The 51,863-nt window shown below is 62.4% G+C and carries 39 protein-coding genes and 2 tRNA genes (1 of these 41 only partly in view); 28 read left to right on the top strand and 13 right to left on the bottom strand.

Translation table 11 applies throughout. The features are described 5' to 3' along the window. Window positions 1-351: 351 nt before the first annotated feature. Complete coding sequence (locus B5G03_RS12520) at window positions 352-1,209, top strand: metallophosphoesterase (protein ID WP_087182029.1); 858 nt, start codon at window positions 352-354, stop codon at window positions 1,207-1,209. Window positions 1,210-1,281: 72 nt separating this feature from the next. On the opposite strand, the gene B5G03_RS12515 is transcribed toward B5G03_RS12520, so the two are convergent. Continuing rightward, entirely contained in the window at window positions 1,282-2,133 is an 852-nt protein-coding gene (locus B5G03_RS12515) for a DegV family protein (RefSeq protein ID WP_087182028.1), read from the bottom strand. 112 nt (window positions 2,134-2,245) lie between these two features. Continuing rightward, window positions 2,246-4,063 carry a 1,4-alpha-glucan branching protein GlgB gene (gene glgB / locus B5G03_RS12510; protein WP_087182027.1) on the bottom strand — a complete coding sequence of 606 codons (1,818 nt, stop codon included), beginning with the start codon at window positions 4,061-4,063 and terminating at the stop codon, window positions 2,246-2,248. Between the two features lie 304 nt (window positions 4,064-4,367). On the opposite strand from glgB, the gene B5G03_RS12505 reads away from it, so the two are divergent. The 12 genes from B5G03_RS12505 to glmM all read left to right on the top strand — a co-directional run bounded on the left by B5G03_RS12505 (window position 4,368) and on the right by glmM (window position 23,341). Further along, entirely contained in the window at window positions 4,368-6,383 is a 2,016-nt protein-coding gene (locus B5G03_RS12505) for a glycoside hydrolase family 25 protein (protein ID WP_087182026.1), read from the top strand. A gap of 107 nt (window positions 6,384-6,490) precedes the next feature. Further along, on the top strand, window positions 6,491-8,224 hold the full coding sequence (locus tag B5G03_RS12500) for an ABC transporter ATP-binding protein (protein WP_087182025.1): 1,734 nt from the start codon (window positions 6,491-6,493) through the stop codon (window positions 8,222-8,224). Further along, window positions 8,221-10,032: an ABC transporter ATP-binding protein gene (locus tag B5G03_RS12495; RefSeq protein WP_087182024.1), complete on the top strand. Its 1,812-nt coding sequence runs from the start codon at window positions 8,221-8,223 to the stop codon at window positions 10,030-10,032. The genes B5G03_RS12500 and B5G03_RS12495 overlap by 4 nt, the downstream gene beginning before the upstream one ends. Window positions 10,033-10,231: 199 nt before the next feature. Further along, a complete protein-coding gene (locus B5G03_RS12490; RefSeq protein ID WP_087182023.1) occupies window positions 10,232-11,596 on the top strand; it encodes a sodium-dependent transporter in 1,365 nt (454 codons plus the stop codon). Between the two features lie 174 nt (window positions 11,597-11,770). Beyond that, window positions 11,771-14,389, top strand: a complete 2,619-nt coding sequence (locus B5G03_RS12485) for a cation-translocating P-type ATPase (RefSeq protein ID WP_087182022.1) — start codon at window positions 11,771-11,773, stop codon at window positions 14,387-14,389. 573 nt (window positions 14,390-14,962) lie between these two features. Further along, complete coding sequence (locus B5G03_RS12480; protein ID WP_087182021.1) at window positions 14,963-16,618, top strand: 2-isopropylmalate synthase; 1,656 nt, start codon at window positions 14,963-14,965, stop codon at window positions 16,616-16,618. 16 nt (window positions 16,619-16,634) lie between these two features. Next, window positions 16,635-17,900, top strand: a complete 1,266-nt coding sequence (gene leuC / locus B5G03_RS12475; protein ID WP_087182020.1) for a 3-isopropylmalate dehydratase large subunit — start codon at window positions 16,635-16,637, stop codon at window positions 17,898-17,900. 18 nt (window positions 17,901-17,918) lie between these two features. Beyond that, on the top strand, window positions 17,919-18,401 hold the full coding sequence (gene leuD, locus B5G03_RS12470) for a 3-isopropylmalate dehydratase small subunit (protein WP_087182019.1): 483 nt from the start codon (window positions 17,919-17,921) through the stop codon (window positions 18,399-18,401). A gap of 25 nt (window positions 18,402-18,426) precedes the next feature. After that, window positions 18,427-19,497 (top strand): 3-isopropylmalate dehydrogenase, encoded by a 1,071-nt coding sequence (leuB, locus tag B5G03_RS12465; RefSeq protein ID WP_087182018.1) that lies wholly within the window; start codon window positions 18,427-18,429, stop codon window positions 19,495-19,497. Window positions 19,498-19,672: 175 nt separating this feature from the next. After that, entirely contained in the window at window positions 19,673-21,052 is a 1,380-nt protein-coding gene (locus B5G03_RS12460) for an MATE family efflux transporter (RefSeq protein WP_087182017.1), read from the top strand. Window positions 21,053-21,307: 255 nt separating this feature from the next. Beyond that, window positions 21,308-21,973, top strand: coding sequence for an acyltransferase (locus tag B5G03_RS12455; protein ID WP_087182016.1), 666 nt, complete (start codon window positions 21,308-21,310; stop codon window positions 21,971-21,973). Window positions 21,974-21,997: 24 nt separating this feature from the next. Further along, window positions 21,998-23,341, top strand: coding sequence for a phosphoglucosamine mutase (gene glmM / locus B5G03_RS12450; protein ID WP_087182015.1), 1,344 nt, complete (start codon window positions 21,998-22,000; stop codon window positions 23,339-23,341). A 60-nt stretch (window positions 23,342-23,401) separates the two neighbouring features. Here glmM and B5G03_RS12445 read toward each other — a convergent pair whose 3' ends face one another. The 9 genes from B5G03_RS12445 to B5G03_RS12405 form a co-directional block, all read right to left on the bottom strand. Further along, a complete protein-coding gene (locus B5G03_RS12445; RefSeq protein ID WP_087182014.1) occupies window positions 23,402-23,770 on the bottom strand; it encodes a YbaN family protein in 369 nt (122 codons plus the stop codon). A 42-nt stretch (window positions 23,771-23,812) separates the two neighbouring features. Further along, window positions 23,813-25,471 (bottom strand): thiol reductant ABC exporter subunit CydC, encoded by a 1,659-nt coding sequence (gene cydC / locus B5G03_RS12440; RefSeq protein ID WP_087182013.1) that lies wholly within the window; start codon window positions 25,469-25,471, stop codon window positions 23,813-23,815. Next, window positions 25,468-27,210: an ABC transporter ATP-binding protein/permease gene (locus B5G03_RS12435; RefSeq protein ID WP_087182031.1), complete on the bottom strand. Its 1,743-nt coding sequence runs from the start codon at window positions 27,208-27,210 to the stop codon at window positions 25,468-25,470. Before B5G03_RS12435 ends, cydC begins: the two co-directional genes overlap by 4 nt. A 228-nt stretch (window positions 27,211-27,438) precedes the next feature. Next, on the bottom strand, window positions 27,439-28,308 hold the full coding sequence (locus B5G03_RS12430; RefSeq protein WP_087182012.1) for a YitT family protein: 870 nt from the start codon (window positions 28,306-28,308) through the stop codon (window positions 27,439-27,441). Between the two features lie 338 nt (window positions 28,309-28,646). Continuing rightward, window positions 28,647-29,372, bottom strand: coding sequence for a YggS family pyridoxal phosphate-dependent enzyme (locus tag B5G03_RS12425; RefSeq protein ID WP_087182011.1), 726 nt, complete (start codon window positions 29,370-29,372; stop codon window positions 28,647-28,649). Between the two features lie 14 nt (window positions 29,373-29,386). Then, window positions 29,387-29,932: a TIGR01440 family protein gene (locus tag B5G03_RS12420; RefSeq protein ID WP_087182010.1), complete on the bottom strand. Its 546-nt coding sequence runs from the start codon at window positions 29,930-29,932 to the stop codon at window positions 29,387-29,389. A gap of 85 nt (window positions 29,933-30,017) precedes the next feature. Beyond that, window positions 30,018-30,395: a metal-dependent transcriptional regulator gene (locus B5G03_RS12415; RefSeq protein WP_087182009.1), complete on the bottom strand. Its 378-nt coding sequence runs from the start codon at window positions 30,393-30,395 to the stop codon at window positions 30,018-30,020. Window positions 30,396-30,527: 132 nt separating this feature from the next. After that, window positions 30,528-31,451, bottom strand: coding sequence for a DHHW family protein (locus B5G03_RS12410; protein WP_087182008.1), 924 nt, complete (start codon window positions 31,449-31,451; stop codon window positions 30,528-30,530). Continuing rightward, entirely contained in the window at window positions 31,441-32,127 is a 687-nt protein-coding gene (locus B5G03_RS12405) for a hypothetical protein (protein ID WP_087182007.1), read from the bottom strand. The genes B5G03_RS12410 and B5G03_RS12405 overlap by 11 nt, the downstream gene beginning before the upstream one ends. A gap of 420 nt (window positions 32,128-32,547) precedes the next feature. Between B5G03_RS12405 and B5G03_RS12400 the strand changes: the two genes are divergently transcribed. From B5G03_RS12400 to coaD, 14 genes are all read left to right on the top strand, one after another. After that, window positions 32,548-33,426, top strand: coding sequence for a methylenetetrahydrofolate reductase (locus B5G03_RS12400; protein ID WP_087182006.1), 879 nt, complete (start codon window positions 32,548-32,550; stop codon window positions 33,424-33,426). Then, on the top strand, window positions 33,423-34,082 hold the full coding sequence (locus tag B5G03_RS12395; protein ID WP_087182005.1) for a vitamin B12 dependent-methionine synthase activation domain-containing protein: 660 nt from the start codon (window positions 33,423-33,425) through the stop codon (window positions 34,080-34,082). The genes B5G03_RS12400 and B5G03_RS12395 overlap by 4 nt, the downstream gene beginning before the upstream one ends. Next, window positions 34,072-36,441, top strand: a complete 2,370-nt coding sequence (locus tag B5G03_RS12390; RefSeq protein WP_275539305.1) for a homocysteine S-methyltransferase family protein — start codon at window positions 34,072-34,074, stop codon at window positions 36,439-36,441. Before B5G03_RS12395 ends, B5G03_RS12390 begins: the two co-directional genes overlap by 11 nt. A 31-nt stretch (window positions 36,442-36,472) precedes the next feature. Then, complete coding sequence (locus B5G03_RS12385; protein WP_162613406.1) at window positions 36,473-37,495, top strand: ABC transporter substrate-binding protein; 1,023 nt, start codon at window positions 36,473-36,475, stop codon at window positions 37,493-37,495. After that, window positions 37,476-38,483, top strand: a complete 1,008-nt coding sequence (locus B5G03_RS12380; RefSeq protein WP_242962444.1) for a FecCD family ABC transporter permease — start codon at window positions 37,476-37,478, stop codon at window positions 38,481-38,483. Before B5G03_RS12385 ends, B5G03_RS12380 begins: the two co-directional genes overlap by 20 nt. Continuing rightward, window positions 38,476-39,234 carry an ABC transporter ATP-binding protein gene (locus B5G03_RS12375; RefSeq protein WP_087182002.1) on the top strand — a complete coding sequence of 253 codons (759 nt, stop codon included), beginning with the start codon at window positions 38,476-38,478 and terminating at the stop codon, window positions 39,232-39,234. The genes B5G03_RS12380 and B5G03_RS12375 overlap by 8 nt, the downstream gene beginning before the upstream one ends. Before the next feature lie 153 nt (window positions 39,235-39,387). Next, window positions 39,388-39,795 carry a NifB/NifX family molybdenum-iron cluster-binding protein gene (locus tag B5G03_RS12370; protein WP_087182001.1) on the top strand — a complete coding sequence of 136 codons (408 nt, stop codon included), beginning with the start codon at window positions 39,388-39,390 and terminating at the stop codon, window positions 39,793-39,795. A gap of 34 nt (window positions 39,796-39,829) precedes the next feature. After that, entirely contained in the window at window positions 39,830-42,412 is a 2,583-nt protein-coding gene (locus tag B5G03_RS12365; protein WP_087182000.1) for an FAD-dependent oxidoreductase, read from the top strand. A gap of 261 nt (window positions 42,413-42,673) precedes the next feature. Then, window positions 42,674-43,690 carry a glycosyltransferase family 2 protein gene (locus B5G03_RS12360; protein WP_087181999.1) on the top strand — a complete coding sequence of 339 codons (1,017 nt, stop codon included), beginning with the start codon at window positions 42,674-42,676 and terminating at the stop codon, window positions 43,688-43,690. 142 nt (window positions 43,691-43,832) lie between these two features. Continuing rightward, window positions 43,833-45,752 (top strand): DUF4910 domain-containing protein, encoded by a 1,920-nt coding sequence (locus B5G03_RS12355; RefSeq protein ID WP_162613405.1) that lies wholly within the window; start codon window positions 43,833-43,835, stop codon window positions 45,750-45,752. Window positions 45,753-45,921: 169 nt separating this feature from the next. Beyond that, a tRNA-Asp gene (locus B5G03_RS12350) sits at window positions 45,922-45,998 on the top strand. Window positions 45,999-46,002: 4 nt separating this feature from the next. Next, window positions 46,003-46,078: transfer RNA gene (locus B5G03_RS12345), tRNA-Thr, on the top strand. A gap of 158 nt (window positions 46,079-46,236) precedes the next feature. Next, window positions 46,237-47,520 (top strand): diaminopimelate decarboxylase, encoded by a 1,284-nt coding sequence (locus tag B5G03_RS12340; RefSeq protein WP_087181997.1) that lies wholly within the window; start codon window positions 46,237-46,239, stop codon window positions 47,518-47,520. Window positions 47,521-47,658: 138 nt separating this feature from the next. After that, the gene (coaD, locus tag B5G03_RS12335; RefSeq protein WP_087181996.1) at window positions 47,659-48,165 is read left to right on the top strand and encodes a pantetheine-phosphate adenylyltransferase; all 507 of its coding nucleotides are present in this window, start codon (window positions 47,659-47,661) and stop codon (window positions 48,163-48,165) included. 73 nt (window positions 48,166-48,238) lie between these two features. Here the strand turns inward: coaD and mnmA are convergent, their stop codons facing one another. Both mnmA and rnhA read right to left on the bottom strand, forming a co-directional pair. Continuing rightward, entirely contained in the window at window positions 48,239-49,309 is a 1,071-nt protein-coding gene (gene mnmA / locus B5G03_RS12330; protein ID WP_087181995.1) for a tRNA 2-thiouridine(34) synthase MnmA, read from the bottom strand. 33 nt (window positions 49,310-49,342) lie between these two features. Next, window positions 49,343-49,792: a ribonuclease HI gene (rnhA, locus tag B5G03_RS12325; protein ID WP_087181994.1), complete on the bottom strand. Its 450-nt coding sequence runs from the start codon at window positions 49,790-49,792 to the stop codon at window positions 49,343-49,345. Between the two features lie 524 nt (window positions 49,793-50,316). Here rnhA and B5G03_RS12320 point away from each other — a divergent pair. Continuing rightward, on the top strand, window positions 50,317-51,863 hold the 5' portion of the coding sequence (locus B5G03_RS12320) for a ribonuclease J (RefSeq protein WP_087181993.1). It continues 286 nt past the right edge of the window; the window shows 1,547 of its 1,833 coding nt (coding positions 1-1,547); it begins with the start codon at window positions 50,317-50,319; the stop codon falls past the right edge of the window.

Raw genomic sequence — 51,863 nt, 5'->3', positions numbered from 1 at the left:
TCAAGCGGTCAAGACGGCGGCCTCTCACGCCGCAAACGGGAGTTCGATTCTCCCACGGGTCACCACGTCGGAATGGACTACATTCCATTCAAAAAGCCCAGCCATTCGGCTGGGCTTTTCTCATACCATTCCGTCATTCCTCCTTATCCCCACAAAACTTTGCGTGGCAAACTTTTGCGAGGGCCCCGCTGCCGGAGGCCGACGGACACCCCGGCAGGACGAACGACATTTCATTTAAAAGCTCGGCTATTTGCTGGGACTTTCCTCAAATCATTCACGATTTTCTCTCAGGCAAGAACCATAAGAGGTGACGCAATTGTGGTGAGGCCTGCTTATATATAAAATAAATCAATGAAACAGAAACAAATAAAAAGAAAACGGCGCTGGGCTTGGGTGCTGTTCTGGATCGTGCTTGCCGCCCTGCTGACGGGACTATATGCCCGCTTTGTGGAACCGAATCTGCTGGTGGTACGAAGGCTTTCCTTCCAGGCAGAGGGAATCACAGCCGATTGCCGCGTCGTCTTTTTTACCGATACCCATTTTGGTGAGGACAAGCCGGTTGATTCGGCGAAACAGCTGGCGGAGCGTATCAACCGGCTGGAACCGGATCTGGTGATCTTTGGCGGCGACTTGCTGGACAACTACGCCCGTGACCGGGAACAGATGGACCTGGAGCTGCTGCGGGAACAGCTGAGCGGCATCAATGCCCCGGACGGAAAATACGCGGTCTGGGGCAATCACGACTGGGGTGGCGGCGCAGCGCGCATCTATCAGGAGTTTATGGAATCCTGCGGCTTTCAGGTGCTGAAAAATGAGAGCCTGCTTCTGGAGAAATATCAGATTCAGATCTTGGGTTATGATGATTATCTGACCGGCGATCTGGAAGGTCAGTTGCCCTACTTTGCGGAAGGCGTGTTTCCGCTGCTTGTGGCTCATGAGCCCTATACAGCCGAGCTGCTTTTCAATCTGCCGGAGCAGGCGCTGATGCTGTCCGGTCATACCCATGGCGGGCAGGTTGGAATTCCATGGATCGCGCGGCAGATTCTCCCTCCGGGCTCCGGCGGATTTGTGCGCGGGATGTATGCGCTGGATGAGACCGAAGAATCCGCCCGGGTCTATGTGAGCAGCGGCATCGGGACCACACGGCTTCCACTTCGGCTGCTGTCGCCGCCGGAGATCGTGTGCATCGATCTGAAGAAGCCGGCATAACAGAAAAAGAAGACCTCTGTGTTGACGAATCAACGCAGAGGTCTTTTTTACTTTACGAAGTTAATTCACAATTCAATCTTCGCCCTTTGCAAAATAGGCGATGCCGGCCGCGCCGGGGCCGGCGTGGGTACCGATCACCGGCCCGATGTGGAATACTTCGGCGGCAGGAAGATGCAGATTGCCGATCAGATACTTCTGAATGGGTTCTACGGTGCGGTGATGGGCGGTGTAGCCCACCAGATACCGCTTGTCCGGGTCCAGTCCGCCGTCCTGATCCAGCAGCTTGAAGAGAGCAACGTATGCGCCGGGCATACCTCTGGCCTTGCCCACCAGGCCCACATGGCCGTCCTTCATGCCAACCACCGGCTTGATGCCCAGCACGGCGCCCGCAAAGGCTTCCGCGCCAGTCAGCCGTCCGCCCTTGCGGAAATATTTCAGGTCATCCACCACGGCCAGCAGCCGGACCTTGTGCTTTTCCTCTTCCAGAATGCTCACGATCTCGCCCGCAGAACGGCCCTCGTCCCGCAGCTCCACCGCCAGACGAACCAGCAGCTGATTGCCCAGCGTGGCGCTGAGACCGTCGATCAGATAGATCTTGTCGTAATCCACCAGGGATGCGGCGATCTGGGCGGATTGATAAGTACCGGAGATCTTGCCGGAAAGAAGGATCGCGATCAGCTCGTCGCCCGCGTCCCGGGCATCGTTGAAGGTCTTCTCAAAGGCTTCCGGGCTGGGCTGGCTGGTACTGGGCAGCTTGTGGCATTCGCTGAGCCGCTCGTAAAACTCTTCGGGCGGAAGATCCAGTCCGTCCCGATAGGTGTCGCCGTTCTCAAAGGTTACCTGCAGGGGAACGACCTCCACCTGCATGCGTTGGGCCAGTGCCGTCGGCAAATCGGCAGTGGAGTCGGTTAGGATGCGCAGCATAAGAACGTACCTCCCAAGTTATGATAAGGGCAATCAGCCTGCCCCAAGAATTCCTGTTGCCTTCATTGTAGCGGGAAAGGAAAGGGCTGTCAATCCGGTGGAGCGCAGCGGCTCACAGCCGGTACAGACTGCCGCTCAAGGCGGGCAGGTCCAGGCGCAGGGTGTGACTCTTGCCCAACACGCCGCCCGGCGCTGCCCAGCATTCTGCGGCGGGGCAGCAGTCCCCGCCATACTGCGGCGCAGCGGTGCAGAGAACCAGCCGAGCATGGCAGGCATTGTCGAAATACAACGGGTATTGATCGTGCGTTTTATCCTGCGTGTTGAGCACGATCAGGAAGGTGGAGCCGTCCGCACTGGTGCGGGTGAAGGCGAACACGCCGTCTTGCACCGCTTCGCAGGTGACCCACTGGAAGCGGCCGCTGTGATATTCGCCGCTGTACAGTGCGGGCTCCTGCAGATACAGCCGGTTCAGGTCTTTTGCCAGCCGCAGGAACGCCTGGTGCATGGGGTACTCCAGCAGGCACCAGTCCATGGCGCGGCTCTCGTCCCATTCCCGGAAGTGGGCAAGCTCGGTGCCCATGAAGCTGAGTTTTTTGCCGGGATGCAGCATGAAATAAAATTGCAGAAGCCGGGCCTGAGCGAATTTCTCTTCGTAGTTGCCCCACATCTTGTCGATCAGGGTGCGCTTGCCATGGACAACCTCGTCGTGAGACAATGCCAAAAGGTATAATTCGTTGTAAAAATACTCCATGGAGAAAGTGATGGTGTGATAGAGACCGGGGCGCTGGTCGAAGGGGGCGGAAAAATAGCGGAGTGTGTCGTTCATCCAGCCCATGTCCCATTTGTAGTCGAAGCCGAGGCCCTCGTACTGCACCGGGGCGGTGACCTTCAGGTAGTTGGTGCTGTCCTCTGCGGCCAGGATCACGCCGGGGAAGCGCTGGTGCAGGCCCTGGTTCATGGTCTGCAAAAAGTTTACCGCACCCTGGTTCACGCCCCGGGCGTCGTCCCCTTGCCAGTAGAGCGCCCGGCTCACCGCGTCCATGCGCAGGCCGTCGCAGTGATAGGCCTCCAGCCAGAAGGCGGCGGCACTGTTCAAGAAGCTGCGCACCTCACCCCGGTACAGATTGAAATTATAGCTGCCCCACTCGCTCAGTCCAACGTCGCTGTCGTATTCATAAAGGTGGCCGCCGTCCAGCCGGGCCAGAGCGTCCCCGTTGCAGGCAAAATGCACCGGCACGAAGTCCATCAGCACACCGATGCCCGCCTGGTGGCAGGCATCCACAAAGGCAGCGAATTCCTCCGGTGTGCCGTAGCGGCTGGTCACGCTGAAATAGCCGGTGCACTGGTAGCCCCAGCTGCCGTCGAAGGGATGCTCCGCCAGCGGCAGCAGCTCGATGAAATTGTAGCCCTGCTCCCGCAGCCAGGGGATCAGCGCCCCGGCCAATTGGCGATAGGTATACCACCGGCCGTCTGGGTGACGCTTCCAGCTGCCTGCATGCAGTTCGTAGATGTTCAGCGGCTGGTCGTAACGGGCGCTGCGGCCGGCGATCCAGGCATCGTCCTTGAATTTGTGGGCAGGCATGCCCCACAGCACGCTGGCGCTGCCGGGGCGCAGCTCGGTGTAAAAGCCGTAGGGGTCGGTGTGCAGTGCCCAGCCGCCGTCCTGCTTTTGAATGTTGTATTTATAGAACTGGCCGCGGTGCGCCTTCGGCACATAGCCGCTCCACACGCCGGCGGCGTCCCGGGTGAGGTCCTGGCCGGACCAGCCGTTGAAATCGCCGCAGACTTGGACCCGCCGCGCCCCGGGCGCCCAAAGGCGGAACAGCCAGGCCTCGGGGCCCTGGTCCGGCGCCGGGTGCGCACCCAGCATGTGATGGGCGTCGAAGCACAGGCCGGTGTGGAATTCGGTGGGAAGCATGGGAAGATCCATGGGGAAAACTCCTTTGTTTCAATGGGGATGCAGAATACAGATTTGGTTTCCCTTTCATCTTACAACATGCGGGGCAAAAATTCCAGTGGAGGGTTAAAGGAAGCGGGAATTAGTAGAGTAAAGAGGAAAAAGATAACAAGAACCTGCGATGGGATTCGTGCAAACTTCTGAAAAAGGGGAAAGAACCGGGAAAGGCTGTTTCCCCATGAGGAAAATATGATATACTTATACATGATTATAGCCTTTTTCGCTGCAATACGAGAAAGTTGATCGATAAAACAGAAAGAGAAAGGAAGCTCGTCCTATGAACAAACGGGATCTTTCCCGCTATTTTTCGGGCAGTAAGTTTTCCCGCATGCCGCTGGGCAAGGCTCTGGTGGCGTTAAGTTGCGCGCTGGCTGTTACCGTGAGCTGTGGCGCGGGCATCGCGTTCACTGCGGTGAATGCGGCCAACAACAGCTCGTCGGTACCGGTGAGTGTGGTGCAGGTGGTGTCCAGCCAGGCTCAAAGCCAGCCGGAGGCCACTGCCACTCCGGAACCCACCCCGGCCCCGATCCAGCTGGAGATCGAAGCCACCGCCGTGCAGCAGAGCGTGGGCGTTACCGTGATGGACGCCGACAGCGGCCTGCCGGTGCTGGGGCAGGATTTTGAGGTGCAGCTGACCCCGAAGTCCGGCAAGGCAAGCACCTATACGGTGGACCCGGAAACCGGTACGCTGCTCATCAAGCAGGTGAATATCGGCGAGTACATCGTTTCGGTGGCCGAACGGGAGGGCTTTGTGACTCCCGAGCCGGTGACCCTGGCGGTGAAGGAGAAGGTCCAGTACAAGGCCGACGTGGAAGCGGTCAAGGATCAGATTAAGCAGTCCAATGAGGTCAACGAGGCCGAGGAAGATAATGGCAACACCAGCCACGCGGGCGCAGGCACCGGAAGCGGCAAGGACCCCACTCTGCCCGAGCCGACCGCAGTTCCCACTCCGGAGCCCTCCGGCAATGATTACGATTACAACGAGTCCTCGTCCGAGGAGCGCAAGACCACGGTTTATATCCCGGAGGTGACCGCGCAGAACGGCCGGAACTACCTGAAATACGCGGATGGCAGCATCAGCCCCTACTATGTGAGCAAGACTGCCACCTCGGAGGACGGCACCGAGTTCCTGGTAGAGGCCACTCTGGACGCGGGCATGGTTTCCACGCCCACGCCCGAGCCCACCGCAGAACCCACTCCGGCTCCCACCGCAGCGCCTACTCCGGCACCTACCGAGGTTCCGGAAGCCACGGAAGCTCCGGCCGGCAATTCCGCTTCGCTGCAGACGGCGGCGGGCGGCGCGCTGGGACTGGATCTGGGCGCATGGGCCCGGGGCGGCCTGCTGGCAGCCGGTGCTGCCGACGGTGTGAGCACCCTGTCGCTGGAGCCCACCCTGCGGTTCTATGACGAGAACGCCATGCAGGGCATCGCCCATGAGGGCTTTGCCATGACGGCGGTGGAAAAGGTGATCGTGACCCTGTATTCCGGCTGGTATCCCAGCACCTCGGACAAGCAGGCCTACTACGATCCCAGCACCCACCAGAAGGTGACCGGCAGCAAGGTGATCGCGGGCACTACATATACCTTTGATGAAAACGGCGCCCTCGTGAAGGAGGAGACCGGCGGCAGCGAAAGCGGCGGCAGTGAAAACACCGGAGACGGCGGCAGCGGCAGCAGCGGCGGCGGTACCAACTGGGTGAAGGGCGTGGATGTGTCCAAGTATCAGGGCAACATCGACTGGAACCAGGTAAAGGCCTCCGGCATCGAGTTTGCCATCATCCGCGTGGGTTACCGCGGCTACGGCACAGGCGTTCTGGTTGAAGACTCCACCTTCCGTCAGAACATCAAGGGCGCCACTGCGGCGGGTCTGAAGGTCGGCCTGTACTTCTACAGCCAGGCCATCAATGAGACCGAAGCTGTGGAGGAGGCCAGCATGGTGATCAGCCTGTGCCAGGGCTACAACATCAGCTACCCCATCTACTTCGATACCGAGAAGGTGGCGGGCGACACCGGCCGGGCCGACAACATAAGCCGTGCCCAGCGCACCGCCAACGCGGTGGCCTTCTGCGAGACCATCCGCAACTCCGGCTACAAGGCGGGCGTTTACAGCTATTCCAGCTGGTTCTACAATCAGCTGAACATGGCCAGCCTCTCGCCCTACAGCATCTGGATCGCTCAGTATCGGGATGAGCTGTCCTTCGATTACAATTACGATATCTGGCAGTACACCAGCACCGGTTCGGTGCCCGGTATCCCCAAACCCACCGATATGAACGTGAGCAAGCTGGGCTGATCGCCCAGGAACCCGAATCCCCCCCTGGGCGGTTCCGGCGCGGCCGGAATGACCCCCAGGGGGCCGTTTTGTTCCCCATCCAATTTGCCAAAAAGGAGGAGCTGCGAATGGAACAGCTGAAGCGCGTTTTCGCGCATCTGGGCCGCTACAAAAAAGAATTCATTCTGGCAGTGCTGTTTGTGGTGCTGGAAACCGGCCTGGAAATGTTCATCCCGGTGATCATGGCCGACACCATCGACGTGGGCGTGGCCAACCGGGATGTGAATTACATCCTCATCAAGGGCGTGCAGATGGGAGTGTGCGCCCTGCTCTCGCTGGTGACCGGCATGCTCTATGCCCGTTACATGGCCCGGGCAGCCTGTGGCTTCGGCGCGATTCTGCGCCAGGAGCAGTACCAGAAGATCCAGGAATATTCTTTTTCCGATCTGGACCGGTTCGAGACCTCATCGCTGATCACCCGCATGACCACCGACATCACGGTGCTGCAAAATGCGGTGAGCGGCGGGCTGCGGCCCATGGTGCGCGGTCCCTCCATGCTGATCATGGGCGTGGGCCTGGCCTTTTTCATGAACGCCCGGCTGAGTCTGATTTTTCTGTGCTGCGTGCCGGTTCTGGCGGCGGTGCTGGCCTTCATCGTATATAAAGTGGCTCCCATGTATGGCCGCCTGCAGGTGGCTATGGATCGGGTGAACGTGATCGTGGAGGAGAACCTGACCGCTATCCGCGCGGTGAAGGCCTTCGTGCGGGGCGAGTATGAGGAGGAGAAGTTCGAGCGGGTGAACAGCGGCCTGATGCAGACCAGCCAGCGCACCTTCCACTATGCGGTGATGAACCTGCCCGCTTTCCAGTTCACCATGTACGCGGCGGTGACGCTGCTGCTCTGGTTCGGCGGCAATATGGTCATCGCGGGCGGCATGCAGGTGGGCAAGCTCACCGGTTTTCTGAGCTATGTGCTGCAGATCATGAACTCGCTGATGATGATCTCCAACGTGTTTCTGATGCTCACCCGTTCGCTGGCCAGCGCGTCCCGTGTGATGGAGGTGCTGGACCATGCCCCCAGCCTGACCGACGGGGCCGAGGCCCGGGACAAGATCGCCGACGGCAGCGTGGAATTCTGCCATGTGGACTTCAAATACAGTGCTACGGCTCAGGAGAACGTGCTGGAGGACATCTGCCTGCGCATCCCGGCGGGGCAGACCCTGGGCATTCTGGGTGGCACCGGCTCGGCCAAGACCTCGCTGGTGCAGCTGATCCCCCGCCTGTACGACGTCACCGGCGGCTGCGTCAAGGTGGGCGGCCGGGATGTGCGAGAATACCGGCTGGAGGCCCTGCGGGACGCGGTGGGCATCGTGCTGCAAAAAAATGTGCTGTTCAGCGGCACCATTCGGGAAAATCTTTTGTGGGGCAACGAGCAGGCCAGCGACGAGGAGCTGGACTGGGCCTGCCGCACCGCCTGCGCCGATGAATTTTTGAGCCGGATGCCCAAAGGTCTGGACACCGAGCTGGGCCAGGGCGGCGTGAATGTGTCCGGCGGCCAAAAGCAGCGCCTGTGCATCGCCCGCACTCTGCTCAAGCGGCCCAAGGTGCTGATTTTTGACGACTCCACCAGCGCGGTGGACACCGCCACCGAGGCCCGCATCCGGGCGGGGCTGGCGGCGCTGAAGGATACCACCAAGATCATCATTGCCCAGCGGGTGACCTCGGTGATGGAGGCGGATCAGATCCTGGTGCTGGAGGACGGCCGGGTCAACGGCATCGGCACCCATGCCCAGCTGCTGGCGGAAAACGCCATCTACCGGGAGATCTATGAATCCCAGATGAAAGGGGGCGGCGAGGAATGAGCAAACGGCAGTTTACAGCCCGGCGGCCCAATGACCTGGGCCATACCCTGAAGGTGCTGTTGGCCTACATGGGCCACCATAAGCTGATCATGGCGCTGGTGGCGGTGCTGGTGAGCCTGAGCGCCGCCGCCAACCTGCTGGGTACCTTCATGCTCAAACCCCTGGTGAACCGCTACATCCTGCCCGCCAATACAAACGGCCTGCTGGCGGCGGTGGGCATCGTGGCGGCCATCTATGCGGTGGGCGTGGTGTCCGCCTTCGGCTATACCCAGCTGATGGTGAAGGCGGCCCAGAAGATCGTGTATGAGATCCGGCGGGACCTGTTCGGCCATGTGCAGACCCTGCCGCTGCGTTACTTTGATACCCGCAGCCACGGCGACATCATGAGCCGCTTCACCAACGACGTGGACACCATTGCCGACGCGCTGAACAACAGCTTTGCCATGGTGATCCAGAGCTTTATCCAGATCGTGGGCACCCTGACGCTGCTGTTCGTGCTGAACTGGCAGCTCTCGCTGGTGGTGGTGCTGGGCTATATTGCCATGTTCGCCACCGTGCGCTACAGCGGCCAGCGCAGCAAGCGGTATTTCCAGAGCCAGCAGCAGGTGCTGGGCAAGCTGAACGGCACCATTGAGGAGATGATCGGCGGCCAGAAGGTGATCAAGGTGTTCAACCATGAGCGCCGGAATGTGGAGGCCTTCTGTGCCCAGAACGAGGCGCTGCGCCAGGCGGCCACCAATGCCCAGGGCTACGCGGCCACCATGGTGCCCACCGTGGTGAGCATCTCCTATGTGAACTACGCCATTGTGGCGGTGCTGGGTGGCCTGATGGCCATTCACGGCATGACCGACGTGGGCAGCCTGACCAGCTATCTGGTGTTCGTGCGCCAGGCGGCCATGCCCATCAACCAGTTCACCCAGCAGTCCAACTTCCTGCTGGCGGCGCTGGCGGGCGCGGAACGCATCTTCAACGCCATGGAGGAAACCCCGGAGGTGGATAAGGGCAGTGTGGAGCTGACCGGCACCCAGGGAGCCTGGGTCTGGAAGGATAAGGCCAACGGCAATCAGACCCCGCTGCGGGGCGATGTGCGCTTTGAGCATGTGAGCTTTGGCTACGAGAGCTCCCGTCTGATTCTGAAGGATATCAGCCTTTATGCAAAGCCCGGCCAGAAGATCGCCTTTGTGGGCTCCACCGGCGCGGGCAAGACCACGGTAACCAACCTGATCAACCGGTTCTACGACGTGACCGACGGGCGCATCACCTACGACGGCATCGATGTGCGCCGCATCCAGAAGCCGGACCTGCGCCGGTCGCTGGCGGTGGTGCTGCAGGACACCCACCTGTTCACCGGCACCATTGCGGACAACATCCGCTTCGGCAAGCTGGATGCCACCGACGAGGAGGTGGTGGCTGCGGCCAAGCTGGCCAATGCCCATTCCTTCATTCGCCGTCTGCCCAAGGGCTACGATACCCCGGTCACCGGCGACGGCAAGAACCTTTCCCAGGGCCAGCGGCAGCTGCTGGCCATCGCCCGGGCGGCCATCGCGGACCCGCCGGTGCTGATTCTGGATGAAGCCACCAGCAGCATCGACACCCGCACCGAGGCCCTGATCGAAAAGGGCATGGACCGGCTGATGGAGGGCCGCACCGTGTTTGTGATCGCCCACCGCCTGTCCACCGTGCGCAACGCGGATGCCATTATCGTGCTGGAGCAGGGGCAGATCGTGGAGCGGGGCAGTCATCAGGAGCTGCTGGACCAGAAGGGCGAATATTATCAGCTGTATCACGGCATGTTTGAGCTGAGCTGAGATGAAACGCGCGCCGTGCCTGCTTTGGGCCTTTGCCCGGGCAGGCGCGGCGATTTTTGTTTGTCACAAAAAGTCACAAAATGCGGCTTACGGCTTGTAGTCACTGTACTGTGAATGTATAATAAAGAAGTACTGCGGCAAAGTGCTTGCGGAGCGAGACGCCCGGTGCGGATCAACGAACGGCGAGAGGACGAGAATTATGCAACGTGAAAAATTCGGTTCCCGGCTGGGCTTTCTGCTGCTCAGTGCCGGATGCGCCATCGGCATCGGCAACGTGTGGCGCTTCCCCTATGTGGTCGGCCAGAACGGCGGCGGCCTGTTTGTGCTGCTGTACGTGTTTTTCCTGGCAGTGGTGGGCATTCCCGTGCTGACCATGGAATTTGCCATCGGCCGGGCCAGCCGCAAAAGCTGCATCAAGGCTTATCAGGAGCTGGAGCCCAAGGGGTCCAAGTGGCACTGGCACGGCATCTTTGCCATGCTGGGCAACTATGTGCTCATGGCCTTTTATACCACCGTGGCGGGCTGGATGCTCTATTACTTCTACCGGTTCCTCATCGGTGAGATGAGCGGGCTGGACAAGGCCGGCATTGACAGCGCCTTCTCCGGCATGCTCACCCAGCCGGTGACCATGACTGTGTGGATGCTCATCATTGTGGTGCTGGGCTTTGTGATCTGCTCCTTCGGCTTGCAGAAGGGCGTGGAGCGCATCACCAAATGGATGATGGTGGCCCTGCTGGTCATCATGGTGGTGCTGGCGGTGAACAGCCTGTTCCTGCCCGGTGCCTCCGAGGGCATCCGCTTTTATCTGGTGCCGGATCTGAGCAAGGTGCAGGAGACCGGCATTCTGGGTACCATCACCGCCGCCATGAACCAGAGCTTCTTCACTTTGAGCCTGGGCATCGGCGCCATGCTGATCTTCGGCAGCTATCTGGGCCGGGAGCGGCGGCTGTTGGGCGAGTCCATCAACATTGCCATTCTGGACACCTTCGTGGCCTTTGTGTCCGGTCTGATCATCTTCCCGGCCTGCTTTGCCTACGACGTTCCCGTGGACAGCGGTCCCCCGCTGATCTTCATGACCCTGCCTAACGTGTTCAACTCCATGGCCGCGGGCCGTGTGTGGGGAACCCTGTTCTTTTTGTTCATGAGCTTTGCTTCCTTCTCCACCATCGTGGCGGTGTTCGAGAACATTCTGGCCTGCACCATCGACCTTTCCGGCTGGAGCCGCAAAAAGGCCGCGCTGGTGAACGGCATCATCGTGGCCATCATCTCCATGCCCTGCATTTTGGGCTACAATGTGTGGAGCGGCTTCGTGCCCTTTGAGGCCGGCACCGCGGTGCTGGATCTGGAGGACTACCTGGTCAGCAACATCCTGCTGCCCGGCGGCTCGCTGGTCTACCTGCTGTTCTGCGTCAGCCGCATTGGCTGGGGCTTCAAGAACTACCAGGAGGAGGCCAACCAGGGCGTGGGCCCCAAGGTACCCAATTGGGTGCGCGGCTACGTGACCTTCGTGCTGCCCATCCTGGTGGGTGTGCTGCTCATCCAGAGCATTCTGCGCATTAAATAAGTTTTGCATTTCGCCGCCCCGGTGTTCCGGGGCGGTTTTCTTTTGTTTGGCTTATATACAAATGGTATAAACTTGATTAAATATATCGAAAACAGGTGCTTTTTCCCATTCATGCCCCGCTTTTTTTCCGCATACACTGAAAGGAACCGGTTGCGGAAAAAGGAGGACGAGGGAATGGAATGGTATCAGCTGGAGATCGAGGCCGCGCTGGGGCGGGCGAAAAGCAGCCGCCAGGGGCTCAGCGGGGCAGAAGCCGCCCGCCGTCTGACCGAGTGCGGCCCCAACCGCCTGGCCGAACAAAAGCAGGCGGGGCTGTTCCAGCGGTTTTTGCAGCAGATGGCCGACCCCATGATCGTGGTGCTGCTGGCTGCGGCGGCGGTGTCCGGCGGGGCGGCGGCAGTGGCGGGAGAGAGCTTCGCGGATGTGTTTATCATCCTGGCAGTGGTGGTCATCAACGGGGTGCTGGGTGTTTACCAGGAGCACAAGGCCGAGCAGGCCATCCAGGCGCTGCAGAAGCTTACGGCGGCCCACAGCCGGGTGCTGCGGGGCGGTCGTTCGCTGGAGGTGGCCAGCGAGGAGCTGGTGCCGGGGGATGTGGTATTGCTGGAAGCGGGAGACGCGGTCCCGGCGGACGGGCGGCTCGTGGAATGCGTGAGCCTGCGCACCGAGGAAGCCGCTCTCACCGGCGAGAGTCTGCCGGTGGAAAAGAACACCCGCCCGGCGGGGGCGAACACCCCGCTGGCCGAGCGCCGGTGTATGGCTTACCTGGGCAGCACGGTGCGGTATGGCCGGGGGAAGCTGCTGGTCACCGCCACCGGCATGAACACCGAGATGGGCCGCATTGCCGGAGCCTTGGCCGAGACTGCCCAGGGCAAAACGCCCCTGCAGCAGACGCTGGCGGGCCTGAGCCGGACATTGAGCGCGCTGGTGCTGGCCATCTGTGTGTTTCTGTTCGGGTTCAGTTTGTGGCGCAGCGGCAGCGTGGATCTGCCCGTGGTGCTGGATACCTTCTTAGTGGCGGTGAGTCTGGCGGTGGCCGCAGTGCCCGAGGGACTGGCCGCGGTGGTGACCATCGTGCTTTCGGTGGGGGTGACTCGCATGAGCCGCCAGGGGGCGGTGATCCGGCGGCTGACTGCGGTGGAGGCGCTGGGCTGCGCCCAGGTGATCTGCACCGACAAGACCGGCACCCTCACCCAGAACCGAATGGAGGTGCAGAGCTGTCATGGGCAGCAGAAGCCGCTGGTCACCGCCCTGGCCCTCTGCACCGACGCGGAGCTTCTGCCGGACGGCACGGCACAGGGTGAGGCCACCGAGTGCGCGCTGGTGGAATACGCTGCCCGTCTGGGACTGCGCAAGGCGGCGCTGGCAGCGGCCCAGCCCCGGGTGGCCGAGCTGCCCTTCGACAGCGAGCGCAAGTGCATGAGCACCTTTCACAAGCAGGGGAGCGGGATTATTCAGTACACCAAGGGCGCGCCGGACGTTCTGCTGCAAAAATGCACCCATTGGATGCAGGACGGCCAGCCCCGTCCCCTGACCCAAGCGGACCGCAGCCGTATTTTAGCCGAAAACCGGCGGATGGCGGCGCAGGCACTGCGGGTGCTGGCGGCGGCCTGCCGAAGTTGGGAAAAGCTGCCCGCGCCCTTAACGCCCGCCGCAGCGGAAAACCAGCTGGTGTTTCTGGGCTTGGTGGGCATGCTGGACCCGGTGCGGCCCCAGGTGCCGGGGGCGATGCGGACCTGTCGGTCGGCGGGCATCCGCACCGTGATGATCACCGGCGACCACCCGGACACCGCCGCCGCCATCGGCCGCACCCTGGGGCTGGTGAGCAGCGCGAGTCAGGTGGTCACCGGCGCGGCGCTGGATACCATGAGCGACGAGGAGCTGCGGCGCAGAGCGCCGGAGTTTTCGGTGTACGCCCGGGTGCAGCCCCAGCACAAGGCGCGCATCGTTCGGGCCTGGCAGCAGCGGGGCTGCGTGACCGCCATGACCGGCGACGGGGTGAACGACGCCCCGGCCGTGAAGGCGGCGGACATCGGCGTGGGTATGGGCGTCACCGGCACCGACGTGACCAAGAACGTGGCTGATATGGTGCTGGCGGACGACAACTTCGCCACCATCGCCGCGGCGGTGGCCGAGGGGCGGCGCATCTACGAAAACATCCGCAAGGCCATCCAGTTTTTGCTGGCCTCCAACATGAGCGAGGTGGCCAGCATCTTTCTGGCAACGCTGCTGGGCATCCGGCTGCTGGAGCCGGTGCATCTGCTCTGGATCAACCTGATCACCGACTGCTTCCCCGCGCTGGCGCTGGGCATGGAGCAGGCGGAGCCGGGCAGCATGCATCGGCCGCCCCGGCCCCGGGGGCAGGGCATCTTCGCCGGGGGCCTGGGTGTGGATGTGCTGTGGCAGGGGGCGCTGGTCACGGCGCTCACGCTGGGGGCCTATTTCGCGGGCGCACGTCTGGAGACTGGGTTCTGGCAGGCGGCGCAAAGCCAGCTGGGGGTGACCATGGCTTTTCTTACCATGAGCATGGCCGAGATATTCCACAGCTTCAACCTGCGCAGCCGGCGGGGCAGCATCTTCGCCCAGCAGGGGGAAAACCCTTATCTCTGGGCAGCGCTGGCGGGCAGTCTCGCCCTCACCACCGGGGTGCTGTTCTGGCCCCCGGCGGCTGCCGCCTTCGGCTTTGCGACCCTGAATCTGGGCCAGTACGGTCTGAGCCTGGCGCTGGCTCTGGCGGTGATTCCGGCGGTGGAAGTGGTCAAGTGGATTCTGGGCGGCGAAAAACAGGGTTGACAAACCAGATTTAATGCGTTAAACTACTACCAAGATAAATATATAAGGCGATACCGCACAATTCCAGGTGGTGGAGCGCGCCGGAAAATTTTTTGCGAAATGAACCAAAAAGCGCAGGCAAGCCCTGGTGGCTTGGCGAGCATTTTTGGAAAATTCCACGGAAAATTTTGGCGCGATACGCCGCCTGAGCCGTGAGGCGTGAATTGTGAGGTGTTGCCCTCTAAAATGCGTGGACGGGGAAAAAGCAGAGCCCATACGCCTTCAGAGAGCTGCCGGTTGGTGCGAGACAGCGGCGCGGAATCTGTATACTGGCCCCTGAGCACCCGGCGGAACCCCGCTTTAAAAGGCGGTCAGTAGGTCAGGGCGGAACCCCACCGTTATCCGGGGCGCGGTTCGCGGCATTGTCCGCCGACCGTACAGAGCGGCTGACACACAGCAACGAGAGTGGTACCGCGGGAGCTTACATGAAAGATGTGGCCCTCGTCTCTCAGGGGCAAAGACCCTTGAGAGACGAGGGCCTTTTTTGTCTGCATCCGCCCCGGCAGACAAAATGAAATGAGGAGCGATTGTTTTATGATGGACGTTACCAAGTATCAGATCGGCTACTACAACCCGCCCAAGACCGAGTACCGCTGGGTGCACAAGGACCACATCGAAAAGGCCCCGGCCTGGTGCAGTGTGGATCTGCGGGACGGCAACCAGAGCCTGATCGTGCCCATGAGCCTGGAGGAAAAGCTGGAGTTCTTCCAGCTGCTTGTGAAGATCGGCTTCAAGGAGATCGAGGTGGGTTTCCCCGCCGCCAGCGAAACCGAGTACGAGTTCCTGCGCACCCTGATCGAGCAGAACATGATCCCCGAGGACGTGACCGTGCAGGTGCTCACCCAGTGCCGGGACCACATCATCCGCAAGACCTTCGAGGCGGTGCAGGGCGCACCCAGCGCGGTGATCCACTTCTACAACTCCACCAGTGTGGCTCAGCGGGAGCAGGTGTTCAAAAAGAGCAAGGAGGAGATCAAGAAGATCGCCACCGACGGCGCGGCCCTGGTCAAGCAGCTGGCCGCCGAGTACCCGGGCAACTTCCGCTTTGAATACAGCCCGGAAAGCTTCACCGGCACCGAGCCGGAATACGCCCTGGAGGTCTGCAACGCGGTGCTGGACATCATGCAGCCCACCCCGGAGAAGCCCATGATCATCAACCTGCCGGTGACTGTGGCCATGAGCATGAGCCACATCTACGCCAACCAGATTGAATACATGAGCGACAACCTGAAATACCGAGACAGCGTGGTGCTCAGCCTGCACCCCCACAACGACCGCGGCTGCGGCGTGGCCGACACCGAACTGGCCCTGCTGGCTGGGGCGGACCGGGTGGAGGGCACCCTGTTCGGCAACGGCGAGCGCACCGGCAATGTGGACCTGATCACCCTGGCCATGAACCTGTACACCCACGGCGTGGACCCGAAGCTGGATTTCAGCGACATGCCCTCCATCGTGGAGCTGTATGAGCGGGTGACCCGGATGCATGTGTACGAGCGCACCCCATACGCGGGCGCACTGGTGTTCGCGGCCTTCAGCGGCAGCCATCAGGACGCCATTGCCAAGGGCATGAACTGGCGCAAGGAAAAGAACCTGCACCAGTGGAACGTGCCTTATATCCCCATCGACCCCACCGACATCGGCCGTACTTACGACGGCGACGTGATCCGCATCAACAGCCAGAGCGGCAAGGGCGGCATCGGCTTCCTCTTGCAGCAGAAGTTCGGCTACGATCTGCCCCCCAAGATGCGGGAGCATTTCGGCTACACGGTCAAATCCATCTCGGACCACGCCCACAAGGAGCTCTCGCCCGACGAGGTGGCCCAGGTGTTCTACGATACCTATCGGAACAAATGCACCCCGGTGGACATTCCGGATGCTCACTTCATCCAGAAAAACGGCATCTTCGCGGCCATCACCGTCGCCATGCCGGACGGCTCCACCAAAGAGAGCAGCGCCCAGGGCAACGGCCGTCTGGACGCGGTGTGCAACGCCTTGAAGGCGGCCACCGGCCAGGACTTCACCATCGAGACCTACTCCGAGCACAGCCTGCAGCACGGCTCCACCAGTGAGGCGGCGGCCTATGTGGGCCTGCGCTGGGGCGACGGCACCGTGACCTGGGGCGCCGGAACCGATACTGACATTATCCGCGCAGGCATCAAGGCAATGGTCAGCGCGGCCAACAACAAATAAAGGGGAAGAAACAATCATGGGAATGACAATGACGCAGAAGATTCTGGCCGCCCACGCCGGGCTGGACAAGGTGGAGGCGGGCCAGCTGATCAGCGCCCGGCTGGACGAGGTGCTGGGCAACGACATCACCACCCCGGTGGCCATCAACGAGTTCAACAAGGCGGGCTTCACCAGCGTGTTCGACAAGACCCGCATCAATATCGTGCTGGACCACTTCGTGCCCAACAAGGACATCAAGGCCGCCCAGCAGTCCAAGCAGTGCCGGGACTTTGCCAATCAATACGACATCCTGAACTTCTACGATGTGGGCCAGATGGGCATCGAGCATGCCCTGCTGCCAGAAAAAGGCATCGTGACCGCCGGTGACTGCATCATCGGCGCGGACAGCCACACCTGCACCTACGGTGCGGTGGGCGCCTTCTCCACCGGTGTGGGCAGCACCGACATGGCCGCGGGCATGGCCACCGGCAAATGCTGGTTCAAGGTCCCCGCCGCCATCCGCTTTGTGCTCAAGGGTCAGCTGAAGCCCCCGGTGAGCGGCAAGGATCTGATCCTGCACATCATCGGCATGATCGGCGTGGACGGCGCTTTGTACAAGAGCATGGAGTTCACCGGCCCCGGCGTGGCCAGCCTGACCATGGACGACCGGCTCTGCATCTGCAACATGGCCATTGAGGCGGGCGCGAAGAACGGCATCTTCCCGGTGGACGAGGTGACCATCCAGTATCTCACCGGCCGCAGTCAGCGCCCCTGGACCGTGTACGAGGCGGACGAGGACGCGGAGTACGAGCAGACCATCGAGATTGACCTCTCCGCGCTGGAGCCCACCGTGGCCTGGCCCCACCTGCCCGAGAACACCAAACCCGCTGCCGAAGGCAAGGACGTGAAGATCGACCAGGTGGTCATCGGCAGCTGCACCAACGGCCGTCTGGAGGATATGGAGGCCGCCTGGAAGGTGCTGAAGGGCAAGCACATCGCCCCCGGTGTGCGGGCCATCATCATCCCCGCCACCATGGCCATTTATAAAGAGTGCATCCTGCGGGGCTGGACCACCGATTTTATCGACGCGGGTTGCGTGGTCTCCACCCCCACCTGCGGGCCCTGCCTGGGCGGCTACATGGGCATTCTGGCCCAGGGCGAGCGCTGCATCTCCACCACCAACCGGAACTTTGTGGGCCGCATGGGCCATGTGGAGAGCGAGGTCTATCTGGCCAGCCCCGCCACCGCGGCGGCCAGCGCCATTACCGGCTTTATCACCGACCCCCGCACCATCGCGGAATAAGAAAGGCAGGAATCACCAATGCAGGCAAACGGTTTGGTACATAAATATCCGGACAATGTGGACACCGACGTGATCATCCCGGCCCGGTATCTGAACACCCCTGACGCAAAGGAGCTGGCGGCTCACTGCATGGAGGACATCGACCCCGATTTTGTGAAGAAGGTCCAGCCCGGCGACATCATGGTGGGCGGTGCCAACTTCGGCTGCGGCTCCAGCCGGGAGCATGCGCCCCTGGCCATCAAAACGGCGGGCGTGTCCTGCGTGATCGCGGCCACCTTCGCCCGCATCTTCTACCGCAACGCCATCAACATCGGCCTGCCCATCCTGGAATGCCCGGCGGCAAGCGAGGCCATCCAGGCGGGGGACAAGGTCCATGTGGATTTCGACACCGGCGTCATCACCGACGAGACCACCGGCCAGACCTTCCAGGCCCAGCCCTTCCCGCCCTTCATTCAGGAGATCATCAAGGCAGGCGGGCTGATGAACAGCATCAAGCAGTAAATACAGAAAAGAGAGGGAGATTCCCATGGAAAAACAGATCGCAGTGATCCGGGGCGACGGCATCGGCCCTGAGATCGTGGACCAGGCCCTGCGGGTGCTGGACGCGGTGGCCGCAAAATACGGGCACACCTTTACCTATACCGACGTGGATATGGGCGGCATCGCCATCGACAAATGGGGTGAGCCGCTGCCCGCCGCCATGCTGGACAAGTGCCTTGCGGCGGACAGCGTGCTGCTGGGCGCGGTGGGCGGCCCCAAGTGGGACGGCCTGCCCGGCGACAAGCGCCCGGAAAAAGGCCTGCTTGCTCTGCGGGCGGGCATGGGTCTGTACGCCAACAACCGGCCGGCCAAGCTCTGGCCCCAGCTGGCGGCCGCCAGCCCCCTGAAGCCGGAGATCGTGGAAAAGGGCATCGACTTCATCGTGGTGCGGGAGCTGATCGGCGGCGTATACTTCGGCAGTCACACCACCGAGGAATGCGCCGGCGAGCAGAAGGCCACCGACGTGATGAGCTACGCCGAGCATGAGATCGAGCGCATTGGCCGCATCGCCTTCGAGACCGCCCGCAAGCGCCGGAAAAAGGTGACCAGCGTGGACAAGGCCAACGTGCTGGACACCAGCCGCCTGTGGCGCAAGGTCATGCACCGGCTGGCCGAGGAATACCCGGACGTGGAGTATGCCGACATGCTGGTGGACAACACCGCCATGCAGATCGTGAAGGACCCCAGCCAGTTCGACGTGGTGGTCACCGAGAACATGTTCGGCGACATCCTCTCCGACGAGGCCAGCATGATCACCGGCTCCATCGGCATGATTCCCTCCTCCAGCCTGGGCGAGGGCAGCCGGGGCCTGTACGAGCCCATCCACGGTTCCGCGCCGGACATTGCGGGCCAGAACAAGGCCAACCCCATCGGCACCATCCTCTCAGCCGCCATGATGCTGAAATACAGCTTCGATCTGGACGAGGAGGCCGCCGCCATCGAGGCGGCAGTCAACAAAGCGCTGGACGCGGGCCTGCGCACCGGCGACATGATGGCCGATGGCTGCACCCCGGTGAGCTGTTCGGAAATGGGCGACGCCATCCTGAAAAATCTGTAATTGATCAGAAAAAAGCCAAGCGGGCCGCTGCCGGATCTTCCCGGCGGCGGCCCGCTTCGGGTGTTTGCCATGAATTGCGCGGCGGTGCCTTTACTTTCATTGGGGGGAATGCTATAATAGCCGGGCGGCGCCTGGCGCCGCAAAACAATCACACCAAACAGGAGTGAATAAGATCATGGCGAAACAGGCCGCAAAACTGGAAAACGATCTGGGGCGGGACCCCATTCCGCAGCTGGTGCTGCGCATCGCCATCCCCAGCATGCTGGCACAGTTCGTGAGCGTATTGTACAGCGTGGTGGACCGGATGTATATCGGCAACATCGCCGAGGTGGGCAAACTGGCTCTGGCGGGCGCGGGCGTCTGCGGGCCTATTGTGACCATGATCGGCTCAGTGGCTTTCCTGGTGGGCGTGGGCGGTTCGCCCCTGATGAGCATCCGCATGGGCGCGGGAGACCCCAAGGCAGCCCAGAAGATTCTGGCCAACTGCTTTTTGATGCTCTGCGGCTTTTCGGTGGTGCTCATGGTGCTGGCCCTGGCCACAAGGCAGCAGACGCTGCTGCTGTTCGGCGCGAGCGGTTCCACCTTGCCCTATGCCATGGCCTATTATACCGTCTATCTGCTGGGCACCCCCTTTGCGCTGCTTTCCACCGGCATGAACCAGTTCGTCATCTGCCAGGGCTTTGCCAAAAAGGGCATGCAGTCGGTGATGCTGGGCGCGGTGCTGAACATTCTGCTGGACCCGGTGTTCATCTTCGTGCTGGACATGGGCGTGACCGGCGCGGCACTGGCCACCATCCTCAGCCAGCTGGGCAGCTGTCTGTTTGTACTGCGCTTTCTGTTCAGCCAGACACCGCCCGTCCGCATCACCTTCGGCGGCTATGACCTGCGGGTGATAGGCCGGGTGCTGGCCACCGGCTTCACACCCTTTGCCATCATCGCCTTCGACAATGTGATGATCATTGCCCTGAACGCTTTGCTGCAAAAGTACGGCGGCCCCACCGAGGGCGATCTGCTGGTGGCGGCGGCCACCATTTCTCAAAGCTTCATGCTGGTGGTCACCATGCCTCTGGGCGGCATCACCAGCGGTACCAGCTCCATTTTGGGCTTCAACTACGGGGCGGGCCGTCCGGACCGCATCCTCGGGGCCCAGAAGTTCATCCTGGCGCTGAGCATTGGCTACACGGCTCTGCTGTGCGCGGCGGGCCAGCTGCTGCCCGCGGCCTTCGCCTCCATCTTCACCAAGGACCCCCAGGTACTGCCTCTGGCGGTGCAGGCCATCCGCATCTGCACGCTGGCGGTGGTCCCGCTGGGAATGCAGTATACCATTATCGACGGCTTCACCGGCATGGGCATGATGCGTTATTCGCTGCCCCTTTCCTTCTTCCGCAAGCTGGCTTACTTTGTGCCGCTGTTCATCCTGCCCGCTCTGTTCGGCGGCATGGCGGCCTTTTACGCCGAGCCGATCTCGGATATCCTGGGCCCGCTGGTGAGCCTTCTGGTCTATCTGAGCCGGATGCGCTGGCTGGCCGCCGGTGCCAAAGCGCACCGGAAATGAACCCGGCACACTCGATTTCTGTATCAAACGCCCCGCATTTGAGCAAAGATGCGGGGCTCTTTTTGTACAACCTTGCGGACAATTGTTAAAATTACGGGGATTTTTGTGACAATTTTGGGCGCTTCATCGTCAAAAATTTCGTAACTTCCACCGAATTTGCTTTTTCGTCCGCGATTTTTATATTTTTGGGTTGTATTTTAAAAAACCGGTGCTTATAATTTACTCAAGTGATTTTTTGAAAGGAGCATCTGCTGTATGGATGTCTGCCGTACCGAAGCGTTGTTCGATCTCTCCCACACCCTGGCCGCTCCGCTGTTTGAGGGGAAGGAGCGACCCTGGGAGGTTCTGGACGAACTGAAAGGCTTTATCGAGCAGCTGGGCCAAAGCCTGCCCAGTGAGGAATATGACCAGCCCGCCCCCGGCGTATGGGTGGCGAAGACTGCGAAGGTGGCCCCCAGCGCATCGCTGGCCGGGCCTTGCATCATTGGCCCGGAGGCCGAGGTGCGTCACTGCGCCTTCATCCGGGGCAGCGCGCTGGTGGGTGCGGGCGCCGTGGTGGGCAACAGCGTGGAGCTGAAGAACTGCATTCTGTTCGACGGCGCGCAGGTGCCCCATTTTAACTATGTGGGCGATTCCATCCTGGGCTATAAGGCCCATATGGGCGCGGGCGCTGTGACCAGCAATCTGAAGAGCGACAAATCCCTGGTGTGCATCCGCCAGGAGGACGAGATCCTGGTGACCGGCCGCAAAAAACTGGGTGCTCTGGTGGGCGACGAGGCCGAGGTGGGCTGCAACAGCGTGCTGTGCCCCGGCTCGGTGCTGGGCCGCCGCTGCCAGATCTATCCCACCAGCTGCGTGCGGGGCGTGGTGGCCCCGGGCCATATCTACAAGGACGCGCAGCACATCGTACCCCGCACATAAGACGAAATAGAGGAGTGTTTGAATATGGGCAGACTGTTTGGAACCGACGGCGTGCGCGGCATTGCCGGCGAGGATATGACCTGTGAGCTGGCAATGGCCATCGGCCGTGCCGCCGCCACCGTGCTGGCCTACGGCCGTCGCCGCCGTCCCCTGGTGGTGCTGGGCAAGGATACCCGCATTTCCAGCGACATGCTGGGCGCGGCGCTGGCCGCGGGCCTGTGCTCGGTGGGCGCGGACGTGATCGACCTGGGCGTGATCTCCACCCCGGCGGTGGCCTACCTGGTGGGCAAGTACAAGGCGGACGCAGGCGTGATGATCTCCGCCAGCCACAACCCCTATGCCTTCAACGGCATCAAGATCTTCAACGGCGACGGCTTCAAGCTGCCGGATGAGCTGGAGGAGCAGATTGAGAATCTGATCGAGAAAAACGATTTTACCTACGCCAAGGGCGAGAACCTGGGCCAGATCAGCCACTGCACCACCGGTGCACGGGATTACATCGAGCATCTGAAAAGCACCATCCCTTATTCGCTGGAGGGCATGAACATCGTGGTGGACTGCGCCAACGGCTCCGCCAGCGCCACGGCCCGCACCCTGTTCGAGGAGCTGGGCGCCAATGCGGTGATCCTGCACGACGCGCCGGACGGCGTGAACATCAACGAGGGCTGCGGCTCCACCCATCTGGAGCAGCTGCAGGACTACGTGCGCACCCACAAGGTGGATGCGGGCGTTGCCTTTGACGGCGACGCGGACCGCTGCCTGTTTGTGGATGAGACCGGCGAAGTAGTGGACGGCGACTACATCATGGCCATCTGCGGCCTGGATATGCAGCAGCGGGGCAAGCTGCGGCGGTCCACCATCGTGGGCACCGTGCTCACCAACCTGGGCTTCGCCCGCTTCTGTGAGGCCAACGGCATGAAGTTCGCCGCCACCAAGGTGGGCGACCGCTACGTGCTGGAGGAGATGGAGCTGGAGGGCTACACCCTGGGCGGCGAGCAGAGCGGCCACATCATCTTCCGGGATTTCGCCACCACCGGCGACGGTCAGCTCACCGCCATCCAGCTGCTGTGCCTGCTCAAGCGGTGCAAAAAGCCTCTGTCCGAGCTGGCGAAGGTGATGACCCGCCTGCCGCAGGTGATGGTGAATGTGACCGTAAGCGCCGAGGGCAAGCTGGAATTCTACAACAACGACGTGATCAAGGAAGCCATCCGCCAGCAGAAGGAGGCCCTGGGCGATACCGGCCGGGTGCTGGTTCGCGTGAGCGGCACCGAACCGCTGATCCGTGTGATGGTGGAGGGCCAGGACGAGACCGAGATCCAGGCCATTGCCGATCATCTGGCTGAGCTGGTGAAAAAAGAGCTGGGCTGATTGCGGCCTTTTGATACAGAAAAACGAGTGAGTTCCCGTGGGAACTCACTCGTTTTTTGTTTAATCTGCGTCCAGGGTACGGATGCGGAAGATGAAGTAATACACATGGAACAGCCATACGCAGCCCAGCACGATGCGGCCGATGAACACCTCGTGCATCATCACAAAGCCGATGCTCATGGTCAGGGTCACGGTGATCATGATGCCGATCTTGGTACGCCAGGTCATGGCCCGCTGCTCCCGGAAGCTCTTGAAGTTCTTCTGGTACAGTTTGGTGGACACAAACCACCGGTTCAGCCGGTCGCTGCCCTTGGCGAAGAAGAAGCAGGTGCCCAGCAAAAAGGGAGTGGCGGGCAGCAGGGGAAGCACTGCGCCCACGGCGCCCAGCGCCAGGCAGACAAGGCCCAAGGCAATGTAGAGGTATTTCATAAACAAACAATCCTTTCTGTATGGCGGCCGGAGAGGGGCGGCTCAGCTGAGCCGTCCGTGCTCCACGTTGTAGGTGGTGTCGGCAATGCGCATGGTGGACGCCCGGTGGCTGACCAGTACCACCGTCTTGCCCTTGCGCTGGCGGTGCAGGCTTTGCAGGATCACCGCCTCGTTCAAGCTGTCCAGATTGCTGGTGGGTTCATCCAGCAGGATGAGGGGCGCATCATGCAGGAAGGCCCGGGCGATGCCCAGCCGCTGCCGCTCACCGCCGGAGAGGGTGTCGCCCAGCTCGCCCACATTGGTGTCGTAGCCGTTGGGCAGGCTCATGATGAAGTCGTGCACCGAGGCCTTTTTGCAGGCCTCCACCACCTCCTCATGGGTAGCGCCGGGCTTGGCCAGCTTCACGTTCTCCTCAATGCTGTCGTGGAACAGGTAGGTCTCCTGGGTCACGTAGCTCTGCAGGTTGCGCAGGCTGGCGGTGCGGATGTTTTTCACATCCTCGCCGGAAATGGCCACCTGGCCGCTGCCCACGTCCCAGAAGCGCATGAGCAGCTTGAGCAGGGTGGACTTGCCGCTGCCGCTGCGGCCGGTGATGCCGATGATTTTATTCTCCGGCAGGGTCAGGCTCACGTTCTTCAGGATCGGCTCGGCTTCGTAGGTGAAGCTCACATTGGCGCAGGCCGCGCCGGTGAAGGGGATGGTACGCCCGGTGGTGTTTTCCGCCACCACCGGCTCCTCGTCCAGAATGTCCAGTACCCGGTTGGCGGCGGCGAAGGTCTGCTGCAGGGTGCTGCCCAGATTGGCCAGCGCCACCACAGGCCCGAAGGAGCTGAGAATGGCGATCAGGGGAATCAGCACCCCGTCAAAGCCCACCAGACCATTGGTGTAAAGCAGGCTGCCCGCCGCCAGCATGGAAAGGGAGAACAGCCAGATCAGCGCGCCGGTGCAGGCGGTGGCGGTGCCAAGCGCGGTCTTCATCTTTTTCTCGGTGGCCAGCAGGCTGCCGGTGCGCGCGTCCAGCTCGTCCAGACGGCGCAGGCCTGCGTCATATTGCAGTAGCTCGCCCAGGCCGCGCAGGCTGTCCAGCACAAAGGCGCTCAGCGCACCGGCCTGGGTGCGGTATTCCAGACCCCGACTGCCGCCGAAGCGGGCGGCCAGCACCGGCACCACCACGCCCACGGCGAAAAAGCCCAGGGCGGCGATCAGGCCCAGCAGCCAGTGGTAGCTGCCGATGAACAGGGTCATGATCACCGACATGATGGCCGCGATGGCAATGGGGGAGAGGGTGTGGGCGTAAAAGACCTCCAGCAGCTCGATGTCCGAGGTGATGACCGCGATCAAATCGCCCTTGTCCCGGCCGTCCAGCTTGGCGGGGGCCAGGCGGCGCAGCGCGCCGAACACCTTATCCCGGATCAGGGCCAGCAGCTTGAAGGCGATGTAGTGGTTGCAGGCCTGCTCGGCGTAGCGCAGCACGCCGCGGGCCAGAGCAAACACGCCCATGCAGGCGAACAGCACGCCCAGAGCGGGCAGGCCGGTGCCGCCCAGCGCATTCACGATGGCGAAGCCGCCGAAGATGGGAATGAACTGGGCGCACAGAAAGCCCGCCACGCCCATGGCGATGGCAAGGGCCATGAAGCCCATCAGCGGCTTGACCAGCCCCACGAGCCGGAGCATTACCGCCAGATCAGAACGTTTTTTCATGCAAGAGCCTCCTGTTGGGTGTCGGGGGTGTAGTGTTCCAGCGCCTGCTGGCTGTTCCACAGCCGCTGATAGCAGGGGCAGGCGGCCAGCAGCTGGGCATGGGTGCCGCAGCCTGCCACCCGGCCTTCCTCCAGCGCGTAGATGCGTTTTGCGCCGGTCACGTTGGCCAGCCGGTGGGAGATGATCAGTACCGCCTTGGTTTCGGCCAGCCGGTGCACCAGGGCCATGATTTGATTTTCACTCTCCACATCAATGTTGGAGGTGGCTTCGTCCAGAATATAAATGGGGCTGTCGTGCAGAAGGGCCCGGGCCAGGGCAAGCCGCTGGCACTGCCCGCCGGAGAAGTTGGCGCCCTTTTCGGCCACCGGGGTATCCAGTCCCTGTTCGCTGCGAAGGAAATCCGCCAGATTCACCTGCTCCAGCGCCTGCCACAGGGCCTCGTCGCTGGCATCAGGCTTCGCCATGCGCAGGTTCTCGGCTACGGTGCCCTTGAACAGCCGGGCGGCAAAGCCCACGGTGGTGATCTGCTTCATCCGGCTTTCCAGGCTGATTTCGCTCAGGGGCTGGCCGCCCACCGTGATGCTGCCCGCATAGCCCTCCAAACGGCCGGCCAGCAGGCCCGCCAGGGTGGACTTGCCGCAGCCGGATTCGCCCACCAGAGCCACCAGTCCGGTGCGGGGCAGTTCCAGGTCCACGCCCTTCAGGATGGGGCGCTCGGCATCGTAGGCAAAGCGCACATCCTCGCAGCGCAGGGTGCAGTCGATGGGGTCGATCACGCCGGTCTTGGTCTGAGGCTCCGGCAGGTCCAGCAGCTTGAAGATCTTCTCGGAGGCGGCCATGCCGTTCATGGCGATGTGGAAGTAGGAGCCCAGCAGCCGCATGGGCAGGAAGAAATCCGCCGAGAGCATGATGATGGCAAAGCAGCCGAATAGGCCGATCTGCCCGGCGGAAAACTGCCGCGCAGCCACGATGATGCCCAGAGCCGCGCCGCCGTAGGCCACCAGGTCCATGATGGTGATGGAGTTCAGCTGCATGGTGAGCACCTTCATGGTGATGCGCCGGAAGCGCTCGGCCTCCTCGTTCATCCGCCGATGCCGCTCCCCGTCCGCCTGATAGATTTTCAGGGTGGTCAGGCCCTGTAGGTTTTCCAGAAAGTTGTCGCCCAGGGCGGTGTACTGGCCCCAGTAGCGGGCCAGCAGCTTTTTGGCGAAGGTCTGCACCAGCGCGATGGAAACCGGGATCAGCGGCACGCAGATCAGCAGCACCACCGCCGCCGAAAGGCTGATGGGGGCCAGCACGCAGAACAAAGTCAGCGGGGCCAGCAGGCTGTAGAAGAACTGGGGCAGATACGCGCCGAAGTAGCTTTCCAGCTGTTCGGCGCCCTCCACCGTCACCTGCACCACCTCGGAGGTGGAGACCCGGCTGGAATAGCCCGGCCCCAGCCGCAGCAGTTTTTCCAGAATGGTGCGGCGCAGCGCCTGTTTGGCACTGCGGCTGGCCCGGTAGGAGCAGACCGCCGCCTGCCTTGCGCAGACAAAGCGGACCGCCGCGGCCGCTGCCGCCACCAGCAAAGTGGTCGCCAGCGAGGCGGGCTGCCCGGCCAGCAGCCGGGAGAGATACCGGGCGATGGTGAGCAGCATGGCGATGTTCGCCGCCAGCGCTGCCCACTGGAACGCCACGTTTTTTGCAATGTGCTGTTTGGAATCGCTGACCATCCCGATCAGCCGTTTGTTGATCATCAATGCAGTGTGTCCTCCTGGTGATAATTGTCACGCGGCGGTTAGCCGCGGCTGCAAACAGTTAGCTTTGACTGCATTTGGTTAGTGTTAACTAACAAATGCCTGATTCTTTTTACCATACCCGAAAAGAAATGTCAAGATAGAGGGCAAAAAAATGCAAGATAACGAAACCCGGCTCGGAAGAAGGCAAAAAAAAGATGCGCCCCAAACGGGACGCATCACGAAGTTTTATTTGTATTGCTTGCGCAGGGTAAAGCCGCGGCCGTGGACCTCGTTCACCGAGTCGATGATGATAAAGGCCTGAGGGTCCACCTCCTGCACCAGATGGTTCAGTTTGGCCAGCTCCCGGTTGGTGATCACGGTGAGCACCATATCCCACTCGTTGCGGGCGTAGCCGGTCTGGGCGTGGAGCAGGGTGCAGCCCCGGTCCAGCACCTTCAAGATCAGCTGGCGGATCTCGTCGCTCTTTTCGCTGAGGATCTTCACCTGGATCTTGGAGTGGCCTATCAGCACCACCTTGTCCAGCACGATGGTGTAGAGCAGCACCAGCAGGATGCCGTAGAGGATCTGCTCCCGGTTTTCGGCGAAGAACATCTGCCCGATGAGGATGGCGAAGTCCAGCCCGTACATGACCACCGAGATGGGCACACCCCAGAACTTGTTGGCCACGATGGGCGGAATGTCCATACCGCCGCTGGAAGCGCCCGCGCCGATCACCAGGCCGATGGCCGCGCCGATCATCACGCCGGCAAATACGGTGGCCAGCATGGGGTCGCGGGTCATGTCGCCAATGCCGGGAATCCAGCTGAACAGCTCTAGAAAGATGGGATAGCAGAAGGTGGATACCGCCGTGTTGAAGGCAAACCAGCGGCCCATAACCGCCGCGCCCAGAATGAACATGATCACGTTGGAGATCATCACGAAGGTGGAGATGGAAATGCCCAGCCAGTGCTGGCCGATCAGGGCCAGGCCGGTGGTACCGCCGGTAATCAGCCCGCAGGGAAGCACGAACATGTCCACCGCCAGGGCATAAAGGGCGTTGCCCGCCAGCACCAGCAGCAGGTTCCTCAGCCTGCGCGGCACCTTAAACTGTTTCATCCAAAACGACCGCCTTTCCCATCGCTCCCAAACGCCTTTGTTCAAAAGGACAGAACGATTTTGCAATATAAATAAAAGTATACAACGCTTTGGCGGCATTGCAAGGGTTTGGGCTAAGGTTCGGCAATTGTGTGCGGTGGGGGCAAATCCATGGCAAAAAGCTTGGTGAAAAAATGCAGAAAATTGCCCCTGTTTTGTGGAAAAGGCGGAAGAATGGCGTGTCTTGCTATCACTTTATTGTGGTATATTGCCAGATTGCAGCGGGAAAAATAGGCGTAAAAAAGCCCCGGCCACCGGCCGGGGCGAAAGGCTGTTTTGCGGAGAAAAGCGCCGTGGACTCAGGGCTCGGGGGGCAGGGGATAGGCCCTCGGTCCGAAGATGGCGGTGCCCACCCGAACCAGGGTGGCGCCCTCCTGAATGGCGGCCTCAAAATCGCCGCTCATGCCCATGGACAGAATCTCCATGCGGGTGCGGGTCCAGCTGCGGGCAGCGGCCTGGTCGAACAGGGCCCGCATAGCGGCGAACCAGCGGCGCTGGGCGGCGGGGTCGGTCTCCTTTGGCGGAATGCACATCAGGCCCTTGACCAGAATGTTCTCCATCCCGTCCGCCTGAGTTAAAAGTGCGGTCAGCCCCTCGGGGGCCAAGCCGCCCTTGCTGGCCTCCGCACCAATGTTCACCTGCAGCAGTACCGGCTGCACGATGCCCTGGCGGGCGGCCTCCTTCTGGACGGCCAGCAGCAGATGCTCGGAATCCACCGACTCAATCAGATCTGCCGCGCCCACCACCTGGCGCACCTTGTTGGTCTGCAGGTGGCCGATGAAATGCAGCGGGGTGGAGCCGTAGGCTCCGGCAGCCCGTTTTTCCACCAGCTCCTGCACCCGGTTTTCGCCGAATACGTCGATGCCCGCGCCCCAGGCGGCGCGCACCGTGTCCGCGGTCTGGGTCTTGCTGGCGGCGCACAGCTGCACCGATTCGGGCGCACGCCCGGCGGCCCGGCAGGCTTCCTCCATGCGGCGGCGCACCTGGGCGGTGCGCTGGGCCAGCTGTTCATGCAGTTCGTTCATCTTCGCGGCCTCCTTTACGCTTCGGCGTAGGCGGCCCGGCTGCCGCCGATGTATTTGGGACGGGTGCGGGCGCACACCAGATTGGCCTCGCCGATGCGGCGCAGGCTCAGACGAACCGGCACCGCCACCACCTTTAGGTGCATGCCGATCAGGGTGTCGCCGATGTCCATGCCCGCGTCTGCCCGGATGGCCTCCAGCGCCACCGGACGGGCGAACCGCTGCCAGCAGGTGGTGGCAAAGCTGCCGCCCGCCTTGGGCTGGGGAATCACGTTCACCGGCTCGGCCCCGGCGGGCAGGGCCTCCTCTTCCAGAATGATAGCCCGGTTCAGATGCTCGCAGCACTGAGCGGCCAGAAAAACTCCGGCCTCGCGCAGCACCGGCGCAATGCCCTCATACACGGCCTGAGCGGCCTCCAGGCTGGAGCCGTGGCCGATCTGGCTGCCCACGATCTCGCTGGAGGAGCAGCCCACCACCAGGATGCTGCCCGGCCGCAGCTTGGCGGCGGCCAGCAGCTCCCGAACGGCCTGTGCGCTCTGGGCGCGGATTTCTTCGTAATTCATGCAAACAACACCTCGTATCTGTGGTATCAATTGAAATAAGACGGGCAGCCCGGTGATTGGTGGGCTGCCCGCGGCATGGCCCTGTTCAGGCCTCCTTTTTGTGGCGATGATAGCATTCCTTGATCCGCTCGAAGCTGATCGGATGCAGGTCGTGCTCCAGGCGGCAGGCGTCCTCGCGGGCAATGTCCTCGGGAACGCCCAGGTCGATGAGCACCTGGCTGAGCAGGGTGTGCCGTTCATACACGCTCTCGGCGATGGCACGGCCCTCGTCGGTCAAGGTGATCAGGCCGATCTCGTCCACATGGATGTAACCGTTTTCCCGCAGCTTTTTCATGGCGGTGGAAACGCTGGGCTTGGAATAGGACATCTCGTTGGCGATGTCGATGGAGCGCACATGGCCCTTCCGGTGCAGAAGCACCAGGATGGTCTCCAGATAATCCTCGGCGGATTCCATGATCTTCATGGCAAAAGCCCCCTTTCCGGGCGAAAATTCTCTTATGGATATCCTACCATAATCCACCCTCTTTTGCAAACCGGACGCGCAAAAGGCCGCCTTCCGTTCCGGGGCTTCCCGGGGCGGAAAAGCGGCCTTGTTTCAGCGCAGCATGGCGCTCTCGTTCACCACCCAGCTGCTGAACAAAAACAGCACGTCCTGGTCGGTGAAGGTCACGTATTGAGGCACCAGACCGCTGACCATGTAGCGCAGGTCGATCAGGGTGATGGTGCGGTACTGTTCGCACAGAAGCGGGGCCAGGCTGCTGGCGAAGGAATCCCGGAAGATCACCAGCTCCCGGTCGGTGGCGGCGTTGGGGTTTTCGATGGTCTGCAGCGGGGTGGCCCCGTTCAGAAATACATCGTAGCTGCCCGCGCCGCTGAGCTTGGAAACATCGTAAACGGCGGTGGCGTCCGGGTACTGGAAATTGTCCACCCGGGCGGCTTCGGTGGCCGGGCTGGTCAGATAAACCAGCGTTTCCGGCTCAGCCGGGGCGGGGATGTACTTGCCGTAGCTGCCCACAAAGCCTTCAAACACATTCTGCTCCCAGCCGGACAGGTCCTGGGAAAAGCCCATGGCTTCGCCCAGCGCATTCACCACCGGCTGCAAATTTTCCTGCCGCCAGTGGGCATCGGTTTTGTAGTAGTCCGTCAGGGTCAGGTGGTCCGCAAGACCGATCCAGGTGATGGAATCATCCAGCCCGGCCTGCACCTGGCTGGCCATGGCATCGTAGTCCAGCACCGGCCAGCCCTCGTCCGGCAGGTAGTGGGATTTGTCGGGCACGATGGCACAGTACACCTTGTTCTCTTCCGTGAGCAGGGTGTCGCGAATGCTGTTTACCTTTTTTACAAAGGAATCGGCGCTCTTTTCGTTGCGCTCGCCCAGATACTGCACCCAGTAGCCCTCCTGCTGATACATGCCGTTTTCATCCGGCTGGCGGCGCTGGACGGCCAGCGGCAAGACCAGCACGGCGGCCAGCAGCAGGGCGGCCGCCGTGCAGCTTACCGCAACCGGCTTACAGCGCACCGGAAGCGTCCTCGGGCATAGCGGCCACGGGATCGGAGGTCACGTCGCCCTCGGGCATGGCCATGTCGGCGCCGACCTCGTCCTTCACAACGGTCACGTTCTCAGCGCCGAACTGGGCGGTGAAGTTGTCCAGAACGGTCTGGGCCAGGTCGTTGAAGCTCATGGTCAGCAGCACAGTGTCGCCGGAGTAGGCAACGATGGTGCGCTCTGCGCTCACGCAGATCCACTTGTTGGGGTTGGCATTGGCGGCCACGTCCTCGGCCAGCTTGGCAGCCTCTTCGGCGCTGTTGGCCTTCAGCAGGCAGACGGAATGAGCCTGGGCGCTCATGGCCGCCTCGGCGCAGATGCCCTCCTTATAGGCGCTCAGGGCAACGCCGGTGTTGTACTCGGAATTCTCCTCGGTGAGGGGAGCGTACTTGCTTCCGTCCTCCTGGGGCATGAGCATGGGCATCTGGTCCTCGGCGATGCCGTTGAACAGAGCATCCATCACGGCGGTCAGGTCGCTGGTGTCCACCGCAGCGGTGGAGCTGCTTTCGGAGGAGGAAGCAGAGGAGGAAGCGGAGGAGGAAGCCGCGCTGGAGGAGGCAGTGCTGGAGGAGCTGCCGGCGGTGGAACCGCAGGCGGCCAGAGCCAGGGCCAGGGTCAGGGCGGTGAGGGTGATTGCAAGCTTTTTCATAAAAATAACTCCTTTTTCTTTTGCCAACACCGCACAATTCACGCCTAACGGCTCAGGCGGCGTATCGCGCCAAAATTTTACGTGCTATTTTCCAAAAATGCTCGGCAAGCCACCAAGGCTTGCCTGCGCTTTTTGGTTCATATCACAAAAAAATTTCCGGCGTGCTCCACCATCTGAAATTGTGCGGTGTTGCCTTGTGTTGAACCAATGCAGGCCGCCGGGTCGCCGCACTGCCTAGTATGCCCGGGCGGGGGCGGTTTGTTGCGCCTGCTGCACGGAATACGCACGCGCGGGCCGGATTATTGCATGCAGGAAGAAAAAACTTTTTCCGATTGGTTATCTATGCTATAATAGAACAATTGTTACTGCTAATGCAATACAAAACCAAAGCAAAGCAAATAGAAGGGGAGGGCTAGCGCTATGCGTCTGTCGCAGGTGTTCCGGCAAAAAGAATGTGTATTTTCCATCGAGGTGTTTCCGCCCAAAAAGAACGGGGCCACACCCGAAAGCCTGTATCCCACGCTGGAGAAGCTGGCCGGCCTTTCGCCGGATTACATCAGCGTGACCTACGGCGCGGGCGGCGGCAAGGCGGGCCTGTCCACCGTGCAGATCGCCAAGCACCTGAAGCAGGAGCTGGGGGTGGAGCCGCTGGCCCATCTGACCGGCATCAACTCCACCCGCGAGCAGGTGGCCGAAACCGTGCAGGCACTGCAGGAGGCGGGCATTGAAAATGTGCTCACCCTGCGGGGCGACATCTGCCCCGACGCTCCCCGCAGCAAGGACTTTTTCCATGCCAGTGACCTGGCCGCCTTTGTAAAGAGCAAGGGTGATTTCTACCTGGCGGGCGCCTGCTACCCGGAGGGCCATGTGGAAAGCGAGAACCTGCGCCAGGACGTGGAGAACCTGAAATACAAGCTGGACGCGGGGGTGGAGCATCTGGTCACCCAGCTGTTCTTCGATAACGCCCGCTACTACCGCTTCATGAATCTGGTGCGCAAGGCGGGCATCCAGGCCCCGGTGCAGGCGGGCGTGATGCCCATTGTGTCCGCCCGGCAGGTGCAGCGCACTGTGGCCCTGAGCAGCGCCAGCCTGCCGCCCCGGTTCACCAAAATGATCAGCCGGTACGACGGCGACGAGGCCGCCCTGTTTGACGCGGGCATCGACTATGCCATCGAACAGCTGCGGGATCTGATCGAGGGCGGCGCGGACGGCGTGCACCTGTACGCCATGAACAACCCCGAGGTGGCTCGCCGGGTGTATGAGGGCATCCGGGACCTGCTGCCGGAGGCCAAGGCGTGATCCGGCAACTGCCCCCGGCGCTGGACCGGGCTGAGGCGCTGCGGTATCTGGGCGGCGCGGGCAAAGAGGTTCCCCCGTCGGTGGACGTGCTGCTGGACCGGGCCGCCGCCGAGCTGTGGCGCACCGCCGCGCCTCGGGCTGTGTTGCGCCGGGTGAGCGCGGACAAGCTGACCCCTCTGCTGGCCGGGCGGGACATTGCCGCCCATCTGAAGGGCTGCGACGAGGGCGTGCTGCTGGCGGTGACCCTGGGCGCCGGGGTGGACAGCGCCCTGCGCCGGGCCATGGCCACCGATATGGCCTACGGCGTGGTTTTAGATGCCGCCGCAAGCACCTTGGTAGAACAGCTGGCGAATGATCTGGAAAACGAGCAGCGGGCGCTGCTGGAACAGGAAGGACGCTATATGACCGGCCGGTTTTCCCCCGGCTACGGCGACTGGCCCATCACGGTGCAGCCTGCCTTTGTGCAGTGGCTGGACGCGGGCCGTCAGGCGGGGATCTGCTCCACCGCCAGCTGTGTGCTCACCCCGGGCAAAAGCATCACCGCCCTGTGCGGCGCGGCAGACCACCCGGTGAAGGGAAAGCTGGCAGGCTGCGCCACCTGCGCACTGCGGGAGACCTGCACAAAACGAAAGGAGGGCAAACCCTGTGCCCAATAAATTGTTTGACGAAAGCCGCGTCTGGATTCTGGACGGGGCCATGGGAACCATGCTGCAGCAGGCGGGCCTGGCTCCCGGCGAGATCCCGGATGTGTGGAGCGTGACCCATCCGGAGGTGGTGACCGGCATCCACAAGGCTTATCTGGAAGCGGGTTCCAACTTCATCAGCACCAACACCTTCGGCGCCAACGGCAAAAAGCTGGCGGGCTGCGGCTACACGGTGGCCCAGGTGGTCACCGCCGCGGTGCAGTGCGCCAAAAAGGCCGCCGAGGGCACCAATGCAAAAATTCTGCTGGACATCGGCCCTCTGGGCGAGATGCTCCAGCCCATGGGCACTTTGCCCTTTGAGCAGGCCTGTGACCTGTTCAAAGAAGTGGTGACGGCGGGCGCTGCCGCCGGTGCGGACGCGGTGTACTTCGAGACCATGACCGACCTGCTGGAGGTGAAGGCGGGCATTCTGGCCGCCAAGGAAACCTGCGATCTGCCGGTGATGGCCTCCATGACCTTTGAAGCCACCGGCCGCACCTTTACCGGCTGCCAGGTGGAAAGCTTTGCGGTGACCGCCCAGGGCCTGGGCGCGGACGCGGTGGGCATCAACTGCTCGCTGGGCCCCGCCGAGATCATGCCTCTGGTGGAGCGGCTCTGCGCCGCCTGCCGCCTGCCGGTGTTCGCAAAGCCCAACGCGGGCCTGCCCGACCCGGCCACCGGTCTGTACGATCTGCACCCGGCGGATTTCCGGGACCAGATGGACCAGTACAAGCGGCTGGGTGTGGCCGCGGTGGGCGGCTGCTGCGGCACCAGCCCGGCTTACTTGAAAAAGCTGGCGGAGTGCTTCGCGGGCTGCGCCCCCAAACGGGCGGCCTACCAGCCGGAAAGCTGGGTCTGCTCGGCCATGCAGGCGGTGAAGGTGCGCCCCGGCACCGTGATCGGCGAGCGCATCAACCCCACCGGCAAAAAGAAGATGAAGGAAGCTTTGCGGGCCGGGGATATGGACTACCTGCTGGGCCAGGCGGTGGAGCAGGCCCAGGCAGGCGCACAGATTCTGGATGTGAACGTGGGCCTGCCCGAGATCGACGAGGCGGAGATGATGCGCCGGGCGGTGACCGCCATCCAGGGCGTGACCGAGCTGCCCCTGCAGCTGGACTCCACCCGCCCCGAGGTGCTGGAGGCAGGCCTGCGGGTGTACAACGGCAAGCCCATCGTGAACTCGGTGAACGCCGAGCCCGCGGTGCTGGCGGCGGTGCTGCCCCTGTGCAAAAAGTACGGCGCGGCGGTGGTTGGCCTGACCCTGAACGACAGCGGCATCCCCGCCAAAGCGGAGGACCGGGTGGAGATGGCTCGCCGCATTCTGGACGCGGCGCTGGAGGCGGGCATCCCCAAGGAGGATGTGTACATCGACTGCCTGACCCTGACCGCCAGCGCCCAGCAGCAGGACGTGTGGGACACCCTGCGGGCGGTGCGCACCGTTAAGGAAGAGCTGGGCCTGAAGACCGTTCTGGGCGTATCCAACGTGTCCTTCGGCCTGCCGGTGCGGCCCCAGCTGAACACGGCCTTTCTGGGCATGGCCCTGGCCCATGGGCTGGACCTGCCCATCATGAATCCCAACGAGCCCTCCATGATGGCGGCGGTGCGTTCCTTCCGGGTGTTCACCGCTCAGGACGAGGGTGCCGCAGAGTACATTGCGGCCTATGGCGGCCAGACCGCCGCCCCGGTGCAGACTGCGGCCCAGCCCGGCGTACCGGTGGATCTGAAGGACGCGGTGGTCCTGGGTCTGAAGGCACAGGCGGGCGAGGCGGCCCGGCTGGCGCTGGAGACCACCGACCCCCAGGAGCTGGTGAACGGGGTGCTGATCCCGGCGCTGGACCAGGTGGGCGACGCTTTCGAAAAGGGCACCTGTTTCCTGCCCCAGCTGCTGCAGAGCGCGGCGGCGGCCCAGGCGGCCTTCGACGAGGTGAAAACCGCCATTGAAAAGCAGGGCGTTTCCGGCGAAAAGAAGGGCCCCATCGTGGTGGCCACCGTGAAGGGCGACATCCACGACATCGGCAAGAACATCGTGAAGGTGATTCTGGAAAACTACGGCTACCGGGTGATCGACCTGGGCCGGGACGTGCCGCCGGAGGCGGTGGTGGAGGCGGCCAGCCGCCACGGCGCAAAGCTGGTGGGCCTGAGCGCCCTGATGACCACCACCCTGCCCGCCATGCAGCAGACCATCGAGGCGCTGCGCACGGCCGGAGTGGACTGCAAAATCATGGTGGGCGGCGCGGTGCTCACGCCGGACTACGCCAAGATGATCGGCGCGGATTACTATGTAAAGGATGCCAAATGCTCGGCGGACGTGGCCCGGCAGATTTTTGGCTAAGCTTATTGCCACGCACACAGGAGAACAAACCATGAAAACAGGCAAACAGATCGGCGCGGCTGTGCTGGCCGCGGCCCTTTCCGCCGCCCTGCTCACGGGCTGCGGCGCGGCTCAGAGCAGCGGCAGCAGTACGGCCAGCAGCGCGGCGGCCAGTGCGGCCTCCCAGCAGGCTCAGCCGGGCAGCACCAGCCAGGGCGAAGGGGCTTACACCTTCACCGATGCGGTGGGCAACACGGTCACGGTGGAGAGCACCGACCGGGTGGTGGCCACCTACGGCAGCTACGCCGAGACCTGGACCCTGGCGGGCGGCACCCTGGTGGGTGCCACCCAGGATGCCATCGAGGAGCGGGGCATGGACCTGGGCGAGGAGGTGGCCATCATCGGCACCGTGAAGGAGCCCAACCTGGAGGAGATCATCGCCGCCGACCCGGATTTTGTCATTATGAACGCGGACACCTCCAGCCAGGTGGACATGGACCAGGCACTCACCCAGGCGGGCATTACCCATGCCTACTACCGGGTGGATTCCTTCGAGGAATATCTGGACATGCTGGCCCAGCTGTGTCAGTTCACCGGCCGTCAGGACCTGTACGAGCAGAACGGACTGGCGGTCAAAGAACAGATCGATCAGATCCGTGAGCTGGTAAAGGACGAGGAAAACCCCACGGTATTGCTGCTGCGGGCCTACTCCACCGGTGTGAAGGCCAAGGGAGCCGACAACATGGTGGGCTACATGCTGGAGGACCTGGGCGCGGACAACATGGTGGCCCGGCATGAGTCGCTTCTGGAGGACATCAACCTGGAGGAGATCATCGCCGAGGACCCGGACTACATCTTCATCACCACCATGGGCTCGGAGCAGCAGGCCATGGACTACATGGCCCAGAACGTGGAGAACAACCCGGCCTGGCAGCAGCTGACCGCGGTGCAGAACGACCGCTGCCTGACCCTGCCCAAGGACCTGTTCCACTACAAGCCCAATGCACGCTGGGGGGAGAGCTATGCATATCTTGCCAAGATCCTTTACCCGGAGCTTGCCGGCCAGATCGGCTAAAGGCAAGCTGACGGTGCTGGCCGTGCTGGCGGTGGCTGTGGTCGTTGCCGCGGTGATCAGCCTGTGCAGCGGCAGCCAGGCCCTTTCCCTGGGCCAGCTGTGGCAGGTGCTGCGCACCGGCGACACCGGCTCCACCACCTGGCGCATCTTTGTGTATGTGCGCCTGCCCCGCACCCTGGCCTGCATGCTGGCGGGCCTTGCGCTGGCGGTGGCGGGCGCCCTCATTCAGGGCGTGCTGAACAATGCAATGGCCAGCCCCAATGTGATCGGCGTGAACTCCGGCGCGGGCTTTTTCGCCATCGCGGCGGCCACTTTACTGCCCGACGTGCCGGGAATCATGGCGGCGGCCGCCTTTCTGGGGGCTCTGCTCACCACCTTGTTTATTTACGGTCTGGCGGCAAAGGCGGGGCTTTCCCGGGTCACGCTGGTGCTGGCGGGCATCGCGGTGAGCGGCATCCTCTCCGCCGGAATCGACACCATCACCCTGCTCTATCCGGACCAGGTGGTGGGAGCCACCGGCTTCATGACCGGCAGCTTTTCCGGCGTGGCCCTCAGTTCTCTGTGGCCGGCGGCGGCCTACATCGGCGCGGGCTTTGTGCTGGCGCTGTTTCTGGCGGCGGACCTGGACCTGCTGCAGCTGGGGGAGGAGACTGCCTCCTCGCTGGGCATGCGGGTGGGCCTGGTACGCTTTCTGTGCATTCTGGCCTCCAGCCTGCTGGCAGGTGCGGCAGTGAGCTTCGCGGGCCTGCTGGGCTTTGTGGGCCTGCTGGTGCCCCATGCGGCCCGGCGGCTGGTGGGCGGTGAAAATCGGTTTCTGCTGCCTGCATCGGCGCTGCTGGGCATGGCCTTTGTGCTGGCGTGCGACAGCCTGGGCCGGGTGCTGTTTGCCCCCTTCGAGCTGCCGGTGGGCATCCTCATGTCCTTCCTGGGCGGGCCGTTTTTCCTGTTTTTGCTGCTGCGTCAGAAAAGGAGCCGGGTCTATGATTGAATTGAAGCACATCACCGCCGGGTACCAGGGCGGCGTGGTCCTGCGGGACGTGTCGCTCACCATCCCCGCCGGGCGCATCACCACCCTGATCGGCCCCAATGGCTGCGGCAAAACCACTCTGCTGCGGGTGGCGGCCCGGCAGCTGACCCCTTCCGCCGGTCAGGTGCTGGCGGCGGGCCGCCCGGCGGAGGATTACGACCGCCGGGAGTTTGCCCGGTTTGCCTCGCTGATGCCCCAGGTGCGGGATGTGCCCGCCATCACGGTGGAAAGCCTGGTGGCCCATGGGCGGTTTCCCTATCTGGGGCTTTCCCGCCGTATGCGGCCGGAGGACCGGCAAAAGGTGGCCCAGGCCATGCAGGCTGCCGGGGTGGAGCAATGGCGCGGGCGGGACCTGCGGGAGCTTTCCGGCGGCGAGCGCCAGCGGGCCTACATCGCCATGGCTCTGGCGCAGGATACCCAGATCATCCTGCTGGACGAGCCCACCACCTATCTGGATCTGGGGGTCCAGTTCGAGATTCTGAGCCTTCTCCAGCGGCTGAACAAGCAGGGCAAGACCATTGTAATGGTGCTGCACGATTTGGCCCAGGCGCTGCGGGTGAGCCATCACATCGCCCTGATGGAAGCCGGGCAGCTGGTGGCCTTTGAAACGCCGGAGCAGATGTTCCGCTCCGGCCGCATCGACCGGGTGTTCGGCGTGTGCGGTCACCGGGACGAAGAAGGGGAATATTATTTTACGCCTGCGCACAAATAAAGTGATTCGGGGCAGCTTTTGTGACTTTGTCAATTGCAAAAGCTGCCCCGAAAGGCGTAATATAGAGGTATAAAATTATCAAAGTGCGGTCGGACCGGGGCCTTTGGCTGCCCGTGGGCGGCCGTTTCTTTGCGTAAAAGAGGTTGAAGAAGAATGAAAATCGCGGTTACTTACGAAAACGGCAACGTATTCCAGCACTTTGGCCACACCGAGCAGTTCAAGCTGTATGAGGCCGAGGGCAAGCAGATCACCGGCAGCCAGGTGGTGGACACCAACGGCCAGGGCCACGGCGCGCTGGCGGGCTTTCTGCAGGCCCAGGGCGTGCAGGTGCTGATCTGCGGCGGCATCGGCGGCGGCGCGCGCCAGGCGCTGGCCCAGGCGGGCATCGCGGTGTACGCGGGCGCGGCGGGCAGCACCGACGCGGCGGTGGAGCAGCTGCTGCAGGGCGCTTTGCCCCAGAACGGCGATGTGACCTGCAATCATCATCATGAGGAGGGCGAGGGCCACGAATGCGGCAGCCACGGCGCTTCCCACAGCTGCGGCGGCCATTGCCACGGCTGAGCACAAACGGCTTGAGAGAACAGGGGGAAACCAAATGAAGGTATTGATCCTGGGCGGCGTTGCCGCCGGTACCAAAGCTGCCGCGAAGATCAAGCGGCAGGACCCGGCCACGGATGTGACCATTCTGGTCAAGGACCGGGACATCTCCTATGCGGGCTGCGGCCTGCCCTACTATGTGGGCGGCCTGATCAAGACCCGCGACGAGCTGATCGTGAATACTCCTCAGAAATACACCGCCCTCACCGGGGCCAAGGTGCTCACCGGCCGGGAGGCCGTGGGCCTGAATGCGGCCGCCAAGACCGTGACCGCCAAGAACCTGACCAGCGGCGAGACCGAAACCTATGAATACGATTCCCTGATCATCGCCACCGGCGCGTCCAGCGTGATTCCGCCCATCGAGGGCGCGGCCCAGCAGGGCGTGTTCAAGCTGCGCACCCCGGACGATGCCATCGCCCTGCGCGGCTATCTGGAGCAGAACGCCGCCAAGAACGCAGTGGTCATCGGCGGCGGCTTCATCGGCCTGGAGGCGGCGGAGAACCTGCTGGCCCAGGGCCTCGCTGTAACCGTGCTGGACGTGGCGGGCCAGATCATGCCCGGCGTGCTGGATGAGGAAATGGCCGGCTTTGCCCGCAAGAAGCTGCAGGCGGCTGGCATCCGGGTGATGACCGGCACCGCGGCCCAGGCCATTCTGGGCGACGGCCGGGTCACCGCCGTCAAGACCGAGGCGGGCACTCTGCCTGCCGATGTGGTGGTGGTGAGCGCGGGCATCCGTCCCAATACCGCTTTCCTGGAGGGCAGCGGCCTGGAAATGGTCAAGGGCACCATCCCGGTGGACGGCCAGCTGCGCACCAACCTGCCGGATGTGTACGCCGCGGGCGACTGCGCCCTGGTGACCAACCGGCTCACCGGTGCGGCCCAGTGGTCGCCCATGGGCTCCTCCGCCAACATGGAGGGCCGCACCCTGGCCCTGGCGCTGACCGGCGAGAACAAGCGTTATCCCGGCGTGCTGGGCACCGGCGTGGTCAAGCTGCCCGGCCTGAACTGCGGCCGCACCGGCCTGACCGAGGCCGCCGCCCGTCAGGCGGGCTATGACGTGGTCACTGCCCTGATGGTCAGCGACGACAAAGCTCATTACTACCCGGATTCCGCCTGGTTTGCCACCAAGCTCATCGCCGACAAGGCCACCCACAAGCTGCTGGGCATCCAGGTGCTGGGCCCCGGCGCGGTGGACAAGATGGTGGACATTGCGGTGACCGGCATCTCCATGGGCGCGGCCCTGGAGGACTTCGACAATCTGGACCTGGCCTATGCGCCGCCCTTCTCCACCGCCATCCATCCCTTCGTGCAGGCGGTGTATCTGTTGGAGAACAAGCTGGAGGGCAAGATCGCCAGCATCACCCCCGCCGAGTACCAGGCGGGCGCGGCCAAGGGCTACCGGGTGGTGGATGCCACCCCGGCTCCCAGCATCCACGGCGCCACCTTCGTGCAGCTGGAAACTCTGAACGGACCGGTGGAGGGTCTGGACAAGGACGACAAGCTGCTGATCGTGTGCAACAAGGGCAAGCGGGCCTACTTCATGCAGAACCGGCTGCGCAGCTACGGCTACACCAACACCCTGGTGCTGGAGGGCGCCAGCTTCTTCAACGACGTGCGTGTGGAGTCTGTGGGCGCAAAGGTGTCCCCCGCTGAGGTCACCCGGGTGAAGGCGCTGGGCTTCCTGTGGGACAAGCGCACCCCGGACAAGTTCAACGGCCGGGTGATCACCCGCAACGGCAAGCTCACCGCCGCCGAGCAGATGGCAGTGGCCCAGGCCGCCGAGAAGTTCGGCAGCGGCGAGGTGACCATGACCAGCCGTCTGACCCTGGAAATCCAGGGCGTGCCCTTTGCCAACATCGAGCCCCTGCGGGAGTACCTGCTGAACGCCGGCCTGGAAATGGGCGGCACCGGCAGCAAGGTGCGCCCGGTGGTTTCCTGCAAGGGCACCACCTGCCAGTACGGCCTGATCGATACCTTCGATCTTTCTCAGGAGATTCACGAGCGGTTCTACAAGGGCTACCATGAGGTTAAGCTGCCCCACAAGTTCAAGATCGCCGTGGGCGGCTGCCCCAACAACTGCGTCAAGCCGGACCTGAACGACCTGGGCGTGATCGGCCAGCGCATTCCCCAGATTCAGCTGGATAAGTGCCGCGGCTGCAAGGTCTGCCAGATCGAGGAGACCTGCCCCATCCACGTGGCCAAGATGGAGGACGGCAAAATCCACATCGACCCCGAGGCCTGCAACCACTGCGGCCGCTGCGTGGGCAAGTGCCCCTTCAAGGCCGTGGAGGATCACATCGACGGCTACCGCATCTACATCGGCGGCCGCTGGGGCAAGAAGGTTGCCCAGGGCCGTTACCTGGATAAGGTCTTCACCGACCGCCAGGAGGTGCTGGATGTGATCGAAAAGGCCATTCTGCTGTTCCGCGAGCAGGGCATCACCGGCGAGCGCTTCGCCGACACCGTGGCCCGCATCGGCTTCGAGGAGGTGCAGCGCCAGCTGCTGGACAGCGGTCTGCTGGCCCGCAAGCAGGAGAACCTGGCTGCGCAGAAGCACATGAAGGGCGGCGCCACCTGCTGACCGGGCAGGGGAGCTTTCCGCTTGAAAAAACATTGAAAAACGGCGCATCCCTTGGCTGGGGTGCGCCGTTTTGTTGTAAAAGTTGTAAGAAATGGAGAAAAGTCGCATAAATTTGTGGGATTCACTTGACTTTGAACATTGTTCGCGCGATGATATATAAGTAACATTATGTCAAATTATGACCAAAACAGCTTGCGGACCGGCTCGATCACCCCTCTTTCGGGCGGCGGGGCGGCAAATCAATATAAAGGTGTGTGAAACATGAAACTGTTATCGATCGCAGTGCCCTGCTTCAACTCGCAGGACTACATGCGCCATTGTGTGGATACCCTGCTCACTGGCGGCGACGAGGTGGAGATCCTGATCGTGAACGACGGCTCCAAGGACGATACCGCTGCCATTGCTGACGAATATGAACGGCTGTACCCCGGCATCGTGCGGGCCGTGCATCAGGAGAACGGCGGCCACGGCGCGGCGGTGATGGCCGGGCTGAAGAACGCTCAGGGCCGTTACTTCAAGGTTGTGGACAGCGACGACTGGGTGGATGAAGAGGCCTTTGCCAAGATCCTGTGCGCCCTGCGCGGCTTCGTGCACGGCGGCCAGGAGGTGGACCTGGTGGTGAGCAACTTTGTGTACGACAAGGTGGGCGCCCGCCACAAAAAGGTAATGAGCTACGGCAACGCCCTGCCCGAAGAGCAGGTGATTGGCTGGGATCAGGTGGGCCGCTTCCGCAAAGGCCAGTACATCCTGATGCACTCGGTAATCTACCGCACCCAGCTGCTGATCGACAGCGGCCTGGACCTGCCTCGCCACACCTTCTATGTGGATAACCTGTTCGTGTACGTGCCCATGCAGTACGTGAAGAGCATCTACTACATCAATGTGGATTTCTACCACTACTTTATCGGCCGCAATGACCAGTCGGTGAACGAGAGCGTAATGATTAAGCGCATTGACCAGCAGATCAAGGTGAACAAGCTGATGCTGCAGCAGGTGCGCCTGCAGGGCATCAAGAACACCCGCCTGCGCCAGTACCTGTACAACTATCTGGAGATCATCACCGTGGTTTCTTCCATTCTGATGATCCGCAGCGGCACCGCCGAGAACCTGGCTAAGAAGCAGGAGCTGTGGGACCACATCAAGGCCAACGATCCCTGGGCCTACTACCGGCTGCGCCGTGGCGTGATGGGCCAGGCCATGAACTGGAACAATCCGGTGGGCCGCGCCTTCGCGGTGTCCGCCTACAAGATCAGCCAGAAGATCTTCGGCTTCAACTAATCCATTTAAAAAGCCTTGCAAATCCCCTGAAGCGCTGCTTCGGGGGATTTGTTTTTGCTCATATGCTTTTTTACACTACCGGATGAAATTGTCGCGGCGGGGTGGTATAATGGAACAAAAAACGAAACGGGGTGCGCGGCAGATGATGCAACAGACCATAAAGACAATGAAGGAACGGATACAGACCCGAGGGCTGTATCAAATCGTAAAAGAGGTGAGCAGCTTCCACCGCATCCAGGCCAGCGGCGGCTTCCGGGCGGCGGCCAACTGGTGCTGCGACTGGCTGAACCGCCAGGGCGTGCAGGCTCAGGTGCTCCATTATCCGGCTCCGGCGGGGGGCTACGCAGGCAGCTACCGGCTGTTTCAGGAGTGGAACTGTACCGCGGGCTGGTGCCGTCTGGCCGGGCCGGAGGGCTTTGTGCTGGCGGATTACTCGGTGGAGCCCATTTCCCTGATTCAGAAAAGCTGCGCCTGCGACTGGCGGGACAAAACGCTGGATCTGGTGGAGATGACCGAGGGCTGCCACGAAGAAGCCTACGAGGGCTGGGACCTGGAGGGCAAGGTGCTCTTCACCCACCAGCACATCAACAAATTCAGCTGGGCCATCCAGAAACGGGGTGCTCTGGGTATCGTATCGGATTATCTGAACGAGACGCCCCACGTGCGCATCCCCGAGGAGCTGCTGGACGCGCTGAACTACACCTCCTTCTGGTGGGAGCACACCCCCGGTGAGCGGCAGGCCTTCGGGTTCGTGGTGTCGCCCCGGACCTCGCTGCGGCTGCAAAAGCTGTGCCGTGAGCGGCGGCAGGCCTTCGAGAAAGGGGAGTGCGAAAGCCCCTATCTTGCACTGAACGCCTATGTGGAGGCCACGCTGGAAAACGGCACCAGCGAGGTGGTGGAGGCGGTACTGCCCGGCGAGAGCGAGGAGAGCGTGCTGGTCTGCGCCCATCTGTGCCACCCCTGCGCCAGTGCCAACGACAACGCCTCCGGCGTGGCCGGGGCCATGACCCTGATAGCGGCCATCCACGCAGCGGTGGAGGAGGGGCAGCTGCCGCCGCTGAAAAAGACCATCCGGATGATTCTGGTGCCCGAATTCACCGGAACCTATAATTATCTGAACGACGGGCGGGACACGTCCCTCTACACCGCGGGCATTAACCTGGATATGATCGGCGCAAAGCAGGAGGACACCACTGGCCCCATCACCGTGACCTGCCTTCCCTTCGCCATGCCTAGCTTTGAGGGGGACCTGGCCACCCTGCTGCTGCAGGAGCTCAAGCAGGAGACAAACAGCCGGGAGGACCTGCTGCTGCAAAATGTGCGCACCGACGCGGTGCCCTTCGGCCTGGGCAGCGACCATTTTATCCTGAGTGACCCGCAGGTGGGCATCCCCAGCATCATGCTGGGCCAGTGGCCGGACAAATACTACCACACCAGCGCCGACACCATCGAGCGGCTGGACATGAACGTGCTGAAATTCTCCACCCTGCTGGCGGCGGTGTATGTGTATACCCTGTGTGATCTGCACAAGCGGGACGCCCGGCTGATTCTGAACCACCAGTGCACCCGGCTCATGGCCAGGATGGAGACCATCACCCGGCGGGCCATGCTGGCCCACAGCGACCCCAGGGAGCTGGCGGCCCAGCTGGGAGCCCTGAAGGAGTTCTACACCGAAGCCGCCCGGCGGCTGTGTGAGCAGGCGGGGCTGGACCCGTCAAAGCCGCTGGCAAGGCTGAACGCCTTGCTGCCCGGCCGGGTGCAGTGGGCCGAGGAAGGCCCGGTGTACCGCCGCCTCTTCGGCGACCCGCTGGAATCGCTGGAAAAGCGGATGCTGGACGAGCCGGACAAGCTGGCCCTGGTGCGGGAGTATGACCGCCGCTATGAGGCCGAGCCGGACAAGGCCATGCAGGAGGCGCTGTGCGGCTATTACATCGACGGGACCCGCAGCTGCGGCCGGGTGGCGGATCAGGTGATCGCCGAGCTGGGCGGCGGCAATCGGGAAATGCTGCTGGAGTATCAGCGGCTGCTGGAAGTGTGCGGCCTGCTGGAAATGGTGCAGTAAAACCTCTTTTCCGGGCGGCGGGCGAATGGGCGAAAAGCCCCGCCCGCCGCCGGTTTTTGGGGACAAAAAAGCGTCGCAAAAAAAGTTTAAAATTTTTTTGAAAAAGTGGTTGACAATCGGGGGAACTGTCTGTATAATACTAAGAGTCGCCACAAGGCAACGCAAAGATGGCCCGGTAGTTCAGTTGGTTAGAACGCTAGCCTGTCACGCTAGAGGTCGTGGGTTCGAGCCCCATCCGGGTCGCCATCTTGCTGCTATAGCTCAGTCGGTAGAGCGCATCCTTGGTAAGGATGAGGTCAGCAGTTCAAATCTGCTTAGCAGCTCCATGGTCAAAGCCCTTCAAACATTTCGTTTGAAGGGCTTTTTTGCTGCCTGCAAAACATGTCGTTGCGCAGTGGGTCCCTTTTGTGTTATACTGTGCTAAAATAAACGCTGTGTGAGTAAACCGGGCGAACAGCCCGTGGGAAAGGGAGACAAGATCACCATGCAAAAGCATCCGTTCATCAGCCTGGAGCAGGCCCAGACGATCATTGAGGACGTGCCCACGCCCTTTCATATCTACGACGAAAAGGGCATTCGGGAAAATGCCCGCCGCTTGAACGCGGCCTTCGCCTGGAATGAGGGCTACAAGGAATACTTCGCGGTGAAGGCCACACCCACTCCGGCGCTGCTGAAGATTTTGCAGGAGGAGGGCTGCGGGGTGGACTGCTCCACCTACACCGAGCTGCTGCTCAGCGAGGCCTGCGGCTTTACCGGCCAGGATGTGATGTTCTCCTCCAACGTGACCCCTGCCCAGGACATGAAAAAGGCCTGCCAGATGGGCGCCTACATCAATCTGGACGACTACACCCACGTGGAATTTCTGGAACGGGTGGCCGGTGTGCCGGAAACCGTGTTCTGCCGCTACAATCCGGGCGGCGTGTTCAGCATGGGCAACGACATTATGGACAACCCCGGTGAGGCCAAATACGGCATGACCGAGGAGCAGATGACCTCCGCCTTTGAAAAGCTGATGAAGAAGGGCGCCAAGCAGTTCGGCATCCACGCTTTCCTGGCCAGCAACACCACCAGCAACGATTATTACCCGGCCCTGGCCGAGATTCTGTTCCGGCTGGCGGTGCGGCTGAACAAGGCCACCGGCGCGAAGATCAAGTTCATCAACCTGTCCGGCGGCGTGGGCGTGGACTACCGCCCCGAGGAGCCCGCCAGCGACATTGCCGCCATCGGCGAGGGCGTGCGCAAAAAGTTCGAGGAGATCCTGGTGCCCGCGGGCATGGGCGATGTGTCCATCTTCACCGAGCTGGGCCGGTTCATGCTGGCCCCCTACGGCCATCTGGTGGCCACTGTGCTCCATGAAAAGCATATTCAAAAGGACTACCTGGGCCTGGACGCCTGCGCCGCCAACCTGATGCGCCCGGCCATGTACGGCGCGTACCATCACATCACCGTGCTGGGCAAGGAAAATGAGCCCTGCGACCATGTGTACGATGTGACCGGCGGCCTGTGCGAGAACAACGACAAGTTCGCCATCGACCGGGCCCTGCCGGAGACCGGCATCGGCGACGTGCTGGTCATCCACGACACCGGCGCCCACGGCTTCTCCATGGGCTACAACTACAACGGCAAGCTGCGCAGCGCCGAGGTGCTGCTGCACGAGGACGGCAGCCATGAGGTGATCCGTCGGGCCGAAACCCCCATGGATTACTTCGCCACACTGGACAACACCCCCTTCTACCAGAAGCTCTGCGAGCTGTGCGAGCAGGACTGACGGGCAAAAAGCGGCGGCCAAAATGCAATTGACAAGGCCGCTTTTCCGGGGGTATACTTAATGGCGCCCGCCGTGCATTGCGGCGGGAAAACGGCCAACAGCGGGCCCAGCGGCCCCCAGCGGAAAGGAAAACGCTTTATGGAAAAACGCATCGCCATCTGCCCCGGCAGCTTTGACCCCATCACCAAGGGCCACCTGGACATCATCCGCCGGGCCTCGGGCCTGTTTGACGAGGTGATCGTGCTGATCCTGGTGAACTACGCCAAGAGCAACACCGCATTTACCCCCGCCGAGCGGGTGGAGCTGGCCCGCCGCGTCACCAAGGATATGCCCAACGTGCGGGTGGACTTCTTCGGCGGCCTGCTGGCCGACTACGCCTCCCACGTGGGGGCCTGCACCCTGATCAAGGGCCTGCGGGCGGTGAGCGATTTTGAATACGAGTTCCAGATGGCGCTCACCAACAAAAAGCTATGCCCCACCCTGGAGACCATGTTCATGACCACCGACATCAAGTACATGTATCTGTCCTCCTCCATCGTTCGGGAGGTGGCCACCATGGGCGGCGATATCTCCGAGTTTGTCTGCCCCGAGATCATCGACGACATCCGCCGCCGTCTCGGCCCCAAGACCGAAGAGAACAAATAAACAAACGCAAAAAGCAGCCCCCTGCACGGTATTCCGGCAGGGGGCTGCTTTTGGTTTGTTTTGAGGGGGAAAATCAGTCCAGAATCTGGTCGATGAAGCCGCCGCCCAGTACCAGGCCGCCGCCGTAGAACACGGCGCTCTGGCCGGGAGCGGGCGCACGGGCAGGCTCTTCAAAGCGCACGGTGCCTTCGCCGTCGTAATGGCAGGGCACAGGCTTCGCGGCGCTGCGGATCTTCACCAGGTAATCCCCGGCGGGCAGTTCGCCCCCGGCGGCGCAGCACACGTCCCGCAGGGTCATGCCGGAAAAGAACTCCTCACCGGCCCAGCCCAGCTCCACGTCGCCGTTTTCCCGGATGGCCTTCACGAAGGCGGGCTTGCCCAGCGCCAGGCCCAGGCCCTTGCGCTGGCCCAGGGTGTAGTGCATCACGCCCTTGTGGGGGCCCAGGTCCTTCCCGTCCGGTGCGATGAAGCGGCCGGGCTTATCCTCCAGGCCCCGGCCCCGGATGAAGGCGGCGTAGTCGCCGTCCGGAATGAAGCAGATCTCCATGCTGTCCGGGCTGTCGGCACAGGGCAGGCCCAGGTCACGGGCGATCTGGCGGATGTCCTCCTTCTCGAACTCACCCAGCGGCAGGCACAGGCGGGAAAGAATGTCCTGACCCAGGCGGTAGAGCATGTAGCTCTGGTCCCGGGCCACGCTGGCGGGCTGAGCAATGTGGTACTGCCCGGCGGCAGTCTGCTCCACCCGGGCGTAATGGCCGGTGGCAATGAAGGGAATGCCCAGCTCGTCGGCACGGGCAGCCAGCAGCTTGAACTTCACCGTGGGGTTGCACAGCACGCAGGGGTTGGGGGTGCGCCCGGCACAGTATGCCTGGCAGAAGGGCTCCACCACCTGGCGCTCGAACTCCTCGCCCGCCTCAATGACCTCCAGCGGAATGCCCAGGGCGGCGGCTGCCTTGCGGGCCTCCTCCACCGCCTTGTCGTGGGCGGGGGAGAAGCGAATCACCGCGCCGGTCACCGCGAAGCCCTGCTCCCGCAGAATGTGCACGCACACCGCGGAATCCACCCCGCCGGACACGCCCACCAGCACCTTGTCCTGCTTTTCAAAGGTGGAAAAATCGTTGCCGGGGAATAAAATATCGCTCATAATTGTTGCTCCTTATTGTGTTCTGAGCCGCCGTCAGGCCTGGCGGCCGCCATATTTCTTGCTCTGCTCCACCGCCAGCCGGTCGCAGCGCTCGTTCTCCGGGTGACCGGCGTGACCCTTGATCCATTTGTAGTGGATCACATGCCCCTCGCACAGGTCCAAAAGACGGCCCCACAGGTCCGGATTGAGGGCGGGGGATTTGTCGCTCTTTTTCCAGCCCCGGGCTCGCCAGCCCTTGGCCCAGCCCTTTTCCAGTCCGTCGATCACATATTTGGAATCGCTGCACAGGGTGATCTCGCAGGGCTCCTTCAGCTGCTCCAGCGCCCGGATGAAGGCGGTGAGCTCCATGCGGTTGTTGGTGGTCTCGGCCTCGCCGCCGGAGAGCTCCTTTTCAAATTGTTTATAGCGCAGCACCGCGCCCCAGCCGCCGGGGCCGGGGTTGCCGCTGCAGGCGCCGTCGGTAAAAATCTCGATCTGTTTCATTGCTGTCCTCCTGCCCGCGCACAAGGGCGGGCGTTCTGTTCCGGGCATGCCTTGTTGTCAACAAATAACCGGTCAACGCCCAATGGCATTATTATACCGGGTTTGACCGTTGGCGGCAAGTGTAAGCGGGCCGGACCCTGCCCATACTTGGGGCAACACCACACAATTCACGGCGGCTGCCTGGGGCGTGCTTTGCCGCCTGGAATTGTGCGGGATTGCCTTGGAAAAAGCCCCACCCGGATTATTTTACCCCGCCCACCCCGCTTTGTTGACAGAAAGCATACAAAGAGGGTATAATAAAACTAACTTTAGGTTGGAGAAGTTTGCCAGCCTTGGCCGAGCAGCGGCCCGTTGCCGCCGCTCTGTGTGCGTGATCCGTCCGGGGCCCGGTCGCATTGAACAAATGGACCCGTCGTGCCCAACACCACAAGCATTTACAAACTGAACCATCGTGCGCCCGGCCGTTTTTGCATCGGAAAGGAAAACGGGCTTTTCCGGCGTACGCAATTTTACGGAGGAGATCTATGACTCAACAGAAAACTGCAAAGGAAAAAGAACCCAAAAAACCGCGCGCTGCCCATAAGCCGGCCGCGCCCAAGGCCGAGAACGCGGGTGCGCAGCAGCCTGCCCAGCGCCGCCGCCCCTTCTATTCCCGAAGCCGCAAGCCTGCTGCCAAGAACCACGCCAAGCAGGAAGAGGCTGTGCCGGTGCACATCATCCCCCTGGGAGGTCTGGGCGAAGTGGGCAAGAACATCACCCTGTATGAATGCCAGGGCGATATGATGATCGTGGACTGCGGCCTGGTCTTCCCGGACAGCGACATGTTCGGCATCGACCTGGTCATCCCGGACTTTACCTATGTGGTGCAGAACAAGGATAAGATCAAGGGCGTGGTCATCACCCACGGCCACGAGGACCACATCGGCGCGCTGCCCTACCTGCTCAAGCAGGTGAACCTGCCCATCTACGCCACCAAGCTGACCATCGGCCTGATCAAGAACAAGCTGGAAGAGCACAATCTGCTGGGCCGCACCAAGCTGGTGGAGATCCATCCCCGCCACAAGTTCAAGCTGGGCTGCTTCACCATCGAGCCCATCCATGTGAACCACTCCATCCCGGACGCAGTGGCCCTGGCCATCGACTGCCCCGCGGGCGTGATCATCCAGACCGGCGACTTCAAGATCGACTACACCCCGCTGTCTGCCGGGCCCACCGACCTGGTGACCATTGCGGAATACGGCAAGAAGGGCGTGCTGGCCCTGCTGAGCGATTCCACCAACGCCGAGCGGCCGGGCTTCACCGCCACCGAGCACAAGGTGGCCGACAGCTTCGCCAACCTGTTCCGCCGGGCGGACAAACAGCGCATCATCATTGCCACCTTCGCCTCCAATATCTACCGGGTGCAGCAGATCATCGATCTGGCGGTGGAAAACGGCCGTAAGGTGGCGGTGTCCGGCCGGAGCATGGCCAACAACACCCAGATGGCCCTGGAGCTGGGCTACCTGCATGCCCCGGAGGGCGTGCTCATCGACCTGGAGCAGATCAACAAATATCCGCCGGAGCAGATCGTGCTGATCACCACCGGCAGCCAGGGCGAGCCGCTGAGCGCCTTGTCCCGCATGGCCAGCGCCAGCCACCGCAACGTGCGGGTGGGCCCCGGCGACTTCATCATCATCTCCGCCACCCCCATCCCCGGCAATGAAAAGATGGTCACCAAGGTGGTGAACGGTCTGCTGCTGCTGGGCGCGGAGGTGATTTATGAATCCATGTACGATGTGCATGTGTCCGGCCACGCCTGCCAGGAGGAGCAGAAGCTGGTGCTCACGCTGGCAGCGCCCAAGTACTTCCTGCCGGTGCACGGCGAGTACAAGCAGCTGAAAAAGCATGCCATCACCGCCGAAAAGCTGGGAATCCCCCCGAAGAACATCCACATCGCCGAGATCGGCCAGGACATCATCCTCTCGGCCGACGGTCTTTCCACCGGCGAGCCGGTGCCTGCGGGCGCCGTGATGGTGGACGGCCTGGGCGTGGGCGACGTGGGCAACGTGGTCCTGCGGGACCGCCGTCATCT

The sequence above is a fragment of the Gemmiger sp. An50 genome (assembly GCF_002161595.1).
Classification (GTDB): domain Bacteria; phylum Bacillota; class Clostridia; order Oscillospirales; family Ruminococcaceae; genus Allofournierella.
Note: the sequence above shows the minus strand (reverse complement) of the source record. Positions and strands in the feature narration are given on the sequence as shown.

Coding starts and splice junctions, on each gene's coding strand:
- rnhA (WP_087181994.1), bottom strand. CDS start 49,792: ATGAAACAGATCGAGATTTTTACCGACGGCGCCTGCAGCGGCAACCCC.
- mnmA (WP_087181995.1), bottom strand. CDS start 49,309: ATGAGCGATATTTTATTCCCCGGCAACGATTTTTCCACCTTTGAAAAG.
- B5G03_RS12405 (WP_087182007.1), bottom strand. CDS start 32,127: ATGAAAAAGCTTGCAATCACCCTCACCGCCCTGACCCTGGCCCTGGCT.
- glgB (WP_087182027.1), bottom strand. CDS start 4,063: ATGGATCTTCCCATGCTTCCCACCGAATTCCACACCGGCCTGTGCTTC.
- B5G03_RS12355 (WP_162613405.1), top strand. CDS start 43,833: ATGATGCAACAGACCATAAAGACAATGAAGGAACGGATACAGACCCGA.
- B5G03_RS12490 (WP_087182023.1), top strand. CDS start 10,232: ATGCAACGTGAAAAATTCGGTTCCCGGCTGGGCTTTCTGCTGCTCAGT.
- cydC (WP_087182013.1), bottom strand. CDS start 25,471: ATGAAAAAACGTTCTGATCTGGCGGTAATGCTCCGGCTCGTGGGGCTG.
- leuD (WP_087182019.1), top strand. CDS start 17,919: ATGCAGGCAAACGGTTTGGTACATAAATATCCGGACAATGTGGACACC.
- B5G03_RS12515 (WP_087182028.1), bottom strand. CDS start 2,133: ATGCTGCGCATCCTAACCGACTCCACTGCCGATTTGCCGACGGCACTG.
- B5G03_RS12495 (WP_087182024.1), top strand. CDS start 8,221: ATGAGCAAACGGCAGTTTACAGCCCGGCGGCCCAATGACCTGGGCCAT.
- leuC (WP_087182020.1), top strand. CDS start 16,635: ATGGGAATGACAATGACGCAGAAGATTCTGGCCGCCCACGCCGGGCTG.
- B5G03_RS12420 (WP_087182010.1), bottom strand. CDS start 29,932: ATGAATTACGAAGAAATCCGCGCCCAGAGCGCACAGGCCGTTCGGGAG.
- B5G03_RS12435 (WP_087182031.1), bottom strand. CDS start 27,210: ATGATCAACAAACGGCTGATCGGGATGGTCAGCGATTCCAAACAGCAC.
- B5G03_RS12445 (WP_087182014.1), bottom strand. CDS start 23,770: ATGAAATACCTCTACATTGCCTTGGGCCTTGTCTGCCTGGCGCTGGGC.
- B5G03_RS12360 (WP_087181999.1), top strand. CDS start 42,674: ATGAAACTGTTATCGATCGCAGTGCCCTGCTTCAACTCGCAGGACTAC.
- B5G03_RS12370 (WP_087182001.1), top strand. CDS start 39,388: ATGAAAATCGCGGTTACTTACGAAAACGGCAACGTATTCCAGCACTTT.
- B5G03_RS12485 (WP_087182022.1), top strand. CDS start 11,771: ATGGAATGGTATCAGCTGGAGATCGAGGCCGCGCTGGGGCGGGCGAAA.
- B5G03_RS12365 (WP_087182000.1), top strand. CDS start 39,830: ATGAAGGTATTGATCCTGGGCGGCGTTGCCGCCGGTACCAAAGCTGCC.
- leuB (WP_087182018.1), top strand. CDS start 18,427: ATGGAAAAACAGATCGCAGTGATCCGGGGCGACGGCATCGGCCCTGAG.
- B5G03_RS12520 (WP_087182029.1), top strand. CDS start 352: ATGAAACAGAAACAAATAAAAAGAAAACGGCGCTGGGCTTGGGTGCTG.
- B5G03_RS12425 (WP_087182011.1), bottom strand. CDS start 29,372: ATGAACGAACTGCATGAACAGCTGGCCCAGCGCACCGCCCAGGTGCGC.
- B5G03_RS12455 (WP_087182016.1), top strand. CDS start 21,308: ATGGATGTCTGCCGTACCGAAGCGTTGTTCGATCTCTCCCACACCCTG.
- B5G03_RS12500 (WP_087182025.1), top strand. CDS start 6,491: ATGGAACAGCTGAAGCGCGTTTTCGCGCATCTGGGCCGCTACAAAAAA.
- B5G03_RS12415 (WP_087182009.1), bottom strand. CDS start 30,395: ATGAAGATCATGGAATCCGCCGAGGATTATCTGGAGACCATCCTGGTG.
- B5G03_RS12385 (WP_162613406.1), top strand. CDS start 36,473: ATGAAAACAGGCAAACAGATCGGCGCGGCTGTGCTGGCCGCGGCCCTT.
- coaD (WP_087181996.1), top strand. CDS start 47,659: ATGGAAAAACGCATCGCCATCTGCCCCGGCAGCTTTGACCCCATCACC.
- B5G03_RS12400 (WP_087182006.1), top strand. CDS start 32,548: ATGCGTCTGTCGCAGGTGTTCCGGCAAAAAGAATGTGTATTTTCCATC.
- B5G03_RS12340 (WP_087181997.1), top strand. CDS start 46,237: ATGCAAAAGCATCCGTTCATCAGCCTGGAGCAGGCCCAGACGATCATT.
- B5G03_RS12460 (WP_087182017.1), top strand. CDS start 19,673: ATGGCGAAACAGGCCGCAAAACTGGAAAACGATCTGGGGCGGGACCCC.
- B5G03_RS12505 (WP_087182026.1), top strand. CDS start 4,368: ATGAACAAACGGGATCTTTCCCGCTATTTTTCGGGCAGTAAGTTTTCC.
- B5G03_RS12430 (WP_087182012.1), bottom strand. CDS start 28,308: ATGAAACAGTTTAAGGTGCCGCGCAGGCTGAGGAACCTGCTGCTGGTG.
- B5G03_RS12375 (WP_087182002.1), top strand. CDS start 38,476: ATGATTGAATTGAAGCACATCACCGCCGGGTACCAGGGCGGCGTGGTC.
- glmM (WP_087182015.1), top strand. CDS start 21,998: ATGGGCAGACTGTTTGGAACCGACGGCGTGCGCGGCATTGCCGGCGAG.
- B5G03_RS12480 (WP_087182021.1), top strand. CDS start 14,963: ATGATGGACGTTACCAAGTATCAGATCGGCTACTACAACCCGCCCAAG.